Source organism: Streptomyces sp. NPDC058145 (assembly GCF_042884245.1).
Classification (GTDB): Bacteria; Actinomycetota; Actinomycetes; order Streptomycetales; family Streptomycetaceae; genus Streptomyces.
In genome coordinates this window covers 1254-55175 of sequence record NZ_JBHVUH010000024.1, presented here as the reverse complement: position 1 = coordinate 55175, position 53922 = coordinate 1254, and the positions used below count along the sequence as shown (strand labels likewise).

Sequence of the window (53922 nt, the reverse complement as noted above, 5' to 3'; positions counted from 1 at the left end):
TACACCGCGCACGCCGACGTCAATGCGGCCATCAACATCAAACACGCGGGCGGGCAGCCCGTGTCAGCCTGTGGAGACCTCGCCGCCAGGCGGTCCGTGAAGCAGGAACCTGAAAGCCGGGCGACCGGCCCAACCCCCTACATAGGGGAACCCCCCTCGTTCACGAGGGGGAGGACGTCAATGGGCGCTCCAGTCGTTCGCCGTCCACGGTGATGTCGACCGCCTCGTTGTAGAACGCGAGCAGCCCCCTGACCGCGTCCACCGCGGGCAGCGGATCGGCGTAGCTCCACAGTACGTCGGCCGGGACGTCGTCCCCGCCGCGCCAGGACCAGTACGCGGCGGTGCCCTTGTAGGGGCAGCCGGTGCTGTGGTCGGTGGGCTCGAACAGGTCCAGGCGGACGTCCTCGCGGGGAAGGTAGTAGCGGGTGGGCAGGCCCGTCTCGAAGACCAGGACCGGGCGGCGGGTGCCGGCGACCGGTGTGCCGCCGATCTCGACCTGGACGTGCCGGCTGCTGGGGAGGGCGTCGACCCGCTTGTGCGGGTCGCGGGGGTGGACGAAGATCTCCTCTTCCTCCTCGTACCAGTGGTCGAGTCCGGTGCCGGTGCGCCGGGCCCACTCGAAGGCGATGTGGTCCGCCAGGGCGTCCGAGGGGAAGGTCCAGGCGGCGTTCGCCCGCGACTCGCCGCCCGCCTCCAGGTCGTAGAAGACCATCGATCCGGTGTGGGTGCCGGTGGGCGGGTTCTGCGCCGGACGCAGCAGGTCCTCGCGGACCTCGCCGCGCGGAAAGGCGTACAACGGCACCGGTACGCCGGGTTCCCACACGAGGACGGGGTGGCGGCTGTCGACGACCGTGGCCCCGGCCGTACGGCCGCGCACCCAGCGGCCGCTGGGCTCCCAGAGGATGCCCTCGGGAGTGCGGTGCGGCGGCCCTGAGACGTTGTTCGTGGTCATGTCCGGTGCTCCTTCCGGCCCGCCGGCGGCCGCCCGATATCCGGTCGTGCCAGGGCGCGCCTGCTGGAATGATCCCGTTGCGTGGTCACTACCCTGTGACCCTAAGACAACCATTCGGCCGGTGCGTTGGACGCGCGCCGGCCGGGGTCGCCGATGCCGGGGACCGCTCCCCGGGCTGCGGTGATCTTCCTGTCCAGGAGGACCCCCCGCATGTACCGACGCATAGGCAACGCTGTCGTCCGACATCCCGTCTGGACGATCGTGGCCTGGCTGATCGCCGCGGTGGCGATCGTCGCCACCGCTCCCGGCCTGCCTTCGAACAGTGACGAGAGCAGTTTCCTGCCGAAGAGTTACGAGTCCATCAGAGCGGCGGACCTGCAGCAGAAGGCGTTCCCCAGCGCCTTCACGCCGTCCGCGATCGCGCTGTACCAGCGCACCGACGGCGGCCGGCTGACCGACGCCGACAAGCAGGATGTCGCCCGGATCACCACCGAGCTGGGCAAGAAGCACATCGACCAGGTGCAGAAGGTCGTCCCCGGCCTGCCGTCCAAGGACGGCAGGTACGACCTGACCCTGGTCCAGATGGACAGCAAGAAGGCCGGCCAGCCCGAACAGGCCGACGCGGCCAAGGTGTTGCGCGACGACGTCAAGCAACTCGCCAAGGGCACGCACCTGGGGGTCAAACTGGGCGGCTCCGCGGCCCAGGCACTCGACCAGCAGGACTCGTCCAAACGCGGACAGGCACTGATCGGCATCGGCACCTTCGTCATCATCCTCGTGACACTGCTGATCATCTTCCGGGCGCCGATCCTCGCCATCCTGCCGCTGATCCTGATCGGCCTGGTGTCCGCCGTCGCCAACGGGCTGATCGCCTACGCCACCAAGCTGTTCGACCTCCAGGCCAACAGCTCGATCTCGTCGATCCTGATCGTCGTGCTCTTCGGCGTGGGCACGGACTACTTCCTGTTCCTGATGTTCCGCTACCGCGAACGCCTGCGCGCCGGCGACGAACCCAAGCAGGCCATGGTCAACGCGGTCGACCGGGTCGGTGAGGCCATCGCCTCGGCCGCCGGGGCGGTCATCATCGCCTTCCTCGCGCTGGTGCTGTCCACGCTCGGCTTCCTCAAGCAGATGGGACCGGCGCTCGCCATCGCGGTCGCCGCCACGCTGGTCGCGGGCCTGACCCTGATCCCGGCCGTGGTCTCCCTCATCGGGCCGAAAGTCTTCTGGCCGTCAAAGTCCTGGCAGCGGGAACCGGAGAACGCCCGCTTCGCCGCCCTCGGCCGCGGGGTGCAGCGCCGCCCGGCGCTGACCGCCGGACTGTCCGGACTCGTCCTGGTCGTGCTGTCGCTGGGCATTCTCAACTTCAACGCCACCTTCGACCTGGCGTCCGGCTCCATGCCCAAGACCAAGGAGTCCATGGTCGCCCAGGACGAGATGCAGAAGGCGTACTCGGCGGGCGCGGCCGCTCCCACCGACGTCTACCTGTCCAGCACCGACGGCAAGCCGCTGGACCGGGGCGCGTTCGACTCCTACGCGCGCAAGCTCCGCGCCGTGGACGGTGTCGCGGACGCCCGGATGACCCAGGTCAACAAGGCGGGCACCACCGCGGACTTCACGGTCACGCTGAAGTACGAGGCGTCGACGGACAAGGCCATCGACGCCGTGGGCCGGGTACGCGACGTCGCCCACGCCGACGCCCCCAACGGCACCGAGGCCCTGGTCGGCGGCATGTCCTCGATCTACAAGGACATCGACGCCGCGGTCAACCACGACTACCGCACGGTCTTCCCCGTCGCCGCGATCCTCATCATGATCATTCTGGGGCTGCTGCTGCGCAGTGTGGTCGCGCCCTGGTACCTGATGGCCTCCGTGGGCCTGGGCTTCGGCGCCACCCTCGGTGCCACCGTGTGGATCTTCCAGAATGGCCAGGGGCATTCGGGCCTGATGTTCATGCTGCCGGTGATCATGTATCTCTTCGTGGTCGCCATCGGCACGGACTACAACATCCTCATGATCGCCCGGCTTCGCGAGGAGGCCCGCGAGGGCCGCGAGCCGCGCGAGGCCGCCGGTATGGCACTCCGGCACGCCGGGCCGACCGTCGCCGCGGCCGGCTTCATCCTGGCGGCCACCTTCGCCACGATGATGCTGGCGGGCAACGCACTGCTCACGGAGATGGGTTTCGCCGTCTCCTTCGGCATCGCGGTCGCCGCCTTCGTGATGTCGATGTTCTTCACGCCCAGTCTCACCGCGCTCATCGGGCACGCGGCCTGGTGGCCGGGGCACGGTGACCGGGCCCCCGGGACCGGGACCGGCTCCGCCGGCGCGGACCCGGCCCACGGGGGCGAGGGCCGCGACAGCGTCGCCCACGATCCCGCGGGCCGCGGCAACTAGGACTTGTCCGGCCGATCATGTGACTGCTTCTTGCCCGAGTCGTTCCTGTGGCATGGGGCGGGGTGATCTGACGGATGCCGAGTGGGAACGGCTGCGGCCGTTCCTGCCGGTCAGCAACGGGCGTTGTGGCAGGTGGCGGGACCACCGGCAGGTGATCGACGGGATCCTGCACCGGGTGCGGACCGGGGTGCAGTGGCGTGACCTGCCCAAACGGTTCGGGCCATGGAAGACCGTCTATGAACGCCACCGCCTGTGGTCGGCCGACGGAACCGGGGAACGTCTGCTCCAGCAGGTCCAGGCCGCAGCCGACTCCGCAGGCGAGATCGACTGGGACATCTCGGTCGACTCCACGATCATCCGCGCGCATCAGCATGCGGCCGGCGCCCGCACCGACCCGCCTCCTGCGCGGAGATCAAAAGGGGTCGAAGAGATGGAACACCAGGCCGAGACGCCGTGGCGGAGTCTCGTCGCCCGCCTGGTGGAGGTGGTGCTGGATGTGAGGGCTTGGGCCGCTCGCGCGGCGGGTTCACCAGCAAGCTCCACCTGAGCGCAGACGGCCGCTGCCGCCCACTGTCCCTGGTTGTCACTCCAGGTCAGCGGGCAGACTGCACCCAGTTCAAGCCGGTCCTGGAGAAGATCCGAGTGCCCAGACGTGGCCTGGGACGGCCACGCAAGAAGCCAGACAGCCTTGCAGCCGACAGGGCTTACAGCAACGGCCCCATCCGCGAGTACCTGCGACGGCGGGGAATCCGGCACACGATCCCGGAGAAGACCGACAGCCAGGCTGCCCGCCTGCGCAAGGGCGCGCGCGGTGGACGGCCGCCCGGCTTCGATGAGGATCGCTACAAGAAGCGCAACACCGTCGAGCGGGCGATCAACCGCCTGAAGCAGTCCCGGGCGGTCGCCACTCGCTACGACAAGCGCGGTTACGTCTTCCTCGGCACCGCTACCGCCGCGGCCGTCGCTATCTGGCTCCGAACCTGAGCTCCTACGCGACCCAGCAGTAGACGCTCTGATTCTGGCGCCGGGCGCTACTGACAAGAGCAGCCAGATCACCCACGATCCCGTCCGCGATCTCGGTGTCGATGACCTCGCCGTCCTCCGCACGCAGCTGAGCCCACGCGGCGGCGACGTCACGCAACCTGGAGTGCCCCGCGTCCGCAAGTGCAGTGGTCAGGCGAGGCGAGATCGCGAAGACGACGCACCCGTCGTTGTCTTGCCCAGCGACGATGCGAGGCTCACCGGCTTCGACGAGTTCCTCGAAGCTGCCGCCAGCCAGGAGGCATTCCCACTCGACCACGGCTTCTTCGGGATCGAAGTTGCCGAAGGAGAGCGACTCGAATGCCCGTCCCGGCCCAGTCTTGAGAGCCAGGCCCGCTGACGTGTCGTCCGGCGCCGCGAAGAACTTCACGATGATGCTCACCTGGGCATCATGCCCGACTATCCAAAGCCATGATCGGCCGGACAAGTCCTAGCGGCAGCGCGACGAGCGGCCCCGCCGGGCGGCGTTCCGGCGGGGCCGCTCCCGTTCGTCCGGGGCCTGAGGGCTTCCGGGGGGCAGGGGCAGGGGCAGGGGGAGGGGCAGCAGGGACGGGGCTGGGCCTTCTGTGGTGGAAGTGGTCCTGCGGAGGGGGCCTGGGCGCCCGGTCAGCGGGCTTGTGGCGCTGGTAGTGGCGGGCCACGCACATCCGGTTTCCGCACCGGGCCGACGGCACCAGCGGCGGCGCGGATGGGTGGCCACGAAGAGCATCACGCAGTCGTCGGCCTCGCACTCTCGGATCCGGGTGATGGCGGGATCGGCCAGCAGATCGGCGGCGGCTTCGGCGAGACAGGCGGCCAGCCGCGCGCCCGGTGTGCCGTCGCGCCGCTGGGTGGCGGCCACCGCCGACCCGGTCAACACCAACTCGCTGATCGCGGGCGCGGCGCGCTGCGCCCGGTTCAGCGCCGTCAGGTCGGCGGCGGGTGGCTCGGCTCAGATCCTGACCTGGGCGAGCGCGCGGGCGCCGTGTCCCGCACGGTCAGGTCGGCCTGGTCGAACGCCTCCCCGGCGTCGGCCACAGGACGACATCATGGACTGGATGCGCGGGCTCACCGGGCACGCCGCGCGTGTCTTTGCCTCAGCGCATGGCCAGACGCCCTGACACGCTTTCAGAGGAAGACACGCGCCACCTCCAGCCACTTCTGAGCGTCCTCGCCGGTCGCCGTCATGTCGGTCTCGGACCAGGGGCGACGCCGGGTGACACACAGGCAGAAATCGATGGCGCCGCCCTGTACCCGCTGCGCGGCAGCCTCGGGGCCCCACACCCAGGTCCGTCCGTCAGGTCCTGTCAGCTCGACGCGGAAGGGGTCCGCCGGCTCTGGCAGTCCGACGGCGGCGAAGGACAGCCCCCGTCCCAGCACCCCGAGCGAGGCCACGTGCTGCAATCGATCCGTCGGGCGGTGCGCCACGCCCACCGCATCGAAGACGTCCTGCCCGTGTGCCCAGGTTTCCATCAGACGAAGTGGCGCCATCAGGGCCGGGGTCACCTTCGACATGTACCAGGGGAATGCGTGGTCCCATGGCGTGTCGCGCAGTGCCGCCGCCAGTTCCGCTCGACCGGCCCGCCACTCGTCCAGGAGCACCGACCGCGGTTTGGCCGCTCCCACGGCGGCGGCCCTGTCTGCGTACCCGCTGCCTTCGGCTTCCGCCCGCCTGAGCTCGGCGTCGAACGCGTCCGGAGTACGTAAGGCGCTGAGTGCGTTCGCGTCCGCCCACGCGAGGTGGGCTATCTGGTGGGCAACCGTCCAGCCCGGTGCCGGTGTCGGTATGGACCAGTCGTCCACTGCCCTGACCAGGACGTCGAGCTCGTCGCCCTCAGCCACCAGCGCGGGCAGGACACCGGCGTCACCTACATTGGGGACGGCGAGGTTGTAGTTCAACATGTGCGCCATGGTCCCACTCCTTCCTGACCATTACCGGCGTGATCGCCTGGTCAGGCGCTGCACTCGCACCACGAGGTTGCGACGACGGCTGGTGTCGCCTCGGCATGTTCCGCTCCCTGCCTGACGTGCCGTCGGGCAGGGATCGGATTCGGCGGAGTCGGCTCGGAGTTGCCGGGGTCGGCGCCGAGGGCGAGCACCCGCTGGGTGCCGTCGAGGCCGTAGTGGTCGCCGAGCAGGGTGTAGGACTCGGGTGCGTAGCGGGGCCGGTAAGCGGCGTAGTACGGCGCGGCGACTGCTGGTTGCCCCAGCCCGCCTGTCCGCTCCGGGCGCCTGCTCGGCGTCGGCCCCGGGGCCGACGCCGTGGCGGATACGGCCGCCGCGACCGGCCGTTCCTCGACGCCGTCGCCGACCGGGCCGCGCGGCGGACGCCGGGCACTCCGGACGACGAGCACGCCGACTTCGGCCCGCTCGCCGGCGCCGCCCAACTCGCCACCGTCCTGGACTCACTGGAGCGGCTCCCGGACCATGCCGAGGTGGTCGCCGGAGGCCTGGCACTGCCCGGCCCCGGCTTCTTCCACCAGGCCACGGTGGTGGCCGGTGTCCGGCAGGAGGACGAAGTCGTCCGCGGCGAGGTGTTCGGTCCGGTCGTCACGATCCAGCCGTTCACGCGGGAAGCCGGGGCGTTTGGGATGGCGAACACCGTTCCGCAGGATATGGCCGCAAGCGTATGGACCCGCGACCATGACCGGGCCATGCACGCGAGCCGAGCGTTGCATACCGGCATCGTCTGGATGACCACCCACGGCACGACCGTCTCGGAGATGCCCCGCGGCGGAGTGCGTCACTCCGGCTACGGCAGCGATCTGTCCCTCACCGGGCTGCTCGACTACACGCAGGTCAAGCACGTCACGCTGTGAGGGGACGGCGGGCGCGCCGCACCGCCCCGGTTTCCTGTAGGGGGCATCAGTATTACCGGCGGACTGTGGCCGGATCAGGCATCTGACGGGTGTTCGGAGGTGGCGATACTCGGGAGGCCGGGCAATCCGCCCGAACTTACCCTCCGGAGGCCGTAGATGCCGCAGTCCAGTGTTCACACCGCCGCCGTGCTCGAAGCCTGGCTGTCGGGCGCCGAGAGCGCCCAGGGCCAGATCAACCCTGCCGGCCCGCTGTACGTCGGCGGCGCCGCCACGGAGGCCGCGCTCACCGACCCCAGCGACTCCCTGTACGGCTTCTGTTCCAGCCCGAGCGGGTCGCACGGCAGTTGGTGCTGCTGATCGTGTGACTGGGGGGAGCCGCGCGCGAGGCGGCGCGGCTCCCCGTCCTGTCAGGGGGGGCCAGCAGGGCGTGGACGTGGTGTGGAGAGGGAGGCGGCGAACGGTGAGCGGACCGGTGGCACAGCGGCAGGAGGCGGGCGAGACCGAGTGGTTCGCCCGGCCCGTACGAAACATCGCCCGCCCGTGGCGGGACGAGCTGGCCCGGCGGCTGGCTGCCGTGGACGACCTGGACCGCGCGGAACGCGCCACGGTGCTGGAGGCCGGTCACACCGCGCTGCTTCGGTCCCTGCACGCCAAACTGTCCCGCGTGTTCCTGGTCGAACTGCACGCGCTGCGCATGACGGCCGGGGGCGGACCCGTACCCGAGGACGCGGCGGCGGGCACCGACACACGGACCTGGACCGAGTTCATTGAGCAGGCCGGCGAGGACGGCTACCTCGACCGGCTGGCGGGCCGGTACCCGACCGTCGCAGCCCGCGTCGCCTCGGTGGCCCGCCTGTCGGTGGCGGCGACGACCGGTTTCGCGCAACGGCTGGCCGAGGACCGGGTGTTGCTCCGCCGGCTGCTGGGGGCGCAGGCGGGCGAGTTGCGCGCCGTCACGTTCGGGGCGGGTGACAGCCACCGGGGCGGCCTGACGGTCAGCCGGGCCGACTTCGCCGGCGGGACCGTGATGTACAAGCCGCGTCCGCCGGAGACCGACGTGGCGCTCGGCGGGCTGCTGGACGAGATCTACGCGGACTTCCCCGGCGCCCCGGAGCCCCGGGAACGCATCCGGGTGCCGCGCATGCTGGGGCGCGGCGGTTACGGCTGGGCCGAGTTCGTCGGCCACCGCTACTGTGCCGACGACACCGAACTCGCCGCGTTCTACCGCAACATCGGTCACTGGCTGGCCGTCCTGCGCTTCACCGGCGGCACCGACATGCACGCCGAGAACATGATCGCCGCGGGCCCGGTGCCCGTGATCGTGGACGCCGAGACGCTCTTCGACGCCCCCGCTCCCTTCCCGCCCAGCGGCCGGGGCGACGCGGTGGACGTGGCGGCCGCCGCGATCCGCCGCACGGTGCTGCGCACCGGGCTGCTACCCGTCCGCGGCACCGGCTTCGCGCTCGGCGGGGTGGACATCTCCGGCGTCGGGGCGCTGCCCGGACAGCAGCCGCTGATCCCGAACCCGGTGATCGCGGACGGCGGCACCGCGGCGGCCCGCTTCCAGGTGGACCTGGTGGTCATGCCCGGCGCGGGCAACCACCCCAATCCCACCCCCGTGCTGAGCACGTACTGGGACCGGGTCCTGGCGGGCTTCAAGGAGATGACCGCGCACCTGCGCCGGCCCGGGACCGACCCCTACCGGCTGTTGCGCCGCTTCGAGGGCGCCCGGGCGCGCCGGATCCTGCGGCCGACGCAGGCGTACGTCGACATCGGCCGGATGCTGTGGCACCCGGCGTCGCTGCACGACGAACCGGCGGCCGTGGAACGGGCCCGGGACATCCTGCGGCGCAACGCCGAGGTGTTGCCCGGCGCGCCGACGGACCGGGAGACGATCGACGGCGAGATCGCGGAACTCCTGGCCGGCGACGTCCCCATGTTCACCTTCACCGTCGACACGGCGGCCGTACGGGCCACGGTCGAGGACTGGCGTACGGCGGACCTCGAGCTGGAGGAGTCGGTGATCCAGGACGCGCTGGTGGGTGCCTACCTCAACGAGCGCTCGCTGCCCGCGCGGGTGCAGGAGGCCGCGCACGATCCGCACGCACGCGACGCGGAGCGGCGGCGCCGGGAGCTGGCCGCGCGGATGGTGCGGCGGTTGTGCGACGGTGCGGTGCGCGGCGAGGACGGCACGGTCACCTGGATCAGTCCGGTCTTCACGCCCGCGGGATGGTCCATCAGGGTGCTGCCCGCCGACCTGTACACCGGGCAGGGCGGGGTGGCCCTGACCCTCGCCGAGTACCTGACCGAGGCGCGGGCCGGCCGGGCCGACGAGGTGCCGGGCGTCGCCGAGACGTTCGAGGGCGCGCTGCGGGTGCTGGCCGGTACCGAGGAGCGGACGCCGACCCCCTCGGCTGGGGCGTTCAGCGGCGCCGCGTCCCAGGTGTGGACCTGGCTGGCGCTGCACCGGGTGCTGGGCGAGGACCGACTGCTGGAGCGGGCGGCCGGCCGGGCCGAGCTGCTGGAGGGCCCGCTCGTCGACGACGACATCGAGGTGGACCTGCTGAACGGGGCGGCCGGCGGCATCGTCCCGCTGCTCGACCTGGCCGGGGCGACAGGGCAGGACCGCTGGCTGGCCGCCGCCGCACACATCGGGCGCAGGCTGACCGGGCTGGCCAACGTGGACGCGAGCGGCGCGCGCTGGACGACCCGGCTCAACCCCGAGGGCATCGGGGGCTTCGCCCACGGCGCGACCGGCATCGGCTGGGCGCTGGCCCGGCTCTCCCTGAGCGAGGCGGGGTCAGCGGCCGAGCGGCGCGACTGGAGCCGGCTCGCCGAGCGGGCCTTCGCCTACCAGGAGTCCCTGTGGCGGCCCGGAGCCGGCAACTGGCAGGACGTCCGGGTCGGCGCAGAGGAGGACTTCTTCACGAGCTGGTGCCACGGCAGCGCCGGGATCGGGACCGGCATGCTCGACCTCCACCGGCGCACCGGCGATCCGGCCCACCTGGACATGGCCCGGCGGGCCGCGGCCGCCTGCGCCGCCGAGGGCTTCGGCTGGAGCCACACACTGTGCCACGGGGACCTGGGGCTGTGGCAGTTCCTCACCGCCATGGAGTTCGGCGAGCGCGCCGAGCTGGACGGCGAGATCCTCACCAGTCTGGAACAGCGCGGCCCGGTCGGCGGGCTGGCCCGGGAAGCCTTCTCCCCGAGCCTCATGTCAGGGCTCGCGGGCGTCGTGCACACGTTGCTGTGCATGCACCCGGTGGCTTCCCTGCCCGATCCCCTGCTCCTCGACTGACCGGCCGGGGGCCCGCGGATCAGCCGTCGTCTGGCATGACCCGGAGGATCTTGCCCTTCGGGGTGGCCGCGATGTGCCCGCTCTGGCAGTAGGCGTTGCTGAGGGGACGGACATGCCGGTGGGGGCACCGAAGGTGTCGTCCGGGAAGTTGACCTCCCGATGACGGGAGTCGACGCCCTGGACCTTCAGTTTGCGCTTCGCCTCGGCCGGCAGCCCCGGCACCTTGTCCCAGTCGGCAGACCTCTGCGGGACCCTCCGTTCAGCCGGCAGCGGGTAGACGGCCAAAGGACACAGCAGCGAAGCCAGCAGGCCGCACCATCTACCGGGACGCGTGCCGCACCGCCTGGACGACCGGACGTCAGATCGAACCCGGCCCACCCGGACCGTTCCACCAGCCGCCCCACCCGCGGAAGGTTGGTCAGTTGACGGCTCATTGCGCCAAGCGTTCGCGACCAAGCGATCGGAGAGGACCGGCTCCTGGGCCCGCCCCCGTTACAGCCTGGCCTGGCATGCGTGGATTGCCAATCTGAGAGGTGCAGGCCACGCGATCCAATCCACCATGTTGCGGATATCGTCCTGGCATGACACAGGGGTTCGATCTTGCCGCGTCGCTCGCCAGAGGCGTCGAAGACCGCACTGGTGCATGGACCTTCGTCCGGGGCTTCGCCGCCCACTGGGCCGGCGCCGCCCTGGGACGCGATGACGGATGGACGGAAGCCGATCTCGATGCCGCCGAGGAGAGGCTGGGTCTCCGGCTGCCGACGGCGTTGCGCGAGGCGTATGTGCTGTTCGGACGCCGACGGGATCTCACCAGTAACCACGATGTGCTGCTCCGCCCTGCGGAGCTGTATGTCGATGATGCCAAGGAGGCCCTGGTCTTCCGTCACGAGAACCAGGGAGCCGCCTCCTGGGGCGTCCTCCTCGACAGCCTCCAGGATGACGATCCTGCGGTGCTCATCCGGCTTGACCTTGCCGACAAGAGCGCCGGGCGGTGGGAGGGCTGGCTGGAGCGTCTGTCCCTTTGCTTCGTGGAGATCATCTTGTCGGAGTCCGTGCAGGCCGATGGAGAAGTCTGCGACTTCCTCGACCCGGATGACGACAGCCTTGAACTGCTCGAGGCGAACTCCGTCCGACTGCCCTTCCCGGCATATCCCATCGGTGAGGAGACCCGGTGGTTCCTGGGCCAGGACGTCCTGTTGCGCGATGACGACGGCGCGGCCATCCTGGCCCGCGGCCGGACTGTAGAAGACCTCGACCGCCTTCGTGACCTGATGCCGGGTGACTGGCTCAACGACTGCCGCTGACCCTGGCCACCCCGCATGATCCGCAGCACCCCTCTGCTCGACCTGGTGAACACCGTGGACCCCAAGCTCGTCGCAGTGGAGACGCACAGAACCTGATCCCTGGTCAGAGGAGGTATGGGTAGAGACCGACCTTCTCGCGCTCGATGAAGAGCTCGACCCACTGATTGGCGACGCCTTCGGGCAGCGGATCGACAAGGTCCAGCAGGATATTCGTGCCGTCGAAGTCCAGCAGGGTGGCACCGTCGTCCGTGACGCTCAGACGTCCCCGCAGGACGACGCAGTGCCCGCCGGTGCGGAGCCCGGCGCCGATACCAACAGCGGGTTTGGCGTTCCACCCCCAGACGATGTCCTCGTCGATCGTCCACTCGACGTGGTACTCGCCGGGCTTCGCAGCAGGATCCCCGCACCAGCGGACCGCGGTGTGACCGAACGAGGTCCGGACATCCGCAAGCCAAGGACCTCCGTGAAACTTCGCGACCTTCCCCAGTTCGATCAGCACCGCTCGATCATGCGGCATCCGCATTGCTGCCGGAACCCGTGAGGTGCCGGCGCTGCCTGACACGGGTTCGTCGGAACATGTGCGCTTGGCGCGGCCCCGGGCGACGCCCGGGGCCGCCATGGTGCGCGCCGCGGACAGCTGGGTGTACGCGACGGTCAGTCAGGCGGCGGGCGCGGTGTGGACGCGCTGTCCGTCGATGTAGGTGAGGTGGACACGGGTCTCGGCGATGGCCTCGGGCGGAACGCTGAAGGGGTCCCGGTCGAGTACGACGAGGTCGGCCCGGTTGCCGGAGTGCAGACTTCCGGCGTCGTCGAGGTGGTTCACATAGGCACTGCCCGCCGTGTAGGCGGTGAGTGCGGCGGTGAGATCCAGGGCCTGCTCGGGCAGGAAGGGCTTGCCGGCTGCGCCGGGCAGGGTGCGGTTGACGGCTACGTGGATGCCGGCCAGGGGATCGGGACTGGAGACGGGCCAGTCGCTGCCGGCGGCGAGGGTGGTCCCGGCGCGCAGGAGGTCACCGAATGGATACTGCCAGGCTGAGCGTTCTGGGCCGAGGAAGGGGATCGTGAGCTCGTCCATCTGGGGCTCGTGAGCGGCCCAGAGGGCCTGGATGTTGGCGGTGGCTCCCAACTGCCGGAAGCGGTGAATGTCTTCGGGGTGGACGACCTGGAGGTGGGCGAGATGCGGGCGGGTGTCACGGTAGCCGTTTGCGGCGCGAGCCGCGGCGACGGCGTCGAGGGCTTCGCGCACCGCGCGGTCGCCCAGGGCGTGGAAGTGGACCTGGAAGTCGGCGGCGTCCAGGGCGGTGACGTACTGCTTGAGGGCTTCGGGGTCGACAAAGCTCAGACCGCTGTTACTGGTGGCGCATCCGCAGCCGTCGAGGTAGGGGGCGGTCATGGCCGCGGTGTGGTTCTCCGCGACCCCGTCCTGCATGATCTTGACCGTGGAGCAGCGGAGATTGCCGTGGGTGAGGCGTTGCCGGTTGTGCAGCAGGTCGGGGATCTGTTCTTCGCCCACGGACCTGCGCCACCACAGCGCGCCGGTCACCGAGGCGGTCAGGGTGCGGTCACGGGCCGCGGTGAGATAGGCGTCGGAGGGGTCGGGGTAGCCGTCCGCCCCGCACAGCAGGGCGTCCTGCCAGGCGGTGATGCCGAGGCCGTGCAGGAGTTCCTGGGCGCGCAGCAGTCCGGCCAGACGGTCGGCCGCGGTCTTGGGCGGCAGGTGGGCGCCGGCCAGGGCCACCGCGCCTTCCTGGAGCATGCCCACGGGGGCGCCGGCCGGGTCGCGTTCGATGCGGCCGTCCTGCGGGTCGGGGGTGGCGGCGGTGATGCCTGCGATGTCCAGGGCCCGGGTGTTGACCCAGGCGCCGTGGTGGTCCCGGTTGAGAAGGTAGACGGGCCGGTCGGGCACCAGGGTGTCGAGGAATTGCCGGGTTGGTATGCCGCCCTCGAAGCTTTCCATGGACCAGCCGCCGCCGGTGATCCACTCCCTGTCCGGGTGGGCGTCGGCGTAGGTGCGGATGCGGCGGGCGTACTCGTCGGGGTCGGTGGTCCCGGTCAGGTCGCACTCGCCGAGTTCGATGCCGCCCATGACGGCGTGGATGTGGGCGTCCTGGAAGCCGGGCAGCAGCAGACGGCCGTGCAGGTCGACGACCTCGGTGCAGGTTCCGATGAGGTCCTTGACCTCGTCGTGGCCGACGGCGGTGATACGGCCGTCGGTGACGGCCAGGGTGGTGGCCCGGGTGCGAGCCGGGTCCGTGGTCAGGATCGGGCCGTTGGTGAAGACAAGGTCCGCGGCGGGCTGGGACATGAGGTGGGAAGATCCAATCGTCGGGGTGTGCGTCGGAGTCGGAATGGCGCCGGGGTCAGGACAGGGAGTCGGCTTCGGTGGCCGGGACGGTGACGTTCGGAGTCGTCCGGGTGAAGGCGGGGGCACGGCGGTACCACTTGGCGACCGCGGACACCACGAGGCCGGCCACGAGGATCACGGTGGGGCACAACAGGTTGAACCAGCCGTTGTCGACGCTGACGGCGAAGGTGTCGCTCAGGGTCGCGTAGTACAGCGCGAGGTAGGCGCCGAGGGCGAACAGAAGGACGGCGCACACGGACGGCACGAGGACGGCCAGGACGGCTTCCCCCGGGCTGGTGCGGATGAGCCCGCGGAAGCGCAGGGCGCAGGCGATGGCCGTGAGCCCGTAGTACAGCGCGACGAGGATGCCGATGGCGTTGACCGCGGCCAGGATCGCCTCGTTGAGCTTGGGAATCAGCACGGTCAGGACGGCGACGGCGGCGGAGATGACCGCGACGATGACGGTGCCGGCGGTGGGCCCGCCGCGCCGGGCGCTGATGCGTGCCCAGACGGGTCCGAGGGTGCGTTCGCGGCTCATGGCCAGGGTCAGCCGGGCGGTGGGGATGATGCCGGCCTGCAGGGAGGCGACGGCCGAGAACATGAGGGCGATCAGCGGGAGGGTGGCCCAGGGCTCGTCGGCGAGCCGGGAGGCGTAGTAGGTCAGGCCCTGGGGGCCGGTGTCGCTCATCTCGGAGGCGGTCATGACCCGCTGGAAGGCGACGGCTCCCAGGAGGAACAGACCGAGCATGGTGAACAGGGCGATGTAGCTGCCCCGGGCCGCGTCACCGGTCTGCTCCGTCTCCTCGGTGACCGAGAACGCGGCATCCCAGCCCCAGTAGAAGAAGACCGCCAGGACCAGGCCCTGGGCCAGGGCAGCGGGCGAGTCGAAGGCGAACGGACTGAACCAGGACAGGGAGAAGGACTGGTCGCCCGCGATCAGACCCCAGCAACTGAAGACCAGCAGCACGGCGTACTCGAAGACGAGCAGGTAGGTCTGCAGACGGGTGGCCTTGTGCACGCCGGTCACGGCGGTCACGGTGACCGCGGCCAGGACGAGCAGGCCGATCAGGGTGCACTGGAGAGTGGAGTTGGCGTCCAGGTGCCAGCCCAGAAGACTGTTGACGCCGGCCTTGTGGGCGCACTGCACCAGGACGGAGCCGGTCACGGACGTGGTGTAGGCGAGGAAGACGACGCCGCCGGCGAGCGGGACCCAGCCGGCGATCATCCCGAGCCACGGGCCCATGCTGCGCCCGACCCATACGTATCCGGCGCCGCAGTTCGGCTCCGCCTTGTTCAGGCGGGCGTACGCGCTGGCGATGCCGAGCATCGGCAGGAAGCCGAGCAGCAGGATCAGCGGAGTCTGCCGTCCGGTGATCGAGGCGAGCACGCCCAGGCCGATACCGATGCTGGTGGTCGCGGCGGTACTTGACGCGGCCAGTACGACGCCGTCGACGACGCTTAGCGATTTCTTCAGCTGTGGGGACGAAGTGGTGTGTTCCATGGGCAACCGGTCCAGGGTGGCGGGACGCACGCGCGGCGTCCGTGAGCGGGGGAGGAAGGGGTACCGGTGCGGCGGCTGGGCCGCGGTGGTGCGCGGACCGCCGCCGCGTTGCGACGTTGGAGTGGTGGATACGTCGGACCCGCCCAGGCGGCTGTGCCGCCGGACTGCCGGTCAGGTCGGCCCGGACCGACCCGACCCGCGCAGTGACCGTCGGTACGAGCCGCACGGACGTGTCGCGCTGGTGGAGCCACATCAAACAGCTCTGGACTTTTAAGGTCAATCGCGTTGTCATAAGAGCGGTCTGCCGCACGTTCCCTCATGGATCGGAGTCCGGGTGAGCACCTTCGATGACGCGGATGACGCCGTCCCTGCCAACCGGCTCGCGGCCGGGCGGCGGCGCCGCACGACGCGGACGGGCACGGTGCTCAGCCAGGAGCTGATCGTGCAGACAGCGATCCGGCTGCTGAGCCAGCACGGCCACGACGCGCTGGGCGTGCGACGCCTCGGCATCGCGCTGGGGGCCGACCCGTCGGCGCTGTACCGCTACTTCCGCAGCACCGACGACCTCGTCCTCGCGGTCGCGGACGAACTGATCGGGATGAGCCTCGAAAACGTGCGGCCCACCGGCGACTGGCGTGATGACCTGCGCCGTATCGGGATGAACCTGCATCGCACGTACACCGCTCACCCGCACGTCGCGGTGCTCGCGGCCTCCCGGGTAACCCGCCGCCCCAATGAGATGAGAGGAGTGGAGCTCGGGCTGGGCATCCTGCGTGGCGCCGGCTTCGGACTGGAGGACGCGGCCCTCTACTACCACCGGTTCATCGACTTCACGCTGGGCTTCGCAGCCATCGACGCGGCCGCCAACGCCCTGCCGTCGGAAGCCGGTGCGGCCGACCGCGCGGCCTGGCGCGAGGTGTACGCCTCCCTGCCCCCCGACCAGTACCCCCGCATCGCCGAATCCGCCCACACCCTGGCACGGACGATGAGCGCCAGCGCCTACCCCGGCGCTCTGGAGATCTTCCTCGACGGACTGGAGGCCGCACTCGACCGGAGCGCCCAGTGACCACGAAATCCGGTCCTCGATCGATGTGGTCGGGAGTTACGGGGGTGTTGTACTGCCCGGTGGCCCCTCGGCGCCCACATGTCTCGGCGACGTGTCCGGTTGCCGGGGTGTCGGTCTGCGGGCGGTGTTCGGCCCAGACGGTATGGACGCGCCGCAGTGCGGGATGTCGGCGCCACGTCCACCCGACCTTGGTCCCGAGCGGATCACTTATGTCGTTCGGACGGCATGGAAGCGGCCGTGCCGTCGGCATCATGGGACGGGGCAGGATCGATCAGCACGCCCGCATTCAGGATCCCGGCCGGGTCGAGCGCCTGCTTCGCGGCGCGCAGAGCCAGAGCGAAGGGTTCCGGGCGCTGGCGGTCGTAGCCGGGCCGGTGGTCGCGGCCGACCGCATGATGGTGGGTGACGGTCGCACCGTGGTCGTGAAGGACGCTCATGGTCGCGGACTTGATCTCGTCCCACATTGCCACTTCCGAGCCGCGTCTGCCCGGTGCGATCACGGTGAAGTAGGGCGCGGGGCCGTCCGGATAGACGTGAGTGAAGCGGCAGTTGACCGTGCCGGCCGTGCCCGTCACCTCCTTCAGGATCTCGGCGAGCCCACTGCGCGTCGATGCGTACAACTCCGGTGCGCGGTCCCAGGTGCAGGCTGTTTCGAAGGTCTCGCTGATCACGCTCATACGGGCGAGTCCATCGCGGAGATAGGGCATTCTCAGAAATGCCGAGCGCCAGGTGTTCGCGGCGGTGTCCGCGCCGCCGGGTTCCCTCGCGGTGGGTGTGCCGCCGTGGTCACGTGCGAGGGTGAGGAGGGCGGCCAGACGTTCCTCGACGCGGAAGTGCGCCGATTCCTCCCCCAGGACGAGGACACTTTCACCCTCTTGTGTGATGCCGGCGAGGGCGGCTTCCCCCGGATCGAGGAGTCGGCAGTTCGCCGGATGCAGGCCCGACTGCGCGATGGCGCGCACCGCGTCCATGGCGGCGTGGATGTCGTCGAAGAGAACCGTGGCCGAGGTCTTGTGACGGGTACGTTCTTGGAGTCGCATCCAGGCCTCGGTGATCACGCCGAGCGTGCCTTCGGACCCCAGGAACAGCCGGTCGGGGGAAGGGCCCGCGCCCGATCCCGGCACCCGGAGCGACTGGTTGACGCCGACCGGGGTCACCACGCGCAACGACTCCACGAGGTCGTCTATGTGGGTGTGGAGCGTGGCGTAGTGGCCGCCCGCCCGTGTCGCGAGCCATCCGCCGAGAGTGGAGTACTCGAAGCTCTGGGGGAAGTGTCGCAGGGTCAGTCCGTGCGGTCGCAGCTGCGCCTCCAGAGCGGGGCCCAGGACACCGGCCTGGATCCGTGCAGCGCGGCTGGTCCTGTCGACCTCCAGCACCCGGTTCATCGCCGAGAGGTCCAGGGACACCACGCCGCGATGCCGGTCGGCGCGGTACTCGACTCCGCCGACGACCGAAGTGCCGCCGCCGAATGGCACCACGGCCACCTCGGCGCTTGCCGCCCAGTCGAGGATGTCGATGACGTCCTGCTCGGTCCGGGGGTGGGCCACTTGGTCCGGTGCCGCCGAGAGGTCCCCACCCAGTGCGCGGACCACGTCGCGGTACGCCTTGCCGTATGTGTGCGAGGCGCGGTCCCAGGGCGCGGCCGACATCAACGGGGCGAGCTCCGTGGGCGGTTCCACGCGCACTTTCGGCAGGTCGAGGGTGGAGACGTCGGGAACGGGGAGCGGAGTGTTCGCCGCGCCGGGGAGCAAGCGCCCGAGCGCGGTGCACTCGGCGTCTGACAGTGCCTTGTTCTCGGCGCCCCAGCCCCACCAGGAGCGGCGGGGGGCAGCGCCGGTCGACGACGCCTTCCTGGTTGTGCTGTCGGCCACGATAATTGACCTTCCAGTAATTTACCCCTTGGTAATTTACTGCAACGTATAGTTCCGTCATGGCAACCGCAAGATCCTCGACTCCACCGGATCCACTGGACGGCGATCGGGAACGCAACCGCCCCGGAACGCGCGCGGGTACCAAAGGCGTACCGCGGGCCTACCGGGAACAGCAGATCCTGAGCGCCGCCGTGGAGGAGTTCGGAAGGCACGGATACGCCGCGGCGTCCATGGCGGAGATCGCCCGCCGCGTTGGGGTGACGAAACCCCTGCTGTACACCTACTTCGGTTCCAAGGACGGCCTCTGCACGGCCTGCCTCGACCGCATCGGCCCGCACCTGCTCGAGACGATCGAACGGGCCATGGCCTCGAACCCGCCGGAGGGCAGGCTGCCCCACACAGTGCTCACCGCCCTCTTCCGGGCTCTGGAAGGGCAGCGGCACGCCTGGTTCGTGCTGTACGACCGGACTCTGCCACCGGGCTCCGAACCCTGGTCCGCGGCCCGTCGCCATCGCGAGGCCATCGACGAACTGGCGGCCACCGGCACGGCCGCACTGCTGCAGGTCCAGGGAAACGATGATGCCCTGGACGCCGACGTGCTCAAGCACGTCTGGACGGGTACGGTCAGCGCACTGCTCGGCTGGTGGATCTCGCACCCCGAACTGTCCGCGCAGGACATGAGCGCACGCTGCGCTCGCCTCCTCACGGCCATCCGCAACGGTGCCTGAACACGGCTGAGGACCGCGTGCTGCTGAAGGGAGAGTCGGGTGCTGCATTGGTCCGTGGCAATGAAGGGTCGGTGTAGGCGAGGTGGGTGCCGCAACTGGGCGGCGCCAGTATGGGGGGCGAGGTCGCCGTCAAGGACGACGGCAAGCAGCCGCAGGGCGGCTTCGGCACCGTGCACGAGAAGCGCAGGCGAACGCCGGTAAGCTGCGGCGGTGCGTACGGTCGAGGTTCTGTTGGACGAGGCGGCAGAGCTAGGCGTTCGGGAGGCCTGGCGGCGGCTCGCCGACGCGGGGCTGCCGAGTCAGGCGCGCCACCGCTCACCGACCAACAGTCCGCACCTCACCCTGGCTGCCTGCCCGGAGCTGACCGCCCCTATCCGCTGGGAACTCGCCGAAGTGGCCGCCGCCCTGCCGCTGCCGGTGCGGTTCACCGGCCTGGTCCGCTTCGAACGGCCCACCTCGGTACTGGCTTGGGCGCTGGACCTCGACGCCGCGCTGGCCGGTTTGCACCGCCGGGTGTGGGATGCGGTGGCCTCCGACAGCCCGCCCGAGGCCCTCAACCCCTTCCACGACCCCGCGCGCTGGAGCCCGCACGTCACCCTGGGCCGCACCCGGCGCCCCGGTGCCTTCACCGGCCGACGCGTCCCCGAAATGCTGCCGACGCCGCCGCTGTCGGTCCAACTCATCACCCTGCGCAGCTACGACACCGAGACCGGCGCCTTGGAGGTCCTGGAGCCCCGCATCTGAGCTGGTGGCGCCGGAGTGGGGGAGAGGCCGAGACGGTGCCGGTGATCGTGACGGGGTGCTGCCAGTGTGCGGGCTTCTCCCGGATGGCGTCCGTGACCGGCTCGGGCCCCACCTCCGAGCAGCAGCGCTTGGTGGTCGCGGCGCCGGTCGAGAGTGTCCAACAGGTCGGTGGCGGTTTGGGTTCCGCCTCTTTGGTCTGCGCCGGTTCCAGATGAGGATGCTCGCGAGACGGAGTGTGGAGGAAGATCGCTTGACCTTGCCCTCAAGGGCAAGGTTTACCGTTTCTTCGAGGTGAGAGGCATGCGGATAGGTGAGCTGGCCCGTCGGGCGGGTGTGACGACCAAAGCGGTGCGCTACTACGAATCCTTGGGTCTGCTCGCGCCGGTGCGGCTGACCAACGGCTACCGGGACTACGACGAACACGACGTACGACTCACGCAGGAGATCCGGGCGCTGGGCCGCCTCGGTATCCCTGCCGAGGGGACCCGTCCGTTTCTGGATTGCCTCACCCTGGGGCACCGGCATGTGGACGACTGCCCGGCCGCGCTGGCCGGGTACAGGGACGCCATCACCGATCTCACACAGCGGATCGACGGCCTCGTCGCACGCCGGGCGGTGCTGGTGGCGCGCCTGCACGAGGCCGCCCACCGCGGCCGCCTCTCACCGGCCACCGAAGGAGAAGAACCGATGACCAACTACACGAGCCTGCCTGCCGGCCTGCCCGCTCCTGAGGACGACGGCGCCGCTGAACACCTGCCCGGTATGAGAATGCCGCATCTGGAGCTGCCGGCCACAGACGGCGCGACGGTCAACCTCGCTGCGCTGGGCACAGGTCGCACGGTGCTCTACATCTATCCGCTGACGGGCCGCCCCGACACCGATTTGCCCGAGGGCTGGGACTCCATCCCCGGCGCCCGTGGCTGCACCGCCGAGACGTGCGGCTTCCGCGATCATCACGGCAACCTGCTCGCGGCCGGTGCGGCTCGGGTGTACGGCCTCTCCAGTCAGGACACCGACTACCAGCGTGAGCTCACCGAACGGCTCCACCTGCCGTTCCAGATGCTGTCCGACGTGGCGCGGAGCCTGGCCCGCACACTGGAGCTGCCCACATTCACCACCCGCGGGCTGACGCTGTACAAGAGGCTGACGCTGATCATCAAGGACAACGTGATCGAGCACGTCTTCTACCCGATTTTCCCGCCGGACAAGCACGCCGACCAGGTCCTTGCCTGGCTCAGCGACAACCCCCTGTGAACGTCCACTCGAAAGCCTTTGGAGGCTCCCCGTGCACACCACCGTTTACCTGCTGCGGAGCGCTTTGGGGCTCGGTGGCGGGCTGGTGTTCGTGTGGGAGTTGAACCGCCAGGCTTCGGGGCGGGGCTGGAGAGGACCGCGGGTCCTCTCGGCGGTGGCTGCTGTGCTGCTCGCGGGGTTGCTGGCCATCTGAAGGCGCCAACTGACATGCCCCTCATACCGGCAGGGCGAGCTAGCCCGCCCGCTCCCACGGCCGCAGCTTCTCCGGGTTGCGGACCACCCAGATCCGGGTCACCCGCCCGTCGGAGACCTCGAACGAGGCCACGGTCGCGACGACGCCGTGACGTTGAGCCACCAGCCCCGGCTTACCGTTGACCGACCGCTCGAGGAGTTCGAGACCCGGAGCCTTGTCGCTGATGGCGACCATGTACTGGGCGATGCGCGCGCCGCCCTCGACCGGGCGCAGAACGGTGCCGACCATGCCGCCGCCGTCGGCGGTCATCACGGCGGCCGGGTCGAGAAGACCGACGAGGGCTGCGATGTCCTTGCTCTCCCATGCCTCTTTCACAGACCGCACCACGTCGGCCTGCCCGGTCGTCGTCATCGGAGTATGTGCGGCGCTCACCCGCCGCCGGGCGGAGGCCGCCAGTTGCTTGCAGGCCGCACGGGTCCTGCCGAGCACCTCGGCGATCTCGGCGAACGGGTACCGGAAGACATCGTGCAGGACGAACGCCACCCGCTCGGCGGGAGTCATCGACTCCAGGACGACGAGGAAGGCCATGGCCACCGACTCGTCCAGAACGATCTGGTCGGCGGGGTCGGCGCCGCCCGCGGGCTCCCACTCGGTGCGGTCGGGCAGCGGCTCGGGCAGCCACGCGCCGACATAGCGTTCACGGCGGGCCCGCGCCGAGCCGAGCAGGTCCAGGCAGATGCGACTGGTGACCGTCGTGAGCCAGGCACCGGGGGACAGGATCTCCTCCTGCCGGCTTCGCGGCAGGCCGTACCAGCGTGCGTAGGCGTCCTGCACGGAGTCCTCGGCCTCGCTCACCGAACCCAGCAAGCGATAGGCGACATTGAGCAGTTGGCGTCGCTCACCGACTATCTCAGCCGTCTTGGCCTCCACAGTCCCATGCCTCCCGCTGCCCCCTCGCCTTACCTTTCGCAGGCCCACGTCGTCGGGCTGGTGAGACCTTATCGACCCGCTGCCCGCCAGGGTGGAAAGAGGGGACTGTGACATGGCCACTCAGGTAACAGGGAACGGACGACGCAGCGCTTCGTTCCTGCAGATCGCTATCGCTCTGCAGACCCTGACCATCTTTCTACAGGCAGTCTCCGCAGGGCTGTTGCTGACCTCGTCCTATGGACAGACGCTGCACGGGGTCGGAGCCCGTGTGATGTATGGGGCGTCAATGCTGTACGTGCTCGCGGCGGTGCTGGCGTGGAAACCGGGCGGCGGCTCGCCTCGGCCTGTCTGGCACGCGTCGGGATTCCTTGTCCTCGCCTCGGTCCAGGTCGTGCTCGGCATAGCGCACGTCCCCTCGGTCCATCTCCCCCTGGGGGTCGCGATGTTCGGCCTGAGCGTGCTGGCGCTGACTCGCCGCTGAGGGCTGGTACGGCGGCGCGGGGATGGACCAGTGCTGTGACCGGGAAGGATTGCCGGGCCGGCGGTTGGGGCAACTGCGTGAGCAGGGACGTGCGGCGCATCCGTCGGCGGAACCTGGACGTGATCGCGATGATGCACCCTCCTCACAGCAGTCACGTTTCCCCTTACGCAGAGGGGTTACTAAGGATCACGACGCTCCATGCCTTGCACCACTGCCCCGGCGTCACCGAATCAGCGCTAGCCCATGGGTGATGCGGCAGGTTGGAACGAGGAGAGGACGGCATCGGTGCTCGCAGCCAATGAGGAAGCCTGGGAGACACGTGCAGCCTGCCGAGCCTCTGACCCGGACGTCCTGTTCGTCAACGGTGCGGCGCAGAACGAAGCCAAGGCAATCTGCATCGGCTGCGTGGTGCGCATGGAATGCCTTGCTCATGCCCTTGACCGACGTATCGAACATGGCGTCTGGGGTGGGATGACGGACCGCGAACGACGTGCCCTGCTGCGACGAAGGCCCACCGTGTCGTCCTGGCGTCAGCTGCTGGAGGCGGCCCGCACGCAGCATGACCGGCAAGCGAGCCCTGGCGGTGGCGAACACTGGACCGCAGCCGGCTGACCGACCACTCCGCGCCGGCGAGACGGTCGTGCGCGCGAGCGGTACGTCCGGACACCCTCTCGCCCGGACGCCCTCGCTGCGGTGGGCCGACATGGCCCGTGGTTCATGGGGGGAGGGCTACACCTCGGTGCGGGTGCGCCCCAGGCGGAGGGCGGAGACGAGGAAGAAGACGCCGCCGAGGAAGGCGTAACCAGCCAGGTTGTTCAGGGACGCGCCCTCCTTGCTCGCCTGAGCGATGAACCAGGCACCGGCGAGGGTGGAGATGGAGCCACTGGCGATCATCGCCCACTGGCCCCCGAGTTGGCGTCGGGCGGCGGCGACGATGAGCTGGACGATGCCCGCGGTGACGGCCCAGGCACCCCAGACCCGCAGGACGGCGGGGATGCCGGAGGTGGCGGCGACGGCGAGGCCGATGCCGGTGAGGGTGCTGAGCACGATGTTCACGTACAGACCGCGCACCGGCTGGTCGTTCACCTGGGCGGACCTGATATCGATGACCGCGCACGCCACGTCGAACAGGGGATAGATCACCAGCAATGTGCCAGTGAGCGCGCCCAGTGTGTCGGCGGTCGAGAACAGAAGGACGGCCCACACAGCGGCGAACAGGAAGCGCATGAGGTACAGCTTGCGCAGGGCTACGGGAACGCTGGTGGGAGCGGTTTCGGCAAGAGTTTTCATGGAAGTTCCTCTCGGTGAAAGCGTGTTGACGTCAGTCGGCCGGGTCATCGGGTGCTCCCGTTCGCTTCCTCGATCGGATGTATCGGGTGTGCACGCAGAGCCACAGAGGCACCGGCATCGTTGAGGGAGAACGTTCGGTCTCATTGAATATCCAAGACGGCGCCGACGGCATCTGTCAAGACCGAACGTTCTCCCTTGCGAGTGGGTTACTGTGGCCTCATGAGCGAGGGAGCAGGGGGCGGCAGCACGTCGGCGGCGCGAGCGCGGCTGCTCAGCACGGCAACCAGAATTTTCTACGCGGAGGGAATCCACTCCGTCGGCGTCGACCGGATCATCGCGGAGGCGCAGGTCACCCGCGCCACGCTGTACCGGCACTTCGCGGGCAAGGAAGAACTCGTCCTCGCCTACCTCCAGCAGGCCGACCGGGGAATCCGGGCGGGGGCCGAGGCCGCTCAGGCGGGCGAGCAGTCGGCAGCCGACAGGGTGCGGTCGGTCGGCCGATTCATCACTGAAGGCATCCAGGGTCCCGGGTTCCGCGGCTGCGCCTTCCTCAACGCGGTAGCCGAATATCCTGACCCCGCCCACCCGATCCACCAGGCTGTCCTGGCCCACCGCACTTGGTTCCTGGACACCGTCACCGAGTTGCTGGCGCAGGTCGGGGACGCTCCCGCCGACGAAGACGGCCGGCACCTCGTCATGCTTCGGGACGGCGCCATGGCCGCCGGCTGCCTCTTCGACCCGAAGTTGATCTCCGGGACCTTCCTGCTCGGCGTCGAAGGGATCTTGAAGACCCGCGGAGCCTGAGCGGCCGTATGGGCGGCAGACAGGTACGGCGGACAGGTCAGGAAGCGCAGAGCGCTGGAACTCGAAGGGCGATGGGGTTCCGCAGGAGGAGATGGTGGCGGTTCGACCCCGGCCGAAGTCGCTACGCCGACCGCCTGAGCACCTAGACCTTCCGCCTGGTCAGGCAGAAGGGGTGACCGGCTGGATCAGTGAGGACCAGCCACCTGTCACCACCGGGTTGATAGTGCGGTTTGGCCGCGCCCAGCGCCAACAGCAGAGCTTCACCCTCGTCGGGGTCGTCGACCGCGAAGTCGAGGTGGAACTGTTGTGGCACGGTCTGGTCGGGCCAGCGCGGAGCTTGATAGTCATCGACGCGTTGGAACCCGATGAAGAGCCCGTTGTCGCCGTTGAGTCCGGCGAAGTCACCGTTGGATTCGGGATGGCACTCAAGCCCGGTGGCCTGTGCGTAGAACGCGGCCAGCGCCTCCGGGTCAGGGCAGTCGAGTGTTATGGCCGTCAACTTCATCTGCAAGGGCATGGGGCCCCACCGTAGCGATCAGCTCGTACAAAGTGATCCCCAATGGGTGGCGCTCATTGGTCCGCCTGAGGCAAGCATCGTCCGGCCGGGCGCCTTCAAGCTGATCGAGCCGCTGAGCCGGGGCGGGCTGGGCGAGGTCCGGCGGTCGGGACCGTGAAGGCGCGGCCGCTGCCCACGACCGGGGACGGTCCGCCAGGACCTGAAGCAGGAGCGGCCCTGTCCTGTCTTCGAACCGACCGCGCCCATCCACCCAAACTGGCTCGACGTAAAGGCCGTTGGTCTAGCGTAGGTGGCTCCTGGCTTGGGTAGCGGTGCTTGTCAACGGTCTGTGGCCGGGGGAGCGAGGAGGCACAGTGGGGGTTGTGGCGCGGTTGCCGCTGGAGGGCGGGGGCTCGGTCCTGCTGGAGGGGGGACGGGAGCCGGACGGGCCGGTGAAGGTGGGGCGGCTGGCGGACGCCGTGCAGGATCTGCCGCACACGGTCCAGCAGGCGCTGCGTCCGGTGGCGGGCCTGGCGCGAGCGGCGCTGGAGCAGCTGCGCCAGGCCGGTCCGGACGAGGTGGTGATCGAGTTCGGCGTCGATCTGGCCGCTGAGGCCGGTGCCGTAATCGCCAAGAGCGAGACGGGCTGCCACCTGACCGTCACGGTGACCTGGCACGCCTCTGCCTCGCCGGACGATGCCGGCCCTGATAGCGGCGGCGCGTGACGGACGTGGTGCGCCCGCCGGGCGGGTCGGCGCACGGGTTCCACCACGCGGTCGCCGAAGTCCGCAGCGCGAGCGGAGCGGTGGCGGGAGCGGGCTTCCTCATCGGTCCCCATCTGCTGGCCACATGCGCCCACGTGGTCCAGAAGGCCGGGTTCGGCCCCGGGCAGCGGGTGCCGCTGTCTTTTCCCGCCCGCCCCGAACTCGGCCGGCACGGGGCCGTGGAAACCAGCACCTGGCGGGACCCGGACGCGGAGGACGTGGCGTTCCTGCGGCTGGAAGGCACCCCGCTCGACGTGGCCGCGCTCGCGCTGGGCATCGCGGAGGACTGCGCCGACCACCGCGGCAGCACCTACGGCTTCCCCCAGCAGGCCAGACAGGGAGGGCACTTCGGCACGTTCAAGGTCGGCCGCATGCTGGAGGGTACCGTCGAGCGAGGGGCGGTACCGCTGCTCCAGCTGTACGACGCCAACGACCTGACCGAGGGGTTCAGCGGCGGCCCCGTCGTCGACGACATCACCGGGCTGGTGATCGGCATGACCACGGCCATCACTCACCCCGACCGCCACTCCCGCGGGCTGGAGATCGCCTACGCCACCCCCGCCCGGACCCTGCGCGACCTGCACCCCGAGCTGGTGGAGCACGCGGTGTGCCCCTACCCGGGCCTGGAGCCGTTCACCGCCGACGACGCCGCGGTCTTCGGCGGTCGTACCACCGCCCTGGACGCCGTCCTCACGGCGTTGCGCGGGCCCGCCCGGACGCTACTGCTGCTGGGACCGTCCGGATCGGGCAAGTCCTCCCTCCTGCAAGCCGGGGTACTGCCCGCGCTGGCCGAGGGAGGGACGGTGCCCGGCAGCGACCGCTGGCTGCCCGTCCTGATCCCCAACCCCGGCCACGACCTGCTGCTCGCCGCCGAGCACCACGGCCTGCCCGGCGCCGCCACGTACGGCATCGAGGCCGCAGCCGACCGCCTCCTGGCCGGCCACCCCGACCGCACCCGCGTTCTGCTGGTCATCGACCAGTTCGAAGAGCTCCTCGCCCCCGCCACCGCACCGGGCGACGGGGGCGGTATCGGTGCGGCAGCCGACCAGCTGGCCGGACTGGCCGCGTCCTGGGCCCCGCTCACCGTGGTTCTGGCCATGCGCGACGACTTCTACGCCCCCCTTGCCTCCCGCGCCCCGGCCCTGCTGGAGGCCGCTTCCCCGCATCTGAACATCCCCGCCACCCTGAGCGAGCACGACCTTCGCGCCATGATCGAGCACGGCGATCGTGGCCCACGAATCGAGAACGGCCTGACCGCCCGGCTGATCGGCGACCTCATCCCCCCTGCCGACGGCACGCAGCCCCGCAGCGCCCGGAGCACCCCGGTCACCTGCCTGCCTGCCCTGCAGCTGACTTTGCGCCAGCTGTGGGAGAGCCGCACCTACGGGGTCCTCACACATGAGGCCTACGAGCGCATCGGCACTGTGACCGGTGCCCTGAGTACCTGGTGCACCGCCGAGTTCCGAAAGCTGCGGCAACGCGACGGCGCCAAGCAGATCCTGACCACCCTGGTCCAGCCCGCCGACCCCGACCACGCCACGCCCGCCGCCCGCCGCCGCCTGCCCTTGTCCACCCTCCGCGACCTGGCCACAGGCCCCCACCCCGGCCCCGATCAGAACGATTTCGACACGGCCCTGACCGCCCTCGCCCAGCACCGGTTCATCACCATCCGCGTCCCCCGGCCGGGCCCCGCACCCGCCGAGCCGGCTCAAGGCCACGCCACGGGAGAACAACCCCAGCTGGTGGAGCCGCCCGAACCGGTCGCAGAGCTCATCCACGACTCCCTCGTCCGCGACTGGCCCCACCTGCACGCCTGGGTCACCGAGGACCAGGACTTCCACCGCTGGCTCCGGCGCGCCGAGGACCGGCACACACGCTGGCTCCGAGGCGCCGCGGACCGGGCCGGCCGTCAGAAGCGGCCCCGCGAGGCGGACGAGTTACTGCACGGCAGCGACTTGGCCATCGGCCTCGACTACGCGCGCCGCCGCGGCCTGCCCGCGCACATCCGCCGCTACCTCGCCGTCAGCCGCCGCCGTGCCCGCCGCCGCACCTCCATCCTGGCCGGGCTGCTCGCCCTCGTCCTCGTCGCCGCCGGGGTGGCGAGCCTGCAGTGGTACGACGCCGCTGTCGCGCGCCGAGAAGCCGAGTCCCGCCAGCACGAGGCCGAGTCCCGCCAGATCGTCACCGAATCCGACCACCTCACGGTCACGCACCCCGAAGTCGCCATGCTCCTGGCAGCCCATGCCTACCGCACCAGCCACACGCCGGAAGCCACCGCAGCCGTCCGCGCCTTCGGGACAGCCCCCTTGCCACGCGCCCTCATCGGCCATACCGAGTGGGTGCGGGCGGTGGTGTTCAGCCCTGACGGCAAGAGGCTGGTCACCGCGGGCGAGGACGGCACCGCGCGCCTGTGGGACACCGCCACCGGCCGCCCCCTGCACACCCTCACCCACACGGACTGGGTGAACGCGACCGCCTTCAGTCCTGACGGCACGATGGTGGCCACCGCGAGCAGGGACGGTACCGCCCGCCTGTGGGACACCGACTCCGGCCGCCCCTTGCGCACCCTCACCCACAACGGGAACGTGCGGGCCGCGGTGTTCAGCCCCGACGGCACGATGCTGGTCACCGCGAGCAGGGACGGTACCGCCCGCCTCTGGGACACCGACTCCGGCCGCCCCCTGCACACCCTCACCCACAACGAGGACGTGCGGGCCGCAGGGTTCAGCCCCGACGGCAAGAAGCTGGCCACCGCCGGCAGCGAGGGCACCGCCCGCCTGTGGGACACCGACTCCGGCCGCTCCCTGCACACCCTCACCCACAAGGGCCCGGTGAACGTGACCGCCTTCAGCCCCGACGGCACGACGCTGGTCACCGCGGGCGAGGACGGCACCGCCCGCCTCTGGGACACCGACTCCGGCCGCCTCCAGCGCACCCTCACCCACAATGAGAACGTGCGGGCCGCGGTGTTCAGCCCCGATGGCAAGAAGGTGGTCACCGCGGGCGAGGACGGCACCGCCCGCCTCTGGGACACCGACTCCGGCCGCTCCCTGCACACCCTCACCCACACAGGCTCCGTGAACGTGACCGCCTTCAGCCCCGACGGCACGACGCTGGCCACCGCCGGCAGCGACGGCACCGCCCGCCTGTGGGACACCGCCACCGGTCACCTCTCACGCACCCTCACCCACCTGGACAGCGTGAACGCGGCGGCGTTCAGTCCCGACGGCACGATGCTGGCGACCGCCGGCAGCGACGGTGCCGTACAGCTGTGGGACCTCACCGCCGGCCACCCGCTGCGCACCCTCACCGGCCTGCACAAGGACCCGGCCAAAGCGGTGTTCAGTCCCGACGGCAGGACCCTGGCCGCCGCCGACGAAGACGGCACCGTGCAACTGCGGGACACCGCCACCGGCCACCTCTCACGCACCCTCGCTGGCCAGCACGGCGTGAACGCGATGGCGTTCAGTCCCGACGGCACGATGCTGGCGACCGCCGGCAGCGACGGTGCCGTACAGCTGTGGGACCTCACCATCGGCCACCCGCTGCGCACCCTCACCGGCCTGCACAACCCATACAAACCGGTGTTCAGTCCCGACGGCAGGACCCTGGCCGCCGCCGACGAAGACGGCACCGTGCAACTGTGGGACACCGCCACCGGCCACCCTCTGCACGCCATCGGTATCGGCGCCGGTTCCCTGTTCGCGATGGCGTTCAGCCCGGACGGCCGCACCTTGGCCACGGGTGGGCTCGCCTGCCCCCTGCGGTTGTGGGACACCGCCACCAGCCAACCGCGGCGCACCCTCCCCATGACCGGTGTCGTGTATGAGATCGTGTTCAGCCCGGACGGCCGCACCCTGGCCACCGCCAGCGACCGTGCCGACCTGTGGGACACCGCCACCGGCCGTCCCCTGCACACGCTCACCGGTCACACCAGCACCGTGCTCGCGGTGTCGTTCAGCCCTGACGGCACCACCCTGGCCACGGCGAGCAGGGACGGCACCGCCCGCCTGTGGGACACCGCCACCGGCCGCCCCCTGCACACCCTGACCGGCCACACCGCCAACGTCTCCTCAGCGGCATTCAGCCCTGACGGCACCACCCTGGCCACGGCGAGCAGGGACGGCACCGCCCGCCTGTGGGACACCACCACCGGCCGCCCCCTGCACACCCTGACCGGCCACACCAGCCCCGTCCTCTCGGTGGAGTTCAGCCCAGACGGCACCACCCTGGCCACCATCGGCGAGGACCACACCGCGCGTCGCTGGGACACGGACCTGCCCGGCCCGGCAGAGGCCACCGCCAGGATCTGCAAGGTTGTGGGGCGGGACCTCACCACCAGCGAGCGGATCGCCTATCTCCCCTCAGGAGAGACCGGCCGTGTATGCCCAACCTGACCTGCGCCTGCACGGGATGCAGTTCCCCTGATCCAGGGTGGGGGCGCCACCACCAGAGTCAGGACCGGAGTCGAAGCGGGGCCCCGCCCTGGAGGACATTCAGCCCGGCCGTCGGGTCCGGCTGGTCAACATCAAGCCCGCCTCCCTGAACGGACTCACCGGCACTACGCAGCGCAACCCCAGCAGTCGCGTCACCCGCCTGGACGCCCTCTTCGACGAGACAGCCGGGTCGTCCACGGCGGCGGGCCCGTTGTCGTGCAGCCGGTGAAGGATCCGCTCGGCGGCGAGAGCGGGATCAGCGCCGGCGGCGCACTGCTCGGCACTCAGACGGTTCGTCAGACGCAAAGGGGGGCCCAACATTCGGTGGCCTGCGATGGGGCGTCCCTCAGGACCTCGGGCAGGGGTGGGTGGTCCCGGGTCAGCACGGCCCTGGATTGGGCGGGGGCATTCGCTCCACCTGAAGCAGGGGCCCGCCACCGACCTGGCGATCGCCCTCGCGCTCGCCTTGGCGGCCAGGGCTCGACGGGTAGCAGGGATGGATTGCGGGTGGTGACCAGCCGCACGCAGCGGCGGCCTGCCTGTTCGCTGCCCCATAACGTTTGATCAGCCGCCGCCGGGAATCACTGATTGTCCATCTGGCTGCGGCAGCCGGAACGTGGTGCGAGGCCTGCCTGTTGTCGTATGTCGGTGGGCCACCAAAGAAGCTCTCGCGCCAGACTCAGGTGATCAAGCGCAGAGAGAAATTAGACTTGGGAGACCCACTATGTCCAAAAGCGCATCGTCACAGTCCACTCTTGTACCTCGCAGGGTGCCGTACGTCGCAGTAGTCGGGCCTGAGGCGGCAACGCCATCCGAGGTTGAGACGGCTCATCGACTGGGAAGGCTTCTGGCGCAGCAACACTGCATCGTGGTCTGCGGCGGACTCGGGGGAGTCATGGAGGCAGTGTGCCAGGGGGCGCAGAGCGAGGGGGGTATCACGGTCGGACTCCTTCCAGGAGCTTCGCGGGCAAAGGGAAACGCCTTCCTTTCAGTAGCTTTGCCGACCGGCCTTGGTGAACTGCGCAATGGCCTGGTCGTAAGGAGCGCTGACGCTGTGATCGTCGTAGGCGGCAGTTGGGGAACCCTGAGTGAATTGGCGCTGGCTGTACGAACGAGCAAGCCCACGATTGTAATCGGCGGATGGGAAGTGCGAGTGCCTGGCAAGTCTGAGATTGCAGAGCTACGGATGGCTGTTTCGGTGGAGGATGCGGTAGGGATGGTGGTCTCGATGGTTGGCCCCGGCACCGCAACAGGTGAGGTCGTATGATGCCTTTACCTAATGAAACAGATCGTGCAGATCTTTGGCACGCCTACGATCGGGCGCAGGCACACTATGATTCTGACCTGCAGCTTTTCTCTAGCCGGATGACCTCTTTCTGTTGGTGCAGAGTGCCCTCGTGGCTGTTGCCGCAGGCGGCACTACGCGTCAGATGGGGATCAGTCGAATCTCGATGGCGGTCTTCAGCTTAGTGCTTTGTATCGGTTGGCTATTGGTGGCGTTCAGTTCCTACCAATGGATCAAAGTATTGCGCGCCCATATGTCGGAGATTGCTGAGAAAATAGAATCGACAGTGGGCGTTGCCCCATCTCCTGCAGTATTCCGTCGCCCTGTCCGGCAATCATTACTGAGTGGTGCATCTTTCGCCGAGACAGTACTGGAACGCGTGTCATGGTATGTGCGGCCAACTTTGGTTACCTGCTGCCTTCCAAACCGACTTCCGTAGCGTCGGTACGAGACTGTGGCGGGGCTGAGGAACTGGCGTGCGGCCAGCTGCGTGATGGAGGCTGGTTGCGTGAGCACGGCGAGTACCCCAGCACGGGTGGGGCCGAGCAGCCTGGCCAATTCAGCGGAAGGGGCTGTTGGAGCGAGGGCGCCGGCCATAGCCTTGTCGCGCACGGGACGGATGAGAATAAGGGGCCGTGCTTCCGTCACGTGTGGGGCCCACTACCACGGTCGGTCGGGGCGCGATGAGCGATGACACGACGACCACGAGGGGCACCGGCAGCGGGATCCGAAACCGACCCTCGACACGCAGGGTGCCCTCCGCCCACCGGATGTCGGGAGGCGGGGAGTTGAAACGCCTGGCCGCTCCCTGGCCAATATGCCGGCGCATCGGTCGACCTCCGTGTCGAGAGTGTTCTTGGCGGCCTCCCGGTGCGGGCGAAGGCCAGCGCCCAGTAGCGCCGTAGCTCGTCCGCGGCTTTTGGGACCACGTATATACCACCTCGTGCCATGGCTCGCAGCACGCCCATAGGCAGTTCGGAACCGGCGAGCCACGGATTGGCCTCAGGGAGCCTTTTCCATGCTCAGCCTGAGCTGGTCAGGTGGAGGGTGAGGACGGCTTGGACGAGGCTCGTGATCCGGGTCGTCGAGCAGCGGAGCTTGCGGAGAAGTCGCCAGGACTTGAGGGTGGCGACGGCCTGTTCGACCAGCGCCCGGATCTTCGCGTGGGATCGGTTGACGGCCTGCTGGCCGGTGGACAGGCGGTCCCATCGGCCGCGGTAAGGGACGCGTACCGCGCCGCCTGCGCCCTGGTAGCCCTTGTCTGCCCAGCAGGTGATGCCGGCCTCGGTGAGAGCGGCGATGATGCCGTGCTCGCGAGCGGCCCGGACGTCATGAAGGGCACCGGGGAGGCCGGTGAAGCCCACAGGAGACGGCCCTTCGGGTCGGCGATGACCTGCACATTCATGCCGTGCTTCTTGTGCTTGCCCGAGTAGAATGGCCGGTCGACAGCGATCCGGTCGATCGGCAGGAGCGTGCCGTCCAGGATCACGAACGCCTTCCTGCGCGCTGTGATCATCGCTGAGGCCAGGGGCGGGGCAATGGCGGCCAAGACGTCAACGGCCTCGCGTATGTAGCGATACACGGTCGCGATACCGACGCCGAACCCGGCGGCGAGTTGGACGTAGGTGTCCCCGCACCGCAGGTGGGCAAGCACAAGCAGAGCCTGCCGGCCGACGGGAAGCCGCCGCCAGCGCGTCCCGATCTCGTGTCGCCCAGCCCGCAGTTGCTCACTCAGGTAGCGCAGGGCGCGGCTGGACAGATCGATCGACGACGGGTAGGCAAGCAAACGAAGCTCCTGACCAGGATGGGTGATCTTGGTCGTGACCCCAACTACCAGGAGCTTCGTCGCGTTGTACAGCTGGCCAACTCGCCCACGGCGCGATCAGGGTGGGAAAATGCCTTGAGAGAGGTCTAGGCCTGTTTGTCGATGCTCACCCGGCTCAGCCAGCCGCCCGCAGCGGGCATCCGGTGCCAACACGTGCGTCGAGCTCGGCCCGCAGGGCGGCAAGCTGCGCCATACGCGCATCGATAACCTTGATCTTCTCCTTCAACAGCGTGGACAACGCCTCGGCGGTGTCGGGCGCGTTCCGCAGTTCCTCGCCGGTCTGTGCGATCTCGGCCAGCGAGAAGCCGAGCGTCTGTGCGGTGCGGACGTACTGCAGCCAGGGCACTGCCTCCGGCGGGAAGTCGCGATAACCGTTGGCCAGACGCCGCCCCGTGACGAGACCGATCTTCTCGTAGAAACGGATGGTGTCCCTGGTCAGTCCCGCTTGCGCGGCCAGCTCCCCGATACGCACGGCTCTCCCTGAACTGCGGACTTGACCTTGGACAGTACTCCACTGTTTACCGTCGTGGCGTCCGTGCAGGAGACCAGCAGGAGCCTCGCCGTGTTCCGTCTTTTCGCCCCTTCCCACCCCGCCTATCTTCGCGTCGTACGCACAAGTGCTTGGTACGACCTCGTGGTCACAGCCGGTTTCGCCACGCCGTGGACCTACGCCCTGGTGCACGACGCGCTGTCGAAGATCGGTGACGCGTTCGGGCTGGGCGCCCTGCCTGCCCTCGACCCGATAGAGATCCTTTACGCGAATCTGATGGGTTCAGTGGTGGTCGTCTGGGCGCTGCTCCGGATCATCAACCCGCTGCCAGTGCACGGACTGTTCGACGGCATCGCGCGCACGCTTTTCGCCGCGTGGCAGGCGTATGCGCTGGCACACGGTGCCCCGCGCTGGCTGTGGCTGTTCTTCGTTGCCGAGGTGGCGTTCGGCGTCGTCCAGCTTGTGCCGTGGTGGCGGGCTCGACGCACCGACCTTATGGACCCCTCTGCCGGACAACCGCTCGGCGACGCGGGCCGGTAATACCCAGACGAGTGTTGGCCGAAAACCCATTCGCCAGTGGCCTCGTCACTCCGCTAGGAGCAACTGCCGTGCCAGCGCACCAGGTTGGAAAAGGCTCAGGGACCGGTTGCAGGCCCCAGGGCAGCAGCGTCGCGACGATTTCATGCAGCGGCGAGACGGCGAAGCGGGAACGGGCGAGCCCGACGGCGTTCACGGTGAGCTCGATCACGCCCCTCCCGCTGTCCGGACGCGCGGTCCCGCGACCACAACCCTTCGAACCTCATCGAATCGTGGCACAAGACGTCGCGGTGGTGCGCCCGATGAGCGCAGGCTGATGGCTCACAGTTCAGTGGCCGATGGAGCCACCCATGGTGATACGGAAACCAACGGGCAAACTGGCTCCTTTCCGCATGTCAGAAAGGGAGACGTGAAGTTGCGCAAGCACTTGACCGTAGGCCTGCTCTCCGCTGCGTTCATCGGCAGCACCCTGATAGTCGCGCCGACCGCCCAGGCCGCAGTCACGTCCTGCTACGGCAGCGCGAAGTCGTACACGAAACCGACAGGTGCCAGGTGGTACCCCACCACAGGCCGACTCACCACGACGAGCAACTGCGCCGACATCAACATCAAGACCAACCAGTCCGCCTATGTGGAGGTGTGCTTCTACCCGACGTCAGGGGGCAGTACGTGCAACTCCTACAAGTACGCGCCGGCGGGTCAGTGGACTGTGGTAGCCACCGGTGTCAAGGACGGCACCCCGTTCCAGTTCTACTTCGCCTCGGACGCGTATAACTCCGGCGTCTGGGCCGGCTAACGGTCCCAACGCGTCTGCAGCAGGCAGCCGTTCGGTCAACGGCTGCCTGCTGCTCCGCGCGTGGTGGCTTGCCCGCCTGACGGCCCGTCCCGTTGTCGGACTGCCCATGCGCCTGCAGGGCGTTGTCACGTTGTTGGACTTGGGGGCGTCTGACGGTGTGTTGGGGCGTGGGGGCTTGCGGTTCTGGTCCGCGTTCAGGCCGTTGCGGCCGCGCCGACGACTTCGGTGACGTGGTCCCAGATGGCGAAGCGAATGGTCATCGGGTCTCCTTCGTGGATACCCCGGCCTTCAGGCCGGGGAGGAAACGAAGCTCTCGCGTAGCGGGGCAGGGAAAGGCGAATCGCCGCCAGGGCGATTCGCCGTCTATGGCCACCGGCCGAACCGCCGCTCACACGGGAACTGATAGGGTGTGAGCTATGACGCAGCAGGTCAAGCGGGCGTTCAAGTACCGCTTCTACCCCACGGACGAGCAGGCAGCTGAGCTGTCCCGCACGTTCGGCTGCGTCCGCCTCGTGTACAATAAGGCGTTGGGGGAGCGCACTCGCGCGTGGTACGGGGAGCAGCGCCGCGTCTCCTACGTGCAGTCGTCGGCGGCGCTGACGGAGTGGAAGAAGACCGAGGAACTGGCCTTCCTGGCGGAGGTGTCCTGCGTCCCTCTTCAGCAGGCGCTGCGCCATCTTCAGACGGCGTTCGGGAACTTCTTTACCAAGCGAGCGAAGTATCCGCGCTACAAGAGCCGGAAGAAGTCCCGAGCGTCGGCCGAGTACACCCGCAGCGCGTTCAAGTGGCGTGACGGGAAGCTGACGCTGGCGAAGATGGCCCAGCCACTGGACATCCGCTGGTCGCGTCCTCTGCCCGAAGGCGTGGAGCCGACGACCGTGACCGTGTCCCGCGACGCGGCCGGGCGTTGGTTCGTGTCCCTGCTGTGCGAGGACACCATCATGCCCGCGCCCGCAACCACGCAGGCCGTCGGCATCGACGCCGGGATCACGTCCCTGGTGACGCTGTCCACCGGCGAGAAGATCACCAACCCGAAGCACGAACGCCGCGACCGCGCCCGCTTCGCCCGCGCCCAGCGCGAGCTGTCGCGGAAGGCGAAGGGCTCGGCCAACCGCGAGAAGGCCCGGGTTAAGGTCGCTCGCATCCACGCGCGGATCGCCGACCGGCGCCGCGACTTCCTGCACAAGCTGTCGACTCGGCTCGTCCGTGAGAACCAAACGGTCGTGATCGAGGACCTCACCGTCCGCAACCTGCTGAAGAACCACTCGCTCGCGCGAGCCATCTCCGACGCGTCGTGGACGGGACTTCGCTCCATGCTGGAGTACAAGTGCGCCTGGTACGGGCGCGAACTCGTCGCGATCGACCGCTTCTTCCCCAGCTCGAAGCTGTGCGGGAACTGCGGCACGGTCCGCGAGAAGCTGCCGCTGAACGTCCGCGAGTGGACGTGCGACTGCGGCGCCGTGCATGACCGCGACGTGAACGCGGCACGCAACATCCTGGCCGCCGGGCTGGCGGCGTCTGCCTGTGGAGACGGTGTAAGACCTCAACGGGAGTCCTCCCGGACGGGGCGGTCGTCGATGAAGCAGGAACCCCAGCGGGCGACCGCTGGAATCCCCCGCCTTTAGGCGGGGGAGGAAGTCAACGGGCCTTCCTTTCTGATCCGGTCGTCCGCTCTGCTGCCCTGTTCGCCGGCGCACTCGGGCGGGACAGGGGGCGGGCTGTTCCTGGGCAACGAGAGATGCAAGGGCGACTAGGCGCGGGCAGGCAGGTGTCAGCCCTCATCGGCGAACGGAAGGAGGGTTTCCGTATGCGGGCGGGTCAGAGACTAGGTCCGCAGCACGTCGTGGTCTAGTGGCCGAGCACCAGTGAACTGGGCCAGTGAACTGTGCAGGGACACAACAGGTCGCGATCGCTCGACGCTGATCGGCGAGCCACCTCAGTCAGAGTCCGCCAGCCGAATTTCCCGCCTACCAAGGCCTCACAGAACGACGGTGCCGAGACGTGCGGCCCGCAGGGGGAACTACCGCTACTGAGGTTGAACTCGTGGTGTCGCAGAGGCTGACGGCTCGTCGGGCGTGCGGTATGGCCGGGGCATGCGGTATCCACAAGGGGGCGGGCTGACCGCCGAACGCCAGTAGTTTCTCGAGGTGTTACGACTCAAGGCGGCCGAGAGGTTCCAATACGGCAGTTGATCAGCGATCCGGGAACACGATCCCCCTGGCTGACAGCACGTGCCTGAAGGGGTCGGTCCTCGCTGCGGTAGGAGGCGACGTCGAATCCGCTGTCGAGCCACTCGTCGAAGATCTCGTCAGTTCCAGGCCGGCCGGAGCCGCTCGCCTCAGCCGTGCAGAACAGCGTCCGGGCAGCGTCAAGGCCGATGGTCACCAGGCCCGCGCGGTCCGGCTCTGCGACTGCGGACATGGCGGGTCCGGGCGTCGGCTCAGGCTTCTGGGCCTGTCGCCCCGTCGGCAATTCGGGGATCGCGTCGGAAACGGGCACGGGCGGTCAACCCTCCGGAGTCGATGGACCCCGGTAGTGCACACCCGCACCCCGGTGATCTGCGGTTTCCCAACGCACCGCGCGCTGGCCGGTCGTCACCCGGGGCATCCGCGGCAAACGGGATGTCGTCCAGCAGCCGGGGCTTGACGCTGGAACTCGTGACCGGGCGCGAAGGTAACATCCGTCTGGATCTTGCACAAGGTGATCCACAACGCTTTACCCCTTGACCGGTGGTGTGGCAACATTCCGCTCGGTCACGACGCCCATCGCGCCGAGGACCGACTCCCACGGTGCTGTGGGAGCGAGCACCGATCTCCCTGCCGGTGGGTAAGGGGGTCCTTCGTCCACAGGAGGCCCTCATGCAGGTCATTGACGCTGCGACCACACCCCCGAACGAGGAGCTCTACCGGCGGACGGTCGTCGATATCCGAATGCCGGACCGAACGGTACGGGTCGAACCGCGTCCGCAGGGCATGGCCGAGGGCCCTTTCCCTGAACTCCTGGGACCTGTCGGCACCGCCGCCCTCCACGTCGTCACGGCGTGCGACCTCCACGGCCGTCCCACCCTCGCCGAAGACAACGCCCGCACCCAGGCCCGGCTCCTCGACGAGCTCGACCGGCAAGGGCTGGCGCCCGCTGCGGGAGGCGATGGGCACGGCACCCACATCGAGCAGAGCGTCGCCATCGCCGGCCGGAGCGACTCGGCGGCGCGTGAACCGGGGCGGTGCGTGGGCCAGGACGCGGTCTTCGCCTGGCCCCCCCGGCGCCTGGTCTTTGCTGTCCTGCGACGGCGGCGCAACGGACATAGGCGCCGTCCTCGTGCGTGACGCTATTGGGACCATCCCCGCGGGTGCGGGGAGCAAGCGAAGGGCGCCTGGAAAGGCTCCCGCACGTCCTCCTACAGCACCTCCGCCTGCCGGGCCAGAGACAGCGCCGGTCAGTCCGCCCGTCTGAGCAGCGGCCGCGCCATCGGAGGACAGCGCACGTCCATCGCTGCGTGATTCATACGCCCCCCTGCGTGCGGGCCGTCCGACTCGACATCCGAGCCCGGCGACCCGTGCCGTACCCCCGAACAGCAACCACCTCGAGCCAGAAGGAACCCCATGGCCACGAACCGACAGATGAGCCGCGCCGACTACGAAACCATCTCCGCGGCCATCGCTGAATCCGACGACCAGGACTTCCACGCCCGCCGAAACATCGCCTTCAACCTCGCCGCTGCCCTCACCGGCACCTCGGACCGCTTCGACCCCGTGCTCTGGCTGGGCCAGTGCGAGGTCGGGCCAGTCTCCCCGGCCGACGTGGCGGGCTGGACGAAGCGCCTGGAACTGCGCGTGCTCTCCATCGGCAGGCGGCGCCGCAACAGCCTCAACATGGGCTACACCGACACGGAGCAGTACATCGACGCCGACGACAACCCCCTGGATCTGGAGCACAAGTAGGGACCATCCCCCGCGGGCGGGGAGCAGAGGTGGCCGCCCATCTCCCTCAGCTCCTGCCGCAGGGGGCCCGTTGTGGCGCATGTCGGATCAGTTGTTCGATGGCCCGGCGGAGGCCGCGCTGGAGGGCGCCGTCTATCCGCCGTTCGGCGGCATCTGGCGTGTCACGTCCTTGATCACCTTCTCCGACGCGAGAGCGGCCGCGCTGAGTCCGGACGAAGCACGCCACGGGCGTCGTCCCCTTCACTTAGGGCGGCGCCCGACGGGCCTCCTGAACGACTCTATGGCCGGACCGGGCCTCGCGTCTGCCTCCGACCGACAACCTGGCTGATCGCCCGCGGCTCGCGGACCGTAGGGGAACGAAATTCGACCGCTTGGCGACGTTAGGGACAAGCACACACCTCCGCGGCATCGGCCGAGGAGCCATCACACAGACTTGAGGAGTGCTGCTGTGGCCCCGCCCTCGCGATGCCCGCACTGCGCCGCATCACTCGAGACCGAACTACCGGCGGGTGCCGGGGCCTCGCCTGAGTCCCGGCGCCATCCGGTGACCAGCCGGGTCTTGCACGTCATCGTCCACGAGGTGTGCCCCGAGCCGTCGCTGTACGCCTGCCCCGACTGCGGGGGCCGCTGGCCGCGTGGAAGGCCTGCCTCGGCCGATCCTCTGCGCAGGCGTGTCCTGCCCTATCTGCGGGTGCGGACGAGGAGCGCCGTCCGCATCCGTCCACCCCGTCAGACGACGCCCGACAAGGAAAAAGAGAACTCCGTGCCCCTCGAAGACACCATCAGCTCCTCGTACGCCCGTGTCGAGCGCAACGGGAGCTCTGGCACCTACTCGATCGTGGTGATCTCGGAGCAGCCCGGCAACGCCGACACCCTGGAGGTGCTCAACGTGCCGGACCTGCCTCCCGCCATTGTTCCGGGCGACGACCCAGAGATCGACGCCCTTGTCTGCGACGCCGCCGAGGAGGTGCTCCTGGACGCCTCCTATGAACTCACCTCGGACTGGCGAGCCGGAAACGGTTGCTACCTCGTCGGTGTCGCCATCCCCGACCGGGTCTTCGAGGAGCAGGATGAGAGGCTCAGGGCGGCGGCTGCGGCCGTTGAGGGCCTGGAGTCGCTCGATCGGACCGAGGCTGAAACCCTGTTTGAAACGGCCGAAGTCACTTCCGGCGGGGACCTCGGTTCGACCTACGAGCTCGAAGAATGGCTGGGGGAGGAGGTCAACGTGGCCTTCTACCGGACGGTGGACGGCCGCCTGCTGGCACGTTCCGTTGGCCGCTTCGAGCGGCCCAGCACCAAGCTCTTCAGCGCCCGCTTCAAATCGGCGTCGCTGGTGTCGGTGTTCCCCAACCCCCGCCCGGTGCAGGCCGTCCTTGATCAGTCGCAGGGCGACTTTGATGAGTCGGACGACGACTTCGAGGACGAGGACGAGGACGAGGACGGACGAGCCTCGCAGGGAGCCGATGGAAACGGGGACAAGGATGTCATCCTGCCGTTGAACGCGAATGCGGATGTCTCCTGGCCACCCGTACAGCGCCTCAACCCCCGCAGAGCACGGCAGTTCCTTCTGGCAACCGTGTATGACAGGGACCCCGCGGAACTGCGTTGGTACGACCAGTTGCTCGTACGAGGACATGCTCTCGCCTTCTACGCGGGTGCCGGCCCGGACCCCCGCGAACTGATCATCCGGCACTACGGCGGTCCCCGGCCAAGTGTCCTTCCCGTCCAACCGCCGCAGACCTTGGGGGGTGACGACGCATACAGGCTCGTGGCCATCTACGACGGCCCCGCCCTGTTCGGCAAGGGCTGGCGGCATGCCGTCTCCACCATGCCGCTCGAGTCGTTCCTGACGGTCTGTGTGTCACCCGTAGACGGCGAGGAGGCGGAATATGCGCTCTGCGTACGTGACGGGGTCCTTCAGCTGCTGAAGGACCAGGGGCCGGCTCAGGAGGCGGTGACCGTGCTGGGCACTTACGAGCCCGGGAGCGATCCGGTGGCCCTCGCCCTCGCCGTGGTCCCGGACCTGCTTACCTTCCCGCCCACGGCCGCCGTGGACATCTCGACCTCCGCCCCTCATGCTGTGGCCGATGCCATCCGCTTCACCGCCAGCCCCGCAAGGAACACTTGGGAGGAGCTGTACGGAGAGGACTGGGACGACTACGAGTGCGCGAACGAGGACTTCATCCGCCGACACGACGACCTGATACCGCTGCGCCTCGACGTCAACGGCACATCGCACTTGGCCGCCACGGTCGACGGTGACTGGGTGGTGATCCCCGTGGACGACGAGGAGATCCAGCTGAACCGTGGCTTCCTCGAGGTGCTCTGCGACTTCGAGGGCGGCGGCATCTCGAGCGGCCGAGGAAGCCAGAGCATAGGAGAGGTGCGACCGGGCCTCAACGCGTACTGGGAGGACTTCTCCGAGGAGAACTGGGACAGGGATCTCACGTTGTCGAGGGGAGACCTGGTTAGTTTCGCCGTCGAACAGGCGGGCAGCTCCCGGTTTGTAGCCAACATCGTCCACGCCCTGATCGGTGGTCTCGATGAAGCTCCCGAGGCCGCTCTCGAGGGGGATCTCGAGAACTACGAGCACGTCACGGTATTCGGGGGCTTCGAACCAGACGACGGGGAAGGTCTGACGTTCTTCCGTGCACTTGGTGACCGCTACGGTGACGAGTCGGCGGTCCGCAGGCGCATCGACGAGTACCTCGCCGAGGTCGCACGGCCGGACAACGGGCGTCTGAAGGGTTGACCATGCGATCCGAGAGGCCCGCTACGTCCTTTGGTTCATCGGCGCCTTCGCGGAGGCCGAGATCGTGGGTGCCTGCGAGAAGCTCGCGGACCCGGACGCACCGGCCTGGGCGAAGACGTACGACACTAACGTCGAGGCGTCCGGCGTGGGCGCGCTTCCGCTGGTCATCGGGGCAGCTCCTGTTCTGGGAAGGCAGCGTCTGGTGCCGTCGCGTTTCGTGGAGTGGCGAGTCGCGCCCCTCCGACTGAACGGCCGGTGGGTGCAGATGCACCGTGATTCCGAATAGTGGCTGCTCGTCATGTCGGCCCGGTCCGAGGCACGGCCTGCGTCCGGGTGTCACGCGCGAACGTGAGCGTTTGAGACCAGCCATTCGTGCAGGTGGCCTGTCGGGTTTGCCCCCCGGAGAAGTCTGCCGCGTTGTGACGCTCCAGCACGTCGCTGGCCGCCCCGAACACCGCAAGAGCGCTCTGACCTTTTCTTTTTTCTCTCTCCGTGCCTCCTGACGTGTTTTCGATGGCGCATCACGTGGAGTGCGTGGCGATTCTGGAGCCTGCGGACAAGGGCGCCTGACCTCGGGTTCGTGAGCCAGGCGCTTGTAACAATCAGGCGGCGACGAGCTCCTGCTCACGGTCCGGCGTCTTGACCTCGGGCTTCTTGTTCGGTAGCGAGAGCCGGAAGACCTTGCGCCAGGCGGAGAACACCTGTTTGAGCAGCGGTCCGGTGACGTACTCCAGCTCGTACTTCTCGAACAGCGCGCGCACCTTCACTGCGACCTCGGCGTACCGGTTGCTCGGCAGGTCCGGGAACAGGTGGTGCTCGATCTGGTGCGACAGGTTACCCGTCATGAAGTGCATGGCCCTGCTGCCGCTGATGTTCGCCGAGCCCATCATCTGGCGCAGGTACCACTGGCCACGCGTCTCGTCCTTGATCGACCGGCGCTCGAAGACCTGTACGCCCTCGGGGAAGTGCCCGCACATGATCACGGAGTGGGACCAGATGTTGCGGACCAGGTTCGCGGTGAACGTGGCGGCGAGCGTGGGGAGGAACGACGGGCCCGACAGCAGCGGGTGGATCACGTAGTCCTTGAGCACCTGCTTGCGGATCTTGCGGCCCACGGCCTTGGCCCGCGCGCGGAACTCCGGGTTCTTGCGGCGGCGCTTGTTCAGGTTCTTGCCGAGCTCCAGGTCGTAAGCTGCGATGCCGTACTCGAAGAAGCAGGCGTTGATGAAGTTCCACAGCGGCTGGCCGAGGTGGAACGGGTGCCACTTCTGGTCCTCGTCGACGCGCATGATGCCGTAGCCGAGGTCGTTGTCCTTGCCGATCACGTTGGTGTACGTGTGGTGCAGCTCGTTGTGCGAGTGCTTCCACTGGTCGGCCGGCGAGACGTGATCCCATTCCCAGGTGGTGGAGTGGATCTTCGGGTCCCGCATCCAGTCCCACTGGCCGTGCAGGATGTTGTGGCCGATCTCCATGTTGTCCATGATCTTCGCCACGGACAGACCGGCGGTGCCGAGCAGCCACGCCGGCGGGAAGATCGAGAACAGCAGCACGCCCCTGCTGACCAGCTCGAGCTTGCGCTGCGCCGAGATGACCCTACGGATGTAGGCGGCGTCTTTCTCGCCGCGTCCGGCGATCACTTCGTCGCGGATCGCGTCCAGCTCGTGGCCGAGCTCCTCGATCTGCTCCGCCGTCAGGTGGGCGGTGGGGTCGATGGCGGTCAAGGTGCTCCTACCGGTCGATGTCGCAAGGGCCCGCCGCGGCGGACACACAGGTCTGGATGAGGACGCCCGGCTCGGCCTCGGTGATCTCGCCGGTGCGCAGGTCGCGGACGGCGCCCGCCTTGAGCGGCGTGACGCAGCCGAAGCAGATGCCCATGCGGCACCCGGACGGCATGAGCACGCCGGCCTCCTCGCCGACGTCCAGCAACGGCGTAGCGCCGTCCGCGTCGACGGTCTTGCCGGTGGCGCTGAACGTGACCTCGCCGCCGCCGCCGCATCCGTCGCCGGCGACGACGATGCCGGGGCGGAAGCGTTCGGTGTGCAGGCGCTCTTGGACGCCGTGCTCGCTCCAGTGCTCTTCGGCGGCGTCGAGCAGGCCCGCGGGCCCGCAAGCCCAGGTCTCGCGCTCGGCCCAGTCGGGCACGAGTTCGTCGAGACGGGCGATGTCGAGCATGCCGTCGGTGTCGGTGTGCACCTCGATGAGCCGCAGCTTCTTGTCCGCGACCAGGTCGTGCAGTTCGTTGCGGAAGATCACGTCCTGCGGCCGTGGCGCGCAGTGGACCGTGACGACGTCGTCGAACTCGATGTCGCGCAGCATGCCCATCACGGGCGTGATGCCGCTGCCGGCCGTCAGGTAGAGCACCTTGGCGGGCTTGGCCTGCGGCAGCACGAAGTCACCGGTCGCCTGGTCGAGCTGGATCAACGTGCCCGGTTTCGTCCTGCGGACCAGGTGGTTGCTGACCTTGCCGTCCGGGATCGCCTTCACGGTGATCGTGACGCGGCCGTCCTGGCGGTTCGTCGGCGAGGTGATGGAGTAGGCACGCCACAGGCGCACCCCGTCGACGTCGACCCCGATCCGCACGTACTGACCGGCTGTGTGGCCGCGCCAGCCCCGTCCCGGCCTGATCACGACAGTCGCGGCGTCATCCGTCTCGGGGTGCACGGCCTCGATGCGCCCCCGCAGGTCGGCGCCCGCACGCAGTGGGCTGACCAGGTCGAGGTAGTCCGACGGCAGCAGCGGCGTCGTGACCATCTCCAGCAGTTTCCACGCCCTGCTGCGAAGGGCTGCACTCGTCATGACTCCAGCTTGCTGCGTCTCAGGGCGTAAAGTCCTGACCGTAGGACGTGAATCTGGTGGGTGGAATTGTTCGCAGGGAATAAAAACGTGAGTCGTGTAACCCAGAGGGCCAGCGAACTGGCCCTGGATGAGACGACGGTCACCGCACTTCGGGCCGCGCTGAAGACCACCGCCGACGAGGTCGTCCAGGCGATCATCGACGAGGTCCCTCCCTACGCAGGCGCCCTCTCGGGCAGCATGGGCGGCACCATCCGCCGAGCCGTTCGCACCGCCCTCGGGCACTACCTGGACCTCGCGAGCGGGAACGCCGCGGGCGGCGATGGCGGTGACGCGGCCTACGAGCTGGGCCGCGGCGAGGTGCGCGACGGCCGTTCGATGGACGCCCTGCTCAGCGCCTACCGCGTCGGCGCCCGCGTGGCCTGGCGATGCCTGGCAGCGGGCGCCGTGTCCGCAGGTCTGCCCGCCGCCGAGGTCGCCAAGTTCGCCGAGCTGACCTTCGCCTACATCGACGAGCTCTCCGCCGCGAGCGCCGCGGGCCACGCCGACGAACTGGCCGCCCGGGGCAGGGCCCACGAGCGCCACCTGGAACACCTGGCCCGCGACCTCCTCGCCGGAGCGAGCCCGGACGTGCTGCTGGCCTCTGCTCAACGGGCCGGATGGCAGCCTCCGGTTACGCTGACGGCGGTCCTGCTGCCCGCCGCCCAGGCCCGGCCTGCCTACCGCGCGCTCGACCCGAGCACCCTCGTCCTCGACGATCTGCCGGACGCCACCGGTGTGCTGCTCGTCCCCGATGCCGACCGATCACATCTCTTGCGGCAGCTGACCGACCGCACCGCCGTGGTCGGCCCGGCCCGGCCATGGACTCGTGCGTACGCCTCGTACGCACGAGCCGTACGCGCGCGCTCCCTCTCCTCTGATATCCGCGACACCGAGGACCACCTGCCCGAGCTGGTGCTGAGCGCCGACGTGGACGCGTTCGCAGACCTGCGTGCCCGAGCCCTCGCACCGTTGCGCACCTTGCCTGTCGCGACCGCACGGCGGCTGGAGGAGACGTTGCGGGCGTGGCTGCTGCACCAGGGCAGGCGGGACGAGGTGGCGGCAGCGTTGTACGTCCATCCCCAGACAGTCCGGTACCGGATGTCGCAGCTGCGGGAGCTGTTTCCGGATCTCGCATCGCCACACCGGGTCCTTGAACTGACGCTGGCGGTCGGTCTTCGGGCCAGTTGACGCGTACTTCGACCGTCCACGAACTCCCGGCGGATCCCGGCATCGTGCTCGGTGTCTGCCTGGACGTCCTCGCAGCCGGGACGGTTCGGGTGGGGGCGGCGTTGAGAGACCCGAAGGTGCGTGTTGGCGGGCGGAGCGTGGAGGTCGGGGTAGCGGCGCGGTGGGTTCGCTCCTACTTCGATGAATCGGCGAACAGAGCCGCCGCGGCCGCCCAGGGGGGTAAGCCGTTCGCTTACCCGGCATACGACCGTATGGCCACAGGCAGCGGGCCGGACGAGTTGAACGATGGTGACTTCCTCGCTCCGCTCCTCCTCAACGCCGGCCCCACGATGGCTGCTGTGTACTCACTGCAAGCTGTGCGGCCGGCGCTGGATGCCGGGCTGGCCGCCATACGTCAGGACCTGACGCTGCAGACCGCAGTCGCCTGTGGTCGCCATGGTCCCCTGCTTGAGGGCCTGATCGGCGTCTTGGACGCTCCGGCAAGGGTGCCCGGCATCGGACTGACGAAGGTGACCAAGGTCCTCCACCGCAAGCGTCCGCTTTTCGTCCCGCTCTTCGACCAGCGGGTCAAGGCTTGCTACTACAGCACGCGCGCCAACTATCCGCTGCATCCCACGCCGGGACGCCCGGAGGCCCTCTTCTTCACGACTCTCGGCGCATGCATGGCCCAAGACCTCGAGGAACAGCCCGAGCAGTGGAAGGCCCTGGCAGCGCAGGCTCCCAACGACGTGTCGCTGCTGCGGATCCTCGATGTTGTGGCCTGGAATCTGGGCGCCGACTCGCCTGGGTCAACGACCCCCTGACCAGTTCGGGGCACTGGAGCGAGGCGTGTCCGTGAGTCGCTGACGCCTGGCATCGTTCGCCGGGCGAGGCCCGCTTCGGCGAATAACTCTTCCGACATCTGCCTGCGCAGCCGGGGAGCCTTCCAACTTGTAGGCGGCGCATCGGCATGACGGAGGTTTCACCGGTGGGTGGCGCGGCTGCATGAGTTGCCGGTACTTCGGCATCAGTCGGCAGGCGTACTACATCTGGTACCGCCGCTACCAGGCCGAGGGCATCGAGGGGCTGCGCACTCGCTCGAAGGCGCCCAAGCACAGCCCGAACGCCACGCACGTGGAGGTCGTCGGGAAGATCATCTACCTCCGGCAGAACTACCACTTCGGGCCGGAGAAGATCGCGATGTACCTCAAGCGGTACCACGACGTCACCATCAGCAAGTCGGGCGTGTGGCGGATCCTCAACCGGCTGGACATGGGCCGTCTGCCGGCCTCCCAGCGCTACAAGCGCCACGACCGCCGGTGGAAGCGCTACGAAAAGCAGCTGCCCGGCCACCGCGTGCAGATCGACGTGAAGTTCATCGAACCGCTCGCCTCCATGCCTCAAGGCCGGCGCGGCGGCCGCAACAAGTACTACCAGTTCACGGCGATCGACGACTGCACCCGGCTGAGGGTCCTGAAGATCTATCCGACGCTCAACCAGGCCACTGCCATCCAGTTCGTCGACTACGTCCTGCAGAGGCTGCCGTTCCAGGTCGAGGTGATCCAGACGGACAACGGAGCCGAGTTCCAGTCCGCCTTCCACTTCCACGTGCTCGACAAAGGCATCGGCCACGCTTACATAAAGCCCCGCACACCGCGGCTGAACGGGAAGGTCGAACGCTCTCACCGTATCGACGGCGAGGAGTTCTACCGGCTCCTGGAGGGCGTCATCATCGACGACGCCGAGGTCTTCAACGACAAGCTGCGCGAGTGGGAGGACTACTACAACTACCATCGCCCTCACGGCGGCCTCGGCGGCCAGACTCCTTACGAACGCCTCAAGCAGAAGACCGCGTCCCAGGCGTAAACGATCATCGTCGGTTGCACAGACCCATCAGCCCCTGTGCTGTTACAGATTTCTCTACCTCATCAAGCCCCGGCTGCGCTCCGCTCCGCCGGGCGCGCTCCCGGCTCCGCTGCGGGCGCCGCTCCTGCCTTCGGCCCGCTCCGCGCGGGCTGCGCCGACGCGCGCCCACATGTGGATAGGGCCGGTGGCCATGAGGTGAGTACCACAGAGCGCGGCCTACGGTCAGGACAATGCCTCCGGCGGGGGATCGGCCGGCACCGGGATGGCGGGGGCGCCGTCGCCGACTGCGGGTCCGTAGTGGCGTGCGTGGAGTGCTCCCATCCCGTCCACCGTCGACCCAGGCGGAGCCGAGCAGACGCGGCCCATGGCGTCCAGGTCGTTCGTACAGTGGCGCGCTCCACCTGGACGCCATGAACCACGCCCGCTCCACGGTGTGTGGGGCGACGGCGGACGGGATGGGAGCTGGGGGTGTTGAGGTTGGGGGACGCTGGCCCGGTACCAACCAGAGTCGACCTTGGAGACGAAGTAGGCACGCGGCGCAGGGGAAGGCAACATGGCTGCGTGAGCCAGGAGCAAAGGGCAGGCGAATTCATGGCAGCGCTCCGCGACGCCGAGTCGGAGTCATGGTCTCGCAGAGCTGCCGCAGGCAGACAGCTTGCGACGATTGCAGGCCGAGAAGAAGTCGCGCCAGTCCTTGAACGGCTTCTGTTGGACCCTCACGACACTGGAGTCACGCAAGAAACGGCGGAGGCACTGCTGCAACGACGGGATCTTGTTGGTCTGCGCACCGTTCTTGCGGCGCTGTCACGGGCTGAGGCGTGGTGGACTGCTGACCAGCTCGACGGGGAGGTGTTCAACCATCAAAGCTGGATGATCGCCGATGGCCGGCTGGACCAGTTCGTGCAGCAACTCGAAGCACTCACAGCCGACGAGGACGCTGGCGTCCGCGGGGAGGCTTTGCGGTTCCTCGGGAGGGAGTCGATTGGCTGACACCAGCGGCTGACACCAACAACCGCGAACAGTGGCGATCGGCGCCGGACCTCAGCGGACGATCACTCAAGGCAGGAAGCCGGTTGATGGGTGTCCTCGGCCCCTTGTAATCGACCTGATAAGGATGAAGCCAGACCGCAAAGTCTGGGCCGGGTACGGGCGCCGTGCGCACCATCGGCCGGCGCCCGTCGCTTGGCTCAGTCATTGAGACTCTGCCGACCTCACGTCGAACCGCCCCCTCGACCTTATTCGGCTCCTGACATGATCCCCGGTATGACGACGGATGGGGCCGCCGAAGCACTTGATCGACACGTGCGCCAGTTCTTCGCCGGACACTCGGTGAGGACGGCGCATTACGACCTAGGCGACGGGCGGCGCGGCATGGTCCGTGACCTGCGGATCCTTGAGATAGGCCCGGGACCACGTGGCAACCCTTGGACCTACGTCACAGTCGGATGCTGGGCACGGGCCCACCATCAGGGACACGGCACGGAGTTCATCATGACGGCGCCGATCAGCGATCCGCGGTTCGCGGACGTTCTCGCGATGACGGCCTTCTACCACTGCGGTGGGCCGGAGCCTCACCGTCTTGAGCTGGGCCACAGCCTGCCGATGGGGGAACCCTGGACGCCTGGATCGACCTGCGAGCATCTGCTTGTCAGCCTGCCCTACCTGCACGGGCTCGACCTTGAACGGTGTGCCCTGCCAGACGGACACGCCCGCTTGCTCTGGCTGCTACCGGTTACCGCATCCGAGATCGCGTTCCGCAGAAAGCATGGAACCGAAGCCTTGGAGCAACTCTTCGACGAAGCCGAGATCAACCCCGTTGATCCGCGCAGGCCCGCAGTCGTCTAAGCAAGGGTAAGCGGGGCCGTCTCGGGGCCGTCAGAGGGCGCTCAACGACGACCAACGCTGACAACCACTGACAGCTAAGTCGCAGGTCGCAGCGTTGATCGATTACGCGGCCGCAGGTCAGAGACCCGGCCCTTCACTTCTTCGGCTACTGGTCGCACACCGCGGCGCTTGACTCGCCCATTGAAACTCCCGGCCAAAGTCGCTACGCCGACCGCGTGCGCTACGCCGGGGGCTGCCCTTAAAGCGCGCCTCTACCGAGAGCCTGACGTCGAATCGGTGTGCGTAGGGTGCCTCCCTCCCGTACACCGTCGCCCCAGGCAGAGCGGGGCCCTGAACCACCGCGGCGTGCGGTCCCGTTTGGGGGCCGCACGCCGTGCCTCGTGTGCGTTGGGATCGGCTGACTCAGTGGCCGCCGCCACCGCCGCCACCGTGGTCACCGCCGCCACCGTGGTCACCGCCGCCACCGTGGTCACCGCCGCCACCGTGGTCACCGCCGTAGCCGTGGTCACCGCCGTAGCCGCCGTTGTCGCAGTTGCCACCCCACCAGTCGTCGCAGCCGCTGCTGTAGCCGCCGTGGTCGTAGGAGGAGGTGGACGCGGCAGCGGTACTTGCCGCGCCTATCGCGGCGCCACCGGCCATGAGCAGACCGGCAGCGGACGCCGCGAGGACACGCCTCGCGCGTTGTGCTCGCATGAGAAATACCTTCCGTTCCATCGCTCTCTCGTGCCCCTTTCGGGGATGCGCGAGATTGATGGCCGCCGCCGCGAAGAGAGAACCGCGGCGCGGTCTTCAGGTGTCACCGCGTGTTTTCAGGAGGTACGCGGTCGACCTCCAGCGCTTCGCGGGGGAGTGCGCCTGAGGCCGCTGCGGCCTTGGTCCCGTGGCACGCGGAACCGGGTCGACCGGTCGTGTTGCCGTTGCTATATGCGGCTTTCAAAACAAGGCTAGTTCCGCAGCCACAGGCTGACACCTCGGCAGCCTCACCCGTCACAGGCGAAACAGCCTCTTACTAGACTTTTAAGCGGAACCCCGGACCACTGAGCACAGAGAACTTTATGATCATTCAGGCGCTGATGCTGTACAGCAGCGAAGTACAGCAACCGTGAAGACCGTGCCCGACCAGAAACGGCCCGACGTCTACGCTTTACCAGCACAGCGACCGTCAGCGACCGTCACGCCCATAGTTCGGGACGAAGAGGTCGTGCCAGACGTGTGCCAGATCGTACGGGGCCCTCGGGGAACAGCGGAGAACCAGCGGAACCGCCCACCAGGTGCCGACACCCTTCCGCCGCAGGTCAGCCCTGAAGCGGGCGCTAGATCACCTCAGCTTTCCAAGCTGAGACCGCCAGAAGTGCAGCCCGTCTGGCTACTCGGCGAGTGGCCCGCTCCGAGCATCGGGTGGGCTATGGAACCGCAGCGGATGATTTCACCGTTTTGTACTCATGGGACGCTGTGTGTTCTTACCCTTGGTCACCTGGGGCAGTCGAGTGACGTGTAGTCAGGAGTGCGCATGAGCACAGAGATTGTTCAGCTAGTGGAGCAGGCCGGTCCGTATCTGTCGGCGGCGGTGGGCGCGTACGGGGCGGCAGTACTCACCCGGGCCGAGGACGTGGCTGTGGGCGCTGCAGTCGAGGGGACGGCGGGTCTGGGCCGGCGAATTCTGCAGGTGGTGTGGCGCCAGCGAGACGAAGAGGGCCGTGCTGTTTTGGAGTCGGCGGTACGAGAGGCTGCCGAGGAGCCAGACGACACGGATGCGGCGGCGGCGTTGCGGCAGCAGATCAAGCGTGCGTTGCGGGAGGACGCAGAGTTGGCGCGTGAGGTGGCCGGGTTGTTGCCGACGGCCGGGGTGACGGTGAACGTGTCGGGGGATCGGGCGATCGGCGCCCAGCACATCGGCATCGCGGTCTCCGGCGACAACGCCACCATTCACCCGTCACAGCGGTGAGCGCGACACCCCCGCAGGAGCAGATGCGGGTGGAGGTGTCCGGCGATCGGTCAATCGGGGCCGAGTCGATCGGGGTGGCGGTCAGCGGGGACAACGCGCGGATCGTGATGCTGCCAGCGGAGGCAGTGCACTGGGCGATGACTGTTCAGGCACCGCCAGGGGCCGGGTTCCTCCCGGAGTCGGTGTCGGGGGTCTTCGTCGGCCGCGAGCAGGAACTGACCGATCTGCGGGGGATGCTGACAGGTGAAGGGTCGGCCGCGGTGGTGCAGTCGCGGGTCCGGGCGATCCACGGTCTGGGCGGAGTGGGCAAGAGCACCTTGGCCCTGCACTACGCCGACCGGTACCGGAGCGCGTACACGCTGGTGTGGTGGATCACCGCCGAGTCTCCCGAGGCGATCGTGACCTGTTTGGCGGGGCTGGCCATGGCTCTGTGTCCGCAGTGGGCGCAGGGAGCCGGTCCAGACGAGCGGGCGGCGTGGGCGATCACCTGGTTGCAGGCCCACCCGGACTGGCTATTGATTTTCGACAACGTTGAGGAACCGGCACACCTGCGTCCCTACCTGGGCACCCTGGCCGGCGGCCACCATCTGGCCACCAGCCGCAAAGCCACCGGATGGCACGCCCTAGCCCTCACCATGGCTTTGGGCCTGCTCTCCCTGGAAGAGGCCGCCGACCTGCTGTGCACGATCGCCTTCCCCAACCTCACGCCCAACGGCGGCCAGCGAGAGGCGGCGCGGCGGCTAGCCAAGGATCTGGGCTGTTTACCGCTGGCTCTGGAGCAGGCCGGCGCCTACATCTACCGGACGGGCATCAGCTTGGACACCTACCGCCAATCACTGGGACTGGTCCTAGACGAAGACCGTGACGTCATCGAACCCGAACGGACCATCGCCCGGATCTGGGACCATACACTCACCGCTATTGCAAGCCGCGACCCGCTAGCCGTCACCCTCCTGCACACCATGGCATGGCTGGCCCCCGACGACATACCCCGCACCCTCCTCGCGCCGCTCGCCCCCAGCTCGATCGCCCTGGGCAATGCACTCGGAGAACTGCACGCCTACAACATGATCGCCTTCACCGATGACCGCCAGGGCGTCAGCGTCCACCGCCTCGTACAAACCGTCCTACGCGCCCGCACCTTGGCTCAGTCGGAGCCCGATGCCTATTCCCCAGGCCGCGCGGAGGCCGAACAGGCTGTCCGACAGGCCCTGCCCGTCTCGCTGGACGACTCCCTGCTCGAACCCACTGCCCTCTGGGATCGTCTGCTCCCACACATCTTGGCCCTGGCCGAGTCCACACCACCGGACAGTCCTGCCTCAACCAGTACCGTCAACACGTACCACGAGGCCGCCCAATACCTCTACCGACAAGGCCGCGACGCCCATACCATCGCGCTGCGCACCGCCGCCCTCGCCCAGTGCGAGCGAGTCTTAGGCGCCACTCACTATGACACCCTGGCCAGCCGCAATAACCTCGCTGGCGCCTACCAGGCGGCGGGGGACCTGGATCGGGCCATCCCTCTGTTCGAGGCCACCCTCGCCCAGTACGAACAGGTACTGGGAGACACCCACCCCTCCACCCTGGCCAGCCGCAATAACCTCGCTGGCGCCTACCAGGCGGCGGGGGACCTGGACCGGGCCATCCCTCTGTTCGAGGCCACCCTCGCCCAGTGCGAACAGGTACTGGGAGACACCCACCGATATACGCTGGCCAGCCGCAACAACTCTGCGCTCGCTTATCAGGCGGCGGGGGACCTGGACCGGGCCATCCCTCTGTTCGAGGCCACCGTCGCCCAGTACGAGCAGGTGTCAGGAGACGCCCACCCCTCCACCCTGGCCAGCCGCAATGACCTCGCTGGCGCCTACCAGGCGGCGGGGGACCTGGATCGGGCCATCCCTCTGTTCGAGGCCACCCTCGCCCAGTACGAACAGGTACTGGGAGACACC

46 protein-coding genes, 1 pseudogene and 1 riboswitch are annotated in these 53922 nt (G+C 68.8%); of the genes and pseudogenes, 30 read left to right on the top strand and 17 right to left on the bottom strand.

Annotation, left to right across the window (positions count from 1 at the left end; translation table 11 throughout):
• Positions 1-160: 160 nt before the first annotated feature.
• A complete protein-coding gene (locus ACFVVO_RS36015) occupies positions 161-952 on the bottom strand; it encodes a DUF427 domain-containing protein (protein WP_390060798.1) in 792 nt (263 codons plus the stop codon).
• Positions 953-1162: 210 nt separating this feature from the next.
• Here ACFVVO_RS36015 and ACFVVO_RS36010 point away from each other — a divergent pair, with 210 nt between their 5' ends.
• Both ACFVVO_RS36010 and ACFVVO_RS36005 read left to right on the top strand, forming a co-directional pair.
• Positions 1163-3346 carry an MMPL family transporter gene (locus ACFVVO_RS36010; protein WP_390060797.1) on the top strand — a complete coding sequence of 728 codons (2184 nt, stop codon included), beginning with the start codon at positions 1163-1165 and terminating at the stop codon, positions 3344-3346.
• Positions 3347-3398: 52 nt separating this feature from the next.
• Positions 3399-4330 (top strand): IS5 family transposase gene (locus ACFVVO_RS36005; protein WP_390060796.1). Its coding sequence is split into 2 segments (ribosomal slippage): positions 3399-3783 and positions 3783-4330, totalling 933 coding nucleotides; the frame shifts between segments, so codons are not numbered across the junction.
• Between the two features lie 4 nt (positions 4331-4334).
• Here ACFVVO_RS36005 and ACFVVO_RS36000 read toward each other — a convergent pair.
• From ACFVVO_RS36000 to ACFVVO_RS35990, 3 genes are all read right to left on the bottom strand, one after another.
• Positions 4335-4769 carry a hypothetical protein gene (locus tag ACFVVO_RS36000; protein WP_390060794.1) on the bottom strand — a complete coding sequence of 145 codons (435 nt, stop codon included), beginning with the start codon at positions 4767-4769 and terminating at the stop codon, positions 4335-4337.
• Between the two features lie 48 nt (positions 4770-4817).
• Complete coding sequence (locus tag ACFVVO_RS35995) at positions 4818-5096, bottom strand: hypothetical protein (RefSeq protein WP_390060802.1); 279 nt, start codon at positions 5094-5096, stop codon at positions 4818-4820.
• A gap of 398 nt (positions 5097-5494) precedes the next feature.
• A complete protein-coding gene (locus tag ACFVVO_RS35990; RefSeq protein ID WP_390060792.1) occupies positions 5495-6277 on the bottom strand; it encodes a TIGR03084 family metal-binding protein in 783 nt (260 codons plus the stop codon).
• A 95-nt stretch (positions 6278-6372) separates the two neighbouring features.
• Between ACFVVO_RS35990 and ACFVVO_RS35985 the strand changes: the two genes are divergently transcribed.
• The 4 genes from ACFVVO_RS35985 (at position 6373) to ACFVVO_RS35970 (ending at position 11787) form a co-directional block, all read left to right on the top strand.
• Positions 6373-7185 (top strand): aldehyde dehydrogenase family protein, encoded by an 813-nt coding sequence (locus ACFVVO_RS35985; protein WP_390060790.1) that lies wholly within the window; start codon positions 6373-6375, stop codon positions 7183-7185.
• Between the two features lie 156 nt (positions 7186-7341).
• Positions 7342-7542 carry a DUF6229 family protein gene (locus ACFVVO_RS35980; RefSeq protein WP_385015158.1) on the top strand — a complete coding sequence of 67 codons (201 nt, stop codon included), beginning with the start codon at positions 7342-7344 and terminating at the stop codon, positions 7540-7542.
• 103 nt (positions 7543-7645) lie between these two features.
• Positions 7646-10483, top strand: a complete 2838-nt coding sequence (locus ACFVVO_RS35975) for a type 2 lanthipeptide synthetase LanM family protein (RefSeq protein WP_390060788.1) — start codon at positions 7646-7648, stop codon at positions 10481-10483.
• Positions 10484-11064: 581 nt separating this feature from the next.
• A complete protein-coding gene (locus ACFVVO_RS35970; protein ID WP_390060786.1) occupies positions 11065-11787 on the top strand; it encodes an SMI1/KNR4 family protein in 723 nt (240 codons plus the stop codon).
• A 103-nt stretch (positions 11788-11890) separates the two neighbouring features.
• Here the strand turns inward: ACFVVO_RS35970 and ACFVVO_RS35965 are convergent, their stop codons facing one another.
• The 3 genes from ACFVVO_RS35965 to ACFVVO_RS35955 all read right to left on the bottom strand — a co-directional run bounded on the left by ACFVVO_RS35965 (position 11891) and on the right by ACFVVO_RS35955 (position 15632).
• Entirely contained in the window at positions 11891-12286 is a 396-nt protein-coding gene (locus ACFVVO_RS35965) for a hypothetical protein (protein ID WP_390060785.1), read from the bottom strand.
• 159 nt (positions 12287-12445) lie between these two features.
• Positions 12446-14092: an amidohydrolase gene (locus ACFVVO_RS35960; RefSeq protein ID WP_390060784.1), complete on the bottom strand. Its 1647-nt coding sequence runs from the start codon at positions 14090-14092 to the stop codon at positions 12446-12448.
• A gap of 55 nt (positions 14093-14147) precedes the next feature.
• Positions 14148-15632: an APC family permease gene (locus tag ACFVVO_RS35955; RefSeq protein ID WP_390060782.1), complete on the bottom strand. Its 1485-nt coding sequence runs from the start codon at positions 15630-15632 to the stop codon at positions 14148-14150.
• A gap of 334 nt (positions 15633-15966) precedes the next feature.
• On the opposite strand from ACFVVO_RS35955, the gene ACFVVO_RS35950 reads away from it, so the two are divergent.
• Positions 15967-16698 carry a TetR/AcrR family transcriptional regulator gene (locus ACFVVO_RS35950; RefSeq protein ID WP_390060780.1) on the top strand — a complete coding sequence of 244 codons (732 nt, stop codon included), beginning with the start codon at positions 15967-15969 and terminating at the stop codon, positions 16696-16698.
• A gap of 203 nt (positions 16699-16901) precedes the next feature.
• On the opposite strand, the gene ACFVVO_RS35945 is transcribed toward ACFVVO_RS35950, so the two are convergent.
• A complete protein-coding gene (locus ACFVVO_RS35945; RefSeq protein WP_390060779.1) occupies positions 16902-18569 on the bottom strand; it encodes an FAD-binding oxidoreductase in 1668 nt (555 codons plus the stop codon).
• A 59-nt stretch (positions 18570-18628) separates the two neighbouring features.
• On the opposite strand from ACFVVO_RS35945, the gene ACFVVO_RS35940 reads away from it, so the two are divergent.
• From ACFVVO_RS35940 to ACFVVO_RS35925, 4 genes are all read left to right on the top strand, one after another.
• Positions 18629-19297 (top strand): TetR/AcrR family transcriptional regulator, encoded by a 669-nt coding sequence (locus ACFVVO_RS35940; RefSeq protein ID WP_390060777.1) that lies wholly within the window; start codon positions 18629-18631, stop codon positions 19295-19297.
• Between the two features lie 210 nt (positions 19298-19507).
• Entirely contained in the window at positions 19508-20041 is a 534-nt protein-coding gene (locus ACFVVO_RS35935; protein WP_390060776.1) for a 2'-5' RNA ligase family protein, read from the top strand.
• 300 nt (positions 20042-20341) lie between these two features.
• A complete protein-coding gene (locus tag ACFVVO_RS35930; RefSeq protein WP_390060774.1) occupies positions 20342-21295 on the top strand; it encodes a MerR family transcriptional regulator in 954 nt (317 codons plus the stop codon).
• Between the two features lie 31 nt (positions 21296-21326).
• Positions 21327-21488 carry a hypothetical protein gene (locus tag ACFVVO_RS35925; RefSeq protein WP_390060773.1) on the top strand — a complete coding sequence of 54 codons (162 nt, stop codon included), beginning with the start codon at positions 21327-21329 and terminating at the stop codon, positions 21486-21488.
• Positions 21489-21527: 39 nt separating this feature from the next.
• On the opposite strand, the gene sigJ is transcribed toward ACFVVO_RS35925, so the two are convergent.
• Positions 21528-22418: an RNA polymerase sigma factor SigJ gene (sigJ, locus tag ACFVVO_RS35920; protein ID WP_390060772.1), complete on the bottom strand. Its 891-nt coding sequence runs from the start codon at positions 22416-22418 to the stop codon at positions 21528-21530.
• 112 nt (positions 22419-22530) lie between these two features.
• Here sigJ and ACFVVO_RS35915 point away from each other — a divergent pair, with 112 nt between their 5' ends.
• Positions 22531-22899, top strand: coding sequence for a hypothetical protein (locus ACFVVO_RS35915; protein ID WP_390060770.1), 369 nt, complete (start codon positions 22531-22533; stop codon positions 22897-22899).
• A 243-nt stretch (positions 22900-23142) separates the two neighbouring features.
• Positions 23143-23511 (top strand): WhiB family transcriptional regulator, encoded by a 369-nt coding sequence (locus tag ACFVVO_RS35910; RefSeq protein WP_390060768.1) that lies wholly within the window; start codon positions 23143-23145, stop codon positions 23509-23511.
• A 117-nt stretch (positions 23512-23628) separates the two neighbouring features.
• On the opposite strand, the gene ACFVVO_RS35905 is transcribed toward ACFVVO_RS35910, so the two are convergent.
• The gene (locus ACFVVO_RS35905; protein WP_390060766.1) at positions 23629-24189 is read right to left on the bottom strand and encodes a hypothetical protein; all 561 of its coding nucleotides are present in this window, start codon (positions 24187-24189) and stop codon (positions 23629-23631) included.
• A 219-nt stretch (positions 24190-24408) separates the two neighbouring features.
• Between ACFVVO_RS35905 and ACFVVO_RS35900 the strand changes: the two genes are divergently transcribed.
• Positions 24409-24993 carry a TetR/AcrR family transcriptional regulator gene (locus tag ACFVVO_RS35900; RefSeq protein WP_390060764.1) on the top strand — a complete coding sequence of 195 codons (585 nt, stop codon included), beginning with the start codon at positions 24409-24411 and terminating at the stop codon, positions 24991-24993.
• A gap of 142 nt (positions 24994-25135) precedes the next feature.
• On the opposite strand, the gene ACFVVO_RS35895 is transcribed toward ACFVVO_RS35900, so the two are convergent.
• On the bottom strand, positions 25136-25510 hold the full coding sequence (locus ACFVVO_RS35895) for a VOC family protein (RefSeq protein WP_390060762.1): 375 nt from the start codon (positions 25508-25510) through the stop codon (positions 25136-25138).
• Positions 25511-25872: 362 nt separating this feature from the next.
• Here ACFVVO_RS35895 and ACFVVO_RS35890 point away from each other — a divergent pair, with 362 nt between their 5' ends.
• The 3 genes from ACFVVO_RS35890 to ACFVVO_RS35880 all read left to right on the top strand — a co-directional run bounded on the left by ACFVVO_RS35890 (position 25873) and on the right by ACFVVO_RS35880 (position 31956).
• Positions 25873-26214 (top strand): CU044_2847 family protein, encoded by a 342-nt coding sequence (locus ACFVVO_RS35890; protein ID WP_390060761.1) that lies wholly within the window; start codon positions 25873-25875, stop codon positions 26212-26214.
• Positions 26211-30650, top strand: coding sequence for a trypsin-like peptidase domain-containing protein (locus ACFVVO_RS35885; protein WP_390060760.1), 4440 nt, complete (start codon positions 26211-26213; stop codon positions 30648-30650). Before ACFVVO_RS35890 ends, ACFVVO_RS35885 begins: the two co-directional genes overlap by 4 nt.
• Before the next feature lie 763 nt (positions 30651-31413).
• Entirely contained in the window at positions 31414-31956 is a 543-nt protein-coding gene (locus ACFVVO_RS35880; RefSeq protein WP_390060758.1) for a TIGR00725 family protein, read from the top strand.
• A 1040-nt stretch (positions 31957-32996) separates the two neighbouring features.
• Here the strand turns inward: ACFVVO_RS35880 and ACFVVO_RS35875 are convergent.
• Together ACFVVO_RS35875 and ACFVVO_RS35870 are read right to left on the bottom strand one after the other, a co-directional pair.
• A pseudogene (locus ACFVVO_RS35875) lies at positions 32997-33760 on the bottom strand (IS5 family transposase).
• A 154-nt stretch (positions 33761-33914) separates the two neighbouring features.
• Positions 33915-34271 (bottom strand): MerR family transcriptional regulator, encoded by a 357-nt coding sequence (locus ACFVVO_RS35870; RefSeq protein ID WP_390060757.1) that lies wholly within the window; start codon positions 34269-34271, stop codon positions 33915-33917.
• A 90-nt stretch (positions 34272-34361) separates the two neighbouring features.
• Between ACFVVO_RS35870 and ACFVVO_RS35865 the strand changes: the two genes are divergently transcribed.
• The 3 genes from ACFVVO_RS35865 to ACFVVO_RS35855 all read left to right on the top strand — a co-directional run bounded on the left by ACFVVO_RS35865 (position 34362) and on the right by ACFVVO_RS35855 (position 37247).
• Positions 34362-34829: a hypothetical protein gene (locus tag ACFVVO_RS35865; protein ID WP_390060800.1), complete on the top strand. Its 468-nt coding sequence runs from the start codon at positions 34362-34364 to the stop codon at positions 34827-34829.
• A 412-nt stretch (positions 34830-35241) separates the two neighbouring features.
• Positions 35242-35622, top strand: coding sequence for a hypothetical protein (locus tag ACFVVO_RS35860; protein WP_390060755.1), 381 nt, complete (start codon positions 35242-35244; stop codon positions 35620-35622).
• Positions 35623-36038: 416 nt separating this feature from the next.
• Positions 36039-37247: an RNA-guided endonuclease InsQ/TnpB family protein gene (locus ACFVVO_RS35855; protein ID WP_390060753.1), complete on the top strand. Its 1209-nt coding sequence runs from the start codon at positions 36039-36041 to the stop codon at positions 37245-37247.
• 532 nt (positions 37248-37779) lie between these two features.
• Here ACFVVO_RS35855 and ACFVVO_RS35850 read toward each other — a convergent pair.
• Entirely contained in the window at positions 37780-38121 is a 342-nt protein-coding gene (locus ACFVVO_RS35850; RefSeq protein ID WP_390060751.1) for a hypothetical protein, read from the bottom strand.
• 56 nt (positions 38122-38177) lie between these two features.
• Positions 38178-38285: riboswitch (SAM riboswitch) on the bottom strand.
• A gap of 195 nt (positions 38286-38480) precedes the next feature.
• Here ACFVVO_RS35850 and ACFVVO_RS35845 point away from each other — a divergent pair.
• The 3 genes from ACFVVO_RS35845 (at position 38481) to ACFVVO_RS35835 (ending at position 42315) form a co-directional block, all read left to right on the top strand.
• A complete protein-coding gene (locus ACFVVO_RS35845; RefSeq protein ID WP_390060749.1) occupies positions 38481-38948 on the top strand; it encodes a DUF3293 domain-containing protein in 468 nt (155 codons plus the stop codon).
• A 276-nt stretch (positions 38949-39224) separates the two neighbouring features.
• Positions 39225-39563 (top strand): hypothetical protein, encoded by a 339-nt coding sequence (locus tag ACFVVO_RS35840; RefSeq protein WP_390060747.1) that lies wholly within the window; start codon positions 39225-39227, stop codon positions 39561-39563.
• A gap of 763 nt (positions 39564-40326) precedes the next feature.
• Entirely contained in the window at positions 40327-42315 is a 1989-nt protein-coding gene (locus ACFVVO_RS35835) for a hypothetical protein (protein ID WP_390060745.1), read from the top strand.
• 602 nt (positions 42316-42917) lie between these two features.
• Here ACFVVO_RS35835 and ACFVVO_RS35830 read toward each other — a convergent pair.
• Entirely contained in the window at positions 42918-44036 is a 1119-nt protein-coding gene (locus ACFVVO_RS35830; RefSeq protein WP_390060744.1) for a fatty acid desaturase family protein, read from the bottom strand.
• Positions 44037-44043: 7 nt separating this feature from the next.
• On the bottom strand, positions 44044-45111 hold the full coding sequence (locus tag ACFVVO_RS35825) for a ferredoxin reductase (RefSeq protein WP_390060743.1): 1068 nt from the start codon (positions 45109-45111) through the stop codon (positions 44044-44046).
• Between the two features lie 87 nt (positions 45112-45198).
• Between ACFVVO_RS35825 and ACFVVO_RS35820 the strand changes: the two genes are divergently transcribed.
• The 5 genes from ACFVVO_RS35820 (at position 45199) to ACFVVO_RS35800 (ending at position 50028) form a co-directional block, all read left to right on the top strand.
• Positions 45199-46338, top strand: coding sequence for a PucR family transcriptional regulator (locus ACFVVO_RS35820; protein WP_390060741.1), 1140 nt, complete (start codon positions 45199-45201; stop codon positions 46336-46338).
• Positions 46339-46382: 44 nt separating this feature from the next.
• Entirely contained in the window at positions 46383-47141 is a 759-nt protein-coding gene (locus ACFVVO_RS35815) for a DUF6308 family protein (RefSeq protein WP_390060799.1), read from the top strand.
• Between the two features lie 181 nt (positions 47142-47322).
• Entirely contained in the window at positions 47323-48183 is an 861-nt protein-coding gene (locus ACFVVO_RS35810) for an IS481 family transposase (RefSeq protein ID WP_390060740.1), read from the top strand.
• A gap of 561 nt (positions 48184-48744) precedes the next feature.
• Complete coding sequence (locus tag ACFVVO_RS35805; RefSeq protein WP_390060738.1) at positions 48745-49173, top strand: hypothetical protein; 429 nt, start codon at positions 48745-48747, stop codon at positions 49171-49173.
• Positions 49174-49434: 261 nt separating this feature from the next.
• Positions 49435-50028: a suppressor of fused domain protein gene (locus tag ACFVVO_RS35800; protein ID WP_390060736.1), complete on the top strand. Its 594-nt coding sequence runs from the start codon at positions 49435-49437 to the stop codon at positions 50026-50028.
• Between the two features lie 402 nt (positions 50029-50430).
• Here ACFVVO_RS35800 and ACFVVO_RS35795 read toward each other — a convergent pair whose 3' ends face one another.
• Positions 50431-50721: a hypothetical protein gene (locus tag ACFVVO_RS35795; RefSeq protein ID WP_390060734.1), complete on the bottom strand. Its 291-nt coding sequence runs from the start codon at positions 50719-50721 to the stop codon at positions 50431-50433.
• Positions 50722-51538: 817 nt separating this feature from the next.
• Between ACFVVO_RS35795 and ACFVVO_RS35790 the strand changes: the two genes are divergently transcribed.
• Together ACFVVO_RS35790 and ACFVVO_RS35785 are read left to right on the top strand one after the other, a co-directional pair.
• Positions 51539-51973: a hypothetical protein gene (locus ACFVVO_RS35790; RefSeq protein ID WP_390060732.1), complete on the top strand. Its 435-nt coding sequence runs from the start codon at positions 51539-51541 to the stop codon at positions 51971-51973.
• Positions 51970-53922 (top strand): tetratricopeptide repeat protein (locus tag ACFVVO_RS35785; protein ID WP_390060730.1); only part of this gene is annotated, 1953 nt, incomplete at its 3' end. The genes ACFVVO_RS35790 and ACFVVO_RS35785, both read left to right, overlap by 4 nt.

Excerpts from the sequence above, each read along its gene's own strand:
- ACFVVO_RS36015 (WP_390060798.1), bottom strand. The coding sequence starts at position 952 with ATGACCACGAACAACGTCTCAGGGCCGCCGCACCGCACTCCCGAGGGC.
- ACFVVO_RS36010 (WP_390060797.1), top strand. The coding sequence starts at position 1,163 with ATGTACCGACGCATAGGCAACGCTGTCGTCCGACATCCCGTCTGGACG.
- ACFVVO_RS35995 (WP_390060802.1), bottom strand. The coding sequence starts at position 5,096 with ATGCTCTTCGTGGCCACCCATCCGCGCCGCCGCTGGTGCCGTCGGCCC.
- ACFVVO_RS35990 (WP_390060792.1), bottom strand. The coding sequence starts at position 6,277 with ATGGCGCACATGTTGAACTACAACCTCGCCGTCCCCAATGTAGGTGAC.
- ACFVVO_RS35985 (WP_390060790.1), top strand. The coding sequence starts at position 6,373 with ATGTTCCGCTCCCTGCCTGACGTGCCGTCGGGCAGGGATCGGATTCGG.
- ACFVVO_RS35980 (WP_385015158.1), top strand. The coding sequence starts at position 7,342 with ATGCCGCAGTCCAGTGTTCACACCGCCGCCGTGCTCGAAGCCTGGCTG.
- ACFVVO_RS35970 (WP_390060786.1), top strand. The coding sequence starts at position 11,065 with ATGACACAGGGGTTCGATCTTGCCGCGTCGCTCGCCAGAGGCGTCGAA.
- ACFVVO_RS35960 (WP_390060784.1), bottom strand. The coding sequence starts at position 14,092 with ATGTCCCAGCCCGCCGCGGACCTTGTCTTCACCAACGGCCCGATCCTG.
- ACFVVO_RS35955 (WP_390060782.1), bottom strand. The coding sequence starts at position 15,632 with ATGGAACACACCACTTCGTCCCCACAGCTGAAGAAATCGCTAAGCGTC.
- ACFVVO_RS35940 (WP_390060777.1), top strand. The coding sequence starts at position 18,629 with ATGGCAACCGCAAGATCCTCGACTCCACCGGATCCACTGGACGGCGAT.
- ACFVVO_RS35930 (WP_390060774.1), top strand. The coding sequence starts at position 20,342 with ATGCGGATAGGTGAGCTGGCCCGTCGGGCGGGTGTGACGACCAAAGCG.
- ACFVVO_RS35915 (WP_390060770.1), top strand. The coding sequence starts at position 22,531 with ATGGCCACTCAGGTAACAGGGAACGGACGACGCAGCGCTTCGTTCCTG.
- ACFVVO_RS35910 (WP_390060768.1), top strand. The coding sequence starts at position 23,143 with ATGGGTGATGCGGCAGGTTGGAACGAGGAGAGGACGGCATCGGTGCTC.
- ACFVVO_RS35905 (WP_390060766.1), bottom strand. The coding sequence starts at position 24,189 with ATGAAAACTCTTGCCGAAACCGCTCCCACCAGCGTTCCCGTAGCCCTG.
- ACFVVO_RS35900 (WP_390060764.1), top strand. The coding sequence starts at position 24,409 with ATGAGCGAGGGAGCAGGGGGCGGCAGCACGTCGGCGGCGCGAGCGCGG.
- ACFVVO_RS35895 (WP_390060762.1), bottom strand. The coding sequence starts at position 25,510 with ATGCCCTTGCAGATGAAGTTGACGGCCATAACACTCGACTGCCCTGAC.
- ACFVVO_RS35880 (WP_390060758.1), top strand. The coding sequence starts at position 31,414 with ATGTCCAAAAGCGCATCGTCACAGTCCACTCTTGTACCTCGCAGGGTG.
- ACFVVO_RS35855 (WP_390060753.1), top strand. The coding sequence starts at position 36,039 with ATGACGCAGCAGGTCAAGCGGGCGTTCAAGTACCGCTTCTACCCCACG.
- ACFVVO_RS35845 (WP_390060749.1), top strand. The coding sequence starts at position 38,481 with ATGCAGGTCATTGACGCTGCGACCACACCCCCGAACGAGGAGCTCTAC.
- ACFVVO_RS35840 (WP_390060747.1), top strand. The coding sequence starts at position 39,225 with ATGGCCACGAACCGACAGATGAGCCGCGCCGACTACGAAACCATCTCC.
- ACFVVO_RS35825 (WP_390060743.1), bottom strand. The coding sequence starts at position 45,111 with ATGACGAGTGCAGCCCTTCGCAGCAGGGCGTGGAAACTGCTGGAGATG.
- ACFVVO_RS35810 (WP_390060740.1), top strand. The coding sequence starts at position 47,323 with ATGAGTTGCCGGTACTTCGGCATCAGTCGGCAGGCGTACTACATCTGG.
- ACFVVO_RS35800 (WP_390060736.1), top strand. The coding sequence starts at position 49,435 with ATGATCCCCGGTATGACGACGGATGGGGCCGCCGAAGCACTTGATCGA.
- ACFVVO_RS35795 (WP_390060734.1), bottom strand. The coding sequence starts at position 50,721 with ATGCGAGCACAACGCGCGAGGCGTGTCCTCGCGGCGTCCGCTGCCGGT.
- ACFVVO_RS35790 (WP_390060732.1), top strand. The coding sequence starts at position 51,539 with ATGAGCACAGAGATTGTTCAGCTAGTGGAGCAGGCCGGTCCGTATCTG.